Origin of the sequence: Paraburkholderia sartisoli, assembly GCF_900107685.1 — a bacterium.
Classification (GTDB): Bacteria; Pseudomonadota; Gammaproteobacteria; order Burkholderiales; family Burkholderiaceae; genus Paraburkholderia; species Paraburkholderia sartisoli.
Genome location: NZ_FNRQ01000007.1, coordinates 1 through 56,094 on the forward strand (window position 1 = coordinate 1; position 56,094 = coordinate 56,094).

57 protein-coding genes and 1 pseudogene (1 of these 58 only partly in view) are annotated in these 56,094 nt (G+C 62.5%); 28 read left to right on the plus strand and 30 right to left on the minus strand.

The genetic code is table 11. The features are described 5' to 3' along the window. Positions 1-419: 419 nt before the first annotated feature. From BLV45_RS19870 to phnS, 8 genes are all read right to left on the minus strand, one after another. Complete coding sequence (locus BLV45_RS19870; protein WP_090535700.1) at positions 420-980, minus strand: phosphonate degradation HD-domain oxygenase; 561 nt, start codon at positions 978-980, stop codon at positions 420-422. A 4-nt stretch (positions 981-984) separates the two neighbouring features. After that, entirely contained in the window at positions 985-2,439 is a 1,455-nt protein-coding gene (phnY, locus tag BLV45_RS19875) for a phosphonoacetaldehyde dehydrogenase (RefSeq protein WP_090535701.1), read from the minus strand. After that, on the minus strand, positions 2,436-3,695 hold the full coding sequence (gene phnA, locus BLV45_RS19880) for a phosphonoacetate hydrolase (RefSeq protein ID WP_090536287.1): 1,260 nt from the start codon (positions 3,693-3,695) through the stop codon (positions 2,436-2,438). The genes phnY and phnA overlap by 4 nt, the downstream gene beginning before the upstream one ends. Before the next feature lie 22 nt (positions 3,696-3,717). Further along, entirely contained in the window at positions 3,718-4,473 is a 756-nt protein-coding gene (locus tag BLV45_RS19885) for a phosphonate utilization associated transcriptional regulator (protein WP_090536289.1), read from the minus strand. A 78-nt stretch (positions 4,474-4,551) separates the two neighbouring features. Beyond that, positions 4,552-5,415 (minus strand): 2-aminoethylphosphonate ABC transport system, membrane component PhnV, encoded by an 864-nt coding sequence (gene phnV / locus BLV45_RS19890; protein ID WP_090535702.1) that lies wholly within the window; start codon positions 5,413-5,415, stop codon positions 4,552-4,554. Next, a complete protein-coding gene (locus tag BLV45_RS19895) occupies positions 5,405-6,328 on the minus strand; it encodes a 2-aminoethylphosphonate ABC transporter permease subunit (RefSeq protein ID WP_090536292.1) in 924 nt (307 codons plus the stop codon). Before BLV45_RS19895 ends, phnV begins: the two co-directional genes overlap by 11 nt. Beyond that, the gene (gene phnT / locus BLV45_RS19900; RefSeq protein WP_090536294.1) at positions 6,306-7,406 is read right to left on the minus strand and encodes a 2-aminoethylphosphonate ABC transport system ATP-binding subunit PhnT; all 1,101 of its coding nucleotides are present in this window, start codon (positions 7,404-7,406) and stop codon (positions 6,306-6,308) included. Before phnT ends, BLV45_RS19895 begins: the two co-directional genes overlap by 23 nt. A gap of 50 nt (positions 7,407-7,456) precedes the next feature. Further along, the gene (gene phnS / locus BLV45_RS19905) at positions 7,457-8,545 is read right to left on the minus strand and encodes a 2-aminoethylphosphonate ABC transporter substrate-binding protein (protein ID WP_090535703.1); all 1,089 of its coding nucleotides are present in this window, start codon (positions 8,543-8,545) and stop codon (positions 7,457-7,459) included. A 301-nt stretch (positions 8,546-8,846) separates the two neighbouring features. Between phnS and BLV45_RS19910 the strand changes: the two genes are divergently transcribed. Further along, a complete protein-coding gene (locus tag BLV45_RS19910) occupies positions 8,847-9,989 on the plus strand; it encodes a 2-aminoethylphosphonate--pyruvate transaminase (protein ID WP_407671042.1) in 1,143 nt (380 codons plus the stop codon). Positions 9,990-10,040: 51 nt separating this feature from the next. Here BLV45_RS19910 and BLV45_RS19915 read toward each other — a convergent pair whose 3' ends face one another. Further along, a complete protein-coding gene (locus tag BLV45_RS19915) occupies positions 10,041-10,796 on the minus strand; it encodes a DeoR/GlpR family DNA-binding transcription regulator (protein WP_090535705.1) in 756 nt (251 codons plus the stop codon). Between the two features lie 155 nt (positions 10,797-10,951). Between BLV45_RS19915 and BLV45_RS19920 the strand changes: the two genes are divergently transcribed. Beyond that, the gene (locus BLV45_RS19920) at positions 10,952-12,508 is read left to right on the plus strand and encodes an ABC1 kinase family protein (RefSeq protein WP_090536295.1); all 1,557 of its coding nucleotides are present in this window, start codon (positions 10,952-10,954) and stop codon (positions 12,506-12,508) included. A 122-nt stretch (positions 12,509-12,630) separates the two neighbouring features. Then, positions 12,631-13,509, plus strand: a complete 879-nt coding sequence (locus BLV45_RS19925) for a DMT family transporter (protein ID WP_090535706.1) — start codon at positions 12,631-12,633, stop codon at positions 13,507-13,509. A gap of 166 nt (positions 13,510-13,675) precedes the next feature. Here the strand turns inward: BLV45_RS19925 and BLV45_RS19930 are convergent, their stop codons facing one another. Beyond that, a complete protein-coding gene (locus BLV45_RS19930; protein ID WP_090535707.1) occupies positions 13,676-14,602 on the minus strand; it encodes a L,D-transpeptidase in 927 nt (308 codons plus the stop codon). Positions 14,603-15,071: 469 nt separating this feature from the next. On the opposite strand from BLV45_RS19930, the gene nadE reads away from it, so the two are divergent. Continuing rightward, complete coding sequence (gene nadE, locus BLV45_RS19935; RefSeq protein WP_090535708.1) at positions 15,072-15,923, plus strand: ammonia-dependent NAD(+) synthetase; 852 nt, start codon at positions 15,072-15,074, stop codon at positions 15,921-15,923. A 114-nt stretch (positions 15,924-16,037) separates the two neighbouring features. Here the strand turns inward: nadE and BLV45_RS19940 are convergent, their stop codons facing one another. The 3 genes from BLV45_RS19940 to BLV45_RS19950 all read right to left on the minus strand — a co-directional run bounded on the left by BLV45_RS19940 (position 16,038) and on the right by BLV45_RS19950 (position 20,337). Continuing rightward, positions 16,038-16,307, minus strand: coding sequence for an RNA-binding protein (locus tag BLV45_RS19940; protein ID WP_090535709.1), 270 nt, complete (start codon positions 16,305-16,307; stop codon positions 16,038-16,040). Positions 16,308-16,993: 686 nt separating this feature from the next. Continuing rightward, complete coding sequence (locus BLV45_RS19945; protein WP_090535710.1) at positions 16,994-18,649, minus strand: S10 family peptidase; 1,656 nt, start codon at positions 18,647-18,649, stop codon at positions 16,994-16,996. A gap of 128 nt (positions 18,650-18,777) precedes the next feature. After that, complete coding sequence (locus BLV45_RS19950) at positions 18,778-20,337, minus strand: S53 family peptidase (RefSeq protein WP_090535711.1); 1,560 nt, start codon at positions 20,335-20,337, stop codon at positions 18,778-18,780. Between the two features lie 292 nt (positions 20,338-20,629). Between BLV45_RS19950 and BLV45_RS19955 the strand changes: the two genes are divergently transcribed. After that, on the plus strand, positions 20,630-21,145 hold the full coding sequence (locus BLV45_RS19955; protein ID WP_090535712.1) for a DUF1993 domain-containing protein: 516 nt from the start codon (positions 20,630-20,632) through the stop codon (positions 21,143-21,145). Positions 21,146-21,313: 168 nt separating this feature from the next. Here BLV45_RS19955 and BLV45_RS19960 read toward each other — a convergent pair whose 3' ends face one another. Then, positions 21,314-21,634, minus strand: a complete 321-nt coding sequence (locus BLV45_RS19960; protein ID WP_090535713.1) for a YnfA family protein — start codon at positions 21,632-21,634, stop codon at positions 21,314-21,316. A gap of 161 nt (positions 21,635-21,795) precedes the next feature. Between BLV45_RS19960 and BLV45_RS19965 the strand changes: the two genes are divergently transcribed. Further along, positions 21,796-21,969: a DUF1289 domain-containing protein gene (locus BLV45_RS19965; RefSeq protein ID WP_090535714.1), complete on the plus strand. Its 174-nt coding sequence runs from the start codon at positions 21,796-21,798 to the stop codon at positions 21,967-21,969. Between the two features lie 52 nt (positions 21,970-22,021). Here BLV45_RS19965 and BLV45_RS19970 read toward each other — a convergent pair whose 3' ends face one another. After that, positions 22,022-22,651 (minus strand): LysE family translocator, encoded by a 630-nt coding sequence (locus BLV45_RS19970; protein ID WP_090535715.1) that lies wholly within the window; start codon positions 22,649-22,651, stop codon positions 22,022-22,024. Positions 22,652-22,786: 135 nt separating this feature from the next. On the opposite strand from BLV45_RS19970, the gene BLV45_RS19975 reads away from it, so the two are divergent. Continuing rightward, a complete protein-coding gene (locus BLV45_RS19975; RefSeq protein ID WP_090535716.1) occupies positions 22,787-23,254 on the plus strand; it encodes an Lrp/AsnC family transcriptional regulator in 468 nt (155 codons plus the stop codon). Between the two features lie 113 nt (positions 23,255-23,367). Next, entirely contained in the window at positions 23,368-23,601 is a 234-nt protein-coding gene (locus BLV45_RS19980; RefSeq protein ID WP_090535717.1) for a hypothetical protein, read from the plus strand. Between the two features lie 227 nt (positions 23,602-23,828). Here BLV45_RS19980 and vapC read toward each other — a convergent pair whose 3' ends face one another. The 3 genes from vapC to BLV45_RS19995 form a co-directional block, all read right to left on the minus strand. Then, positions 23,829-24,242: a type II toxin-antitoxin system tRNA(fMet)-specific endonuclease VapC gene (vapC, locus tag BLV45_RS19985; protein ID WP_322788617.1), complete on the minus strand. Its 414-nt coding sequence runs from the start codon at positions 24,240-24,242 to the stop codon at positions 23,829-23,831. 7 nt (positions 24,243-24,249) lie between these two features. Then, positions 24,250-24,480 carry a type II toxin-antitoxin system VapB family antitoxin gene (vapB, locus tag BLV45_RS19990; RefSeq protein ID WP_090535718.1) on the minus strand — a complete coding sequence of 77 codons (231 nt, stop codon included), beginning with the start codon at positions 24,478-24,480 and terminating at the stop codon, positions 24,250-24,252. Between the two features lie 128 nt (positions 24,481-24,608). Beyond that, positions 24,609-25,505 carry a LysR family transcriptional regulator gene (locus tag BLV45_RS19995; RefSeq protein WP_090535719.1) on the minus strand — a complete coding sequence of 299 codons (897 nt, stop codon included), beginning with the start codon at positions 25,503-25,505 and terminating at the stop codon, positions 24,609-24,611. 155 nt (positions 25,506-25,660) lie between these two features. On the opposite strand from BLV45_RS19995, the gene BLV45_RS20000 reads away from it, so the two are divergent. Beyond that, complete coding sequence (locus tag BLV45_RS20000; protein ID WP_090535720.1) at positions 25,661-25,987, plus strand: carboxymuconolactone decarboxylase family protein; 327 nt, start codon at positions 25,661-25,663, stop codon at positions 25,985-25,987. Positions 25,988-26,064: 77 nt separating this feature from the next. Next, a complete protein-coding gene (locus BLV45_RS20005) occupies positions 26,065-27,069 on the plus strand; it encodes an aldo/keto reductase (protein ID WP_090535721.1) in 1,005 nt (334 codons plus the stop codon). Positions 27,070-27,213: 144 nt separating this feature from the next. Here BLV45_RS20005 and BLV45_RS20010 read toward each other — a convergent pair whose 3' ends face one another. Then, on the minus strand, positions 27,214-28,113 hold the full coding sequence (locus BLV45_RS20010; RefSeq protein ID WP_090535722.1) for a LysR family transcriptional regulator: 900 nt from the start codon (positions 28,111-28,113) through the stop codon (positions 27,214-27,216). A gap of 153 nt (positions 28,114-28,266) precedes the next feature. On the opposite strand from BLV45_RS20010, the gene BLV45_RS20015 reads away from it, so the two are divergent. From BLV45_RS20015 to BLV45_RS20025, 3 genes are all read left to right on the plus strand, one after another. Beyond that, positions 28,267-29,250 carry an aldo/keto reductase gene (locus BLV45_RS20015; protein ID WP_090535723.1) on the plus strand — a complete coding sequence of 328 codons (984 nt, stop codon included), beginning with the start codon at positions 28,267-28,269 and terminating at the stop codon, positions 29,248-29,250. A 367-nt stretch (positions 29,251-29,617) separates the two neighbouring features. Next, entirely contained in the window at positions 29,618-29,980 is a 363-nt protein-coding gene (locus tag BLV45_RS20020) for a nucleotide pyrophosphohydrolase (RefSeq protein WP_090536297.1), read from the plus strand. 207 nt (positions 29,981-30,187) lie between these two features. After that, on the plus strand, positions 30,188-30,916 hold the full coding sequence (locus BLV45_RS20025; RefSeq protein WP_090535724.1) for a FadR/GntR family transcriptional regulator: 729 nt from the start codon (positions 30,188-30,190) through the stop codon (positions 30,914-30,916). Between the two features lie 128 nt (positions 30,917-31,044). Here the strand turns inward: BLV45_RS20025 and BLV45_RS20030 are convergent, their stop codons facing one another. From BLV45_RS20030 to BLV45_RS20040, 3 genes are all read right to left on the minus strand, one after another. Further along, positions 31,045-32,577 carry an EAL domain-containing protein gene (locus BLV45_RS20030; protein ID WP_090535725.1) on the minus strand — a complete coding sequence of 511 codons (1,533 nt, stop codon included), beginning with the start codon at positions 32,575-32,577 and terminating at the stop codon, positions 31,045-31,047. Positions 32,578-33,187: 610 nt separating this feature from the next. Beyond that, positions 33,188-33,421 (minus strand): hypothetical protein, encoded by a 234-nt coding sequence (locus tag BLV45_RS20035; RefSeq protein ID WP_090535726.1) that lies wholly within the window; start codon positions 33,419-33,421, stop codon positions 33,188-33,190. Between the two features lie 113 nt (positions 33,422-33,534). Next, positions 33,535-33,942, minus strand: a complete 408-nt coding sequence (locus BLV45_RS20040; RefSeq protein WP_245753427.1) for a hypothetical protein — start codon at positions 33,940-33,942, stop codon at positions 33,535-33,537. 396 nt (positions 33,943-34,338) lie between these two features. On the opposite strand from BLV45_RS20040, the gene BLV45_RS20045 reads away from it, so the two are divergent. The 4 genes from BLV45_RS20045 to BLV45_RS20060 are packed head-to-tail and all read left to right on the plus strand — an operon-like array spanning position 34,339 to position 36,942. Next, on the plus strand, positions 34,339-34,791 hold the full coding sequence (locus BLV45_RS20045; protein WP_090535728.1) for a MarR family winged helix-turn-helix transcriptional regulator: 453 nt from the start codon (positions 34,339-34,341) through the stop codon (positions 34,789-34,791). 29 nt (positions 34,792-34,820) lie between these two features. Next, positions 34,821-35,387, plus strand: coding sequence for an isochorismatase family protein (locus BLV45_RS20050; protein ID WP_090535729.1), 567 nt, complete (start codon positions 34,821-34,823; stop codon positions 35,385-35,387). 2 nt (positions 35,388-35,389) lie between these two features. Next, positions 35,390-35,719 (plus strand): hypothetical protein, encoded by a 330-nt coding sequence (locus BLV45_RS20055; RefSeq protein ID WP_090535730.1) that lies wholly within the window; start codon positions 35,390-35,392, stop codon positions 35,717-35,719. Then, positions 35,716-36,942 (plus strand): MFS transporter, encoded by a 1,227-nt coding sequence (locus tag BLV45_RS20060; protein ID WP_090535731.1) that lies wholly within the window; start codon positions 35,716-35,718, stop codon positions 36,940-36,942. The genes BLV45_RS20055 and BLV45_RS20060 overlap by 4 nt, the downstream gene beginning before the upstream one ends. A gap of 102 nt (positions 36,943-37,044) precedes the next feature. Here the strand turns inward: BLV45_RS20060 and BLV45_RS20065 are convergent, their stop codons facing one another. Further along, positions 37,045-38,526, minus strand: coding sequence for an HD domain-containing phosphohydrolase (locus BLV45_RS20065; RefSeq protein ID WP_090535732.1), 1,482 nt, complete (start codon positions 38,524-38,526; stop codon positions 37,045-37,047). 153 nt (positions 38,527-38,679) lie between these two features. Here BLV45_RS20065 and BLV45_RS20070 point away from each other — a divergent pair, with 153 nt between their 5' ends. Continuing rightward, a complete protein-coding gene (locus BLV45_RS20070; protein ID WP_090535733.1) occupies positions 38,680-39,264 on the plus strand; it encodes a hypothetical protein in 585 nt (194 codons plus the stop codon). A 93-nt stretch (positions 39,265-39,357) separates the two neighbouring features. Here the strand turns inward: BLV45_RS20070 and BLV45_RS20075 are convergent, their stop codons facing one another. Next, complete coding sequence (locus BLV45_RS20075) at positions 39,358-41,100, minus strand: IlvD/Edd family dehydratase (RefSeq protein ID WP_090535734.1); 1,743 nt, start codon at positions 41,098-41,100, stop codon at positions 39,358-39,360. Between the two features lie 341 nt (positions 41,101-41,441). Between BLV45_RS20075 and BLV45_RS20080 the strand changes: the two genes are divergently transcribed. The 3 genes from BLV45_RS20080 to BLV45_RS20090 are packed head-to-tail and all read left to right on the plus strand — an operon-like array spanning position 41,442 to position 44,292. After that, entirely contained in the window at positions 41,442-42,521 is a 1,080-nt protein-coding gene (locus tag BLV45_RS20080) for a sugar ABC transporter substrate-binding protein (protein ID WP_090535735.1), read from the plus strand. An 8-nt stretch (positions 42,522-42,529) separates the two neighbouring features. Next, a complete protein-coding gene (locus BLV45_RS20085; RefSeq protein WP_245753430.1) occupies positions 42,530-43,522 on the plus strand; it encodes an ABC transporter permease in 993 nt (330 codons plus the stop codon). Next, on the plus strand, positions 43,522-44,292 hold the full coding sequence (locus BLV45_RS20090; protein WP_090535737.1) for an ATP-binding cassette domain-containing protein: 771 nt from the start codon (positions 43,522-43,524) through the stop codon (positions 44,290-44,292). The genes BLV45_RS20085 and BLV45_RS20090 overlap by 1 nt, the downstream gene beginning before the upstream one ends. Before the next feature lie 131 nt (positions 44,293-44,423). Here BLV45_RS20090 and BLV45_RS20095 read toward each other — a convergent pair whose 3' ends face one another. Further along, positions 44,424-45,650, minus strand: a complete 1,227-nt coding sequence (locus BLV45_RS20095) for a type II toxin-antitoxin system HipA family toxin (protein WP_090535738.1) — start codon at positions 45,648-45,650, stop codon at positions 44,424-44,426. Continuing rightward, on the minus strand, positions 45,647-45,949 hold the full coding sequence (locus BLV45_RS20100; protein ID WP_090535739.1) for a helix-turn-helix domain-containing protein: 303 nt from the start codon (positions 45,947-45,949) through the stop codon (positions 45,647-45,649). Before BLV45_RS20100 ends, BLV45_RS20095 begins: the two co-directional genes overlap by 4 nt. A gap of 344 nt (positions 45,950-46,293) precedes the next feature. Here BLV45_RS20100 and BLV45_RS20105 point away from each other — a divergent pair, with 344 nt between their 5' ends. The 5 genes and pseudogenes from BLV45_RS20105 (at position 46,294) to BLV45_RS20125 (ending at position 49,376) form a co-directional block, all read left to right on the plus strand. Next, positions 46,294-46,617, plus strand: a complete 324-nt coding sequence (locus BLV45_RS20105; RefSeq protein ID WP_090536299.1) for an ArsR/SmtB family transcription factor — start codon at positions 46,294-46,296, stop codon at positions 46,615-46,617. Positions 46,618-46,703: 86 nt separating this feature from the next. After that, entirely contained in the window at positions 46,704-47,768 is a 1,065-nt protein-coding gene (locus BLV45_RS20110) for an alkene reductase (RefSeq protein ID WP_090535740.1), read from the plus strand. 203 nt (positions 47,769-47,971) lie between these two features. Next, positions 47,972-48,619 (plus strand): VTT domain-containing protein, encoded by a 648-nt coding sequence (locus tag BLV45_RS20115; protein ID WP_090535741.1) that lies wholly within the window; start codon positions 47,972-47,974, stop codon positions 48,617-48,619. Between the two features lie 63 nt (positions 48,620-48,682). Then, positions 48,683-48,814, plus strand: a pseudogene (locus BLV45_RS28280) (two-component sensor histidine kinase); the annotation flags it as partial. A 196-nt stretch (positions 48,815-49,010) separates the two neighbouring features. Next, a complete protein-coding gene (locus tag BLV45_RS20125; RefSeq protein WP_090535743.1) occupies positions 49,011-49,376 on the plus strand; it encodes a hypothetical protein in 366 nt (121 codons plus the stop codon). A gap of 48 nt (positions 49,377-49,424) precedes the next feature. Here the strand turns inward: BLV45_RS20125 and BLV45_RS20130 are convergent, their stop codons facing one another. The 3 genes from BLV45_RS20130 to BLV45_RS20140 form a co-directional block, all read right to left on the minus strand. After that, on the minus strand, positions 49,425-50,036 hold the full coding sequence (locus BLV45_RS20130; protein WP_090535744.1) for a hypothetical protein: 612 nt from the start codon (positions 50,034-50,036) through the stop codon (positions 49,425-49,427). Between the two features lie 275 nt (positions 50,037-50,311). Beyond that, positions 50,312-51,484: a 4-hydroxybenzoate 3-monooxygenase gene (locus BLV45_RS20135; protein WP_090535745.1), complete on the minus strand. Its 1,173-nt coding sequence runs from the start codon at positions 51,482-51,484 to the stop codon at positions 50,312-50,314. A gap of 237 nt (positions 51,485-51,721) precedes the next feature. After that, the gene (locus BLV45_RS20140; RefSeq protein WP_407671043.1) at positions 51,722-52,027 is read right to left on the minus strand and encodes a hypothetical protein; all 306 of its coding nucleotides are present in this window, start codon (positions 52,025-52,027) and stop codon (positions 51,722-51,724) included. A gap of 500 nt (positions 52,028-52,527) precedes the next feature. Here BLV45_RS20140 and BLV45_RS20145 point away from each other — a divergent pair, with 500 nt between their 5' ends. After that, on the plus strand, positions 52,528-53,643 hold the full coding sequence (locus tag BLV45_RS20145) for a diguanylate cyclase (RefSeq protein ID WP_090535746.1): 1,116 nt from the start codon (positions 52,528-52,530) through the stop codon (positions 53,641-53,643). 80 nt (positions 53,644-53,723) lie between these two features. On the opposite strand, the gene BLV45_RS20150 is transcribed toward BLV45_RS20145, so the two are convergent. Next, a complete protein-coding gene (locus BLV45_RS20150) occupies positions 53,724-54,884 on the minus strand; it encodes a GGDEF domain-containing protein (protein WP_245753432.1) in 1,161 nt (386 codons plus the stop codon). Positions 54,885-55,199: 315 nt separating this feature from the next. On the opposite strand from BLV45_RS20150, the gene BLV45_RS20155 reads away from it, so the two are divergent. Further along, positions 55,200-56,094, plus strand: partial view of a glutamate/aspartate ABC transporter substrate-binding protein gene (locus BLV45_RS20155; RefSeq protein ID WP_090535748.1) — the 5' portion only. Its footprint extends 11 nt past the window's final position; 895 of the gene's 906 nt are visible here — the first part of the coding sequence; its start codon is at positions 55,200-55,202; the stop codon falls past the right edge of the window.

The window sequence follows — 56,094 nt, forward strand, 5'->3', positions numbered from 1 at the left end:
CCCGAAGGATCCACCGCGCGTCGCGCATCAAGCGCCCACACTTATCGACTGTTAATTTTTAAAGATCAAGTCCGCGCCCACCACCCGAAACCGCGCCCACTTCCAACCACCCGGCACCGCTTCGTTGCACGTCGCTGCATCCGCAGCAGAGAAACGAGATTATGAAGAACGTTTGCTTGGTCGTCAACAGGTTTTTTTAACCACCCCACCCGCCCAGCGCCCCGCAAAGCCTTGCCCACTCTGGCTTCCCGCTTCCCCGCGCCTCCTTGCGAAAGCGCGAAAGATCGAGATTCTAGCCACCTCACTCGGCCCTGGCAAGCGTTATTTTTAAGAACGGTTTGAGAACAGAAATACCGCTCCTCAATACGGTGATTGTGGGGATCAGGGAGGTGGATTCCACTGCGCAGGAATGCCGTCGATCAGACCGTGACCTGCTTCTCCATCAGCCGTCCGACGATCCGCAGAAAGTGATCGACGGACGGTGTGTCGCGGTTCGCTTCTTTCGCGCGGTCGTCCCATCTGCGCAGGCGTAGTGCGTCTTCCGCGTAGGGTTTGGCCAGGAAGGCCTGCGCTTCTTCGCTGCTATAGATACCCCCCTGCAACTCGAGGCTTCGCACCGAGTCGGCCGACAGTTGCCTGAAGTACGTTTCGTCGATCGCGCACAGGCAGCGCTTGGCGTCCACATGCAGCCGGATCGGCTCGAGTACCGCCTCGGGCAGCACCGGTCGCAGGAACGGTAATGCGAAATATTGATGCAGGTCGTCGATGCCGCGCGCCGTCGGCGTCTCGCCCTGCTGGTTCAGCAAGTGGCCGAGATCGTGCAGGAAAGCCGCGGCGATCAGTTCGTCGCTCGCGCCCGCTTCTTCCGCGAGCGCGCCGCTCTGCAATGCGTGCTCGAGTTGCGTGACCGGCTCGCCACTATAGGCAACGTCGCCGTGCTGCTCGAACAACGTACGGATGTCGTCCAGACTCAATGCCACGCTCTTACTCCCACGGTAACGAAAACGTCTTGAGATTCGTGAAGCTTTTCATCGCTTCCTGTACGCCTTCCTTGTAGCCAAGGCCTGAATCCTTGATGCCGCCAAACGGCGTCAGCTCCGACCGGTAGCCCGGCACTTCCCATACGTTCACCGTGCCGACGCGCAGTTCGTTGACGAAACGGATGATCGCGTCCTGACGGTTCGTGCAGACGCCCGATGACAACCCGAACGCCGTGCCGTTGCTGATCCGGATCGCGTCATCAAGCGTATCGAACGTGATGACTGGTGACACCGGACCGAACGTTTCCTCGCGCACGAGCGCCATCGATGGGTCAACGTGATCGAGAACCGTCGGCGAATACAGGGCCCCGCGGCGCTGGTTGCCCACGAGCAGCCGCGCGCCCTGCGCCACCGCTTCGTTCACGCGCGATTCGAAGAACATCGCAGCGGCTTCGTCTATGACGGTACCCATCTGGTTTGCCGAGTCGAACGGATTGCCGTAGACCCACGCAAGCGTTTTCTCCACGACGAGCTCAGTGAAACGCGCCGCGACGCTCTTTTGCACGAGCATGCGTTTGACCGCCGTGCAACGCTGCCCGGAGTTCTTGTACGAGCCCTGCACCGCCAGCGTGGCCGCACGTTCGAGGTCGGCGTCTTCGAGCACGATCAGCGGATCGTTGCCGCCCAGCTCCAGCACGACGCGCCGGTAGCCCGCTCGCGCCGCGATGTGTTTGCCGATTGCCACGCCGCCGGTGAACGTCACGAGTTCCGCGCGCGGATTCGTCACGAGCTCGTCGGCGATTTCGCGCGGGTCGCCCGTCACGACCTGCAGCATCGGCGAGGGCAAACCCGCTTCGTACAGGATGTCCGCGAGATAGTACGCAGACAGCGGCACTTTCTCCGACGGCTTCAGCAGCACGCAGTTGTTGGTCGCGATCGCCGGCGCCACCTTGTGCGCGACCTGGTTCATCGGATGGTTGAATGGCGTGATCGCGACGATCACGCCCGCGAGCGGCTCGCGCTGCGTAAACACGCGACGCTTCTTGCCGTGCGGCGTGAGATCGCACGAAAAACTCTGGCCGTCGTCGCGCAATGTTTCGATCGACGAAAACTTCAGCACGTCCGCGACGCGTCCGATCTCGTAGCGCGAATCCTGCTTCGACAGGCCGGATTCGAGCGAAATCAGATCCGACGCTTCTTCAGTGCGCTCGCGCACCAGCTCAGCCGCGCGCTCAAGAATCCGCGAGCGTTCGTAGCGCGTGAGCTTCGACTGATACGCGGCTGCGTATTCGAACGCGCCGCGCACATCGTCGACGCTTGCAAGCGGCACAGCACCCACGCGCAGCCCCGTATAAGGATCGAATACATCGAGCGTGCGATCGCGCCTCGCGCGCTCGCCCTTCAGGCGCAGCGCTTCTACACGAAACGCGGGGTGATCCTTATGCATGAGCGCATTCATGACTTCACCACATGGTTGAGCGCAAGATCGAAGATGTCGAAGTTGCGCAGGCGTCGGCCTTGCGTCGCGGAACTTTCAATCCGGCGATTGAAAAGCAGCGGCACGGTCTGCTCGGACAAACCGCCGTGCGAGCGCAGCGGCACCGTCAGGCCGGACAGGTCGTGCTGCTCGCGGCGCGTGCCCAGCACGACGTTGCGCGTGCTGACCACGACGATGTCACCCACGCGGTCGTTCGGCAACTCGAAACGCTCGCACGCGGCCTTGTTGTCGAGCACCACCTCGACGCCCGGCAGACCGCCAATGCGTTCGATGACCTGCGCGGCGCTGACGTCACGCGGCAGATAAACCGTCGCGAACGAACCGAGCGCACCGTGGTGAACCACATATGGATCGGTGATCGGCAGAATCACGCGCGCGGTCCGCGCGCCGAGCCAGTCGTCCAGCACGTCCTGCAGGTAGATCACATTGGGCTCGCCCGTCTTCGGATCGTGCTTTGCGTTCATGCCGTGGTCGGCGGTCAGCGCGACCACCCAGCCAAGCGCGTCGAGCTTTGCCAGGTAGCCGTCCATCATCGCGTAGAACGCGTTTGCGCCTTCGGTGCCCGGCGCGGACTTGTGCTGCACGTAATCGGTGGTCGACAGATACATCAGGTCGAGCTTGCGGGTTTCGGCGAGCCGCACGCCCGCCGCGAACACGAATTCGGACAGCCCGGCGCTGTAGACGTCCGGCAGCGGCAGGCCGACCAGATCGAGTACGTTGTCGATGCCGTTTTCCTCGCGCGTCACGCTGTCGGCTTTTTCGGCGGAAAAGCAGATGCCTTTCATCTGCCAGCCGAGCAGACGGCGCAGCTTGTCTTTCGCCGTCACGACCGCCACTTTCGCGTCCACCTCCGACGCGGCGGCCAGCAGCGTGCCGGCACGCAGATACGCGGGATCGTTCATCATGACTTCGGCGCCCTTGCCGCCGTTCGCGTCCGGGTCCCAGAAGTAGTTGCCGCAAATGCCATGCACCGAAGGCGGCACGCCGCACACGATCGACAGGTTATTCGGGTTGGTAAACGACGGAATCACGCAGTCGCCCTTGAAGGCCGCGTCGCCCTTCAGCATCTTGCCGATGAACGGCGCGACGCCGGCCGCCACCGCGGCTTCCAGATAGTCGTATTCGCAACCATCGACGCACACGACGACAACCGGGGTGGACGGAAAGGCGTACTGGCGGCCGTTGGCTTCGAAACTGCGTTGAGTCTGGTTTGACATCGTCTTCATCCATTCGCGTCGATCACGCGCGTTCTTCATCAGTCGAGACTGGAGCGGCCGGTGCCACAGACCGCATCGACCGCGCTCCAGCCAGTTCACAAGCTTCATGCGCACGCTGCCGGCCACCGTTCACGTGCGCGCGCATCAGCGCGGCCGCATGTTCCGCGTCGCGCGCGGCAAGCGCCGCGAGGATCGCGCGGTGCTCGTCCAGCGAGCGCTCCATCGCATCGTCGTGCGCGACAAGCGCCGCACGCCGGAAAAGATTTAGTTCGCCAACCAGCCGCCGATACGTCTCATACAGCTTGCCGTTACCCGCCGCCACCACGATCGTGTCGTGAAACGCGACGTTGGCGCGCGTGTACGCGTCCTCATCCTGCGCGGCGAGCGCGACCTGCATGCTCTCCACCCAGCCACGCAGCTTCGCGAGCTGCGTTCCGTCGAGACGCGCCGCCAGCATCCGGCACGCCGCCTCTTCCAGCACCGCGCGCACGACGTAGATCTCGTCGGCTTCAGCGAGCGTCACGGTGCGCACGAACACGCCACGGTTTTTCTCGGTGCGCACGAGTCCGGCCTGCTCCAGCGCGCGGAACGCTTCCCGCACCGGCCCGCGCGACACCTGCAACCGCGCGGCCCAGTCGGCTTCGTTGAGCTTGTCGCCAGGCGCGAGGTTGCCGTCGACGATCTGGCGCTCGATCGCATCGCGCACCAGGGTTGTCAGCGAATGCCTGCGCACCACGTCAATGGCATCGACAGCAGTGGTTTGCATATTTTCGGTCATTTCGACATTTTTTGCCACATCGATATGCGTGATGTGCCGACAGAGACGCATCACGGGAAAAATCTGGACGGCGGCCGGTCAGTCCACGCGACGGCGTGGAACGCGAGCGGCAATCAGCAGCAGCGCAGCGAGCGAGACGAGCAGAAGAATCAGCGAAAGCGCGGAAGCCGGCAGGTAATAACCCCGCTCGACCTGCCCGACGACGACGATCGGCACGGTTGCAAAACCCGGCGGATAAACGGTCAGGGTCGCGCCCAGTTCACCGAGCGACAGCGCAAAACCCAGCGCGAGACTCGCGCGGATGGCCGGCACGAGTTGCGGCAGCACCACGCGGCGCAACACCATCGCAGGCGGCGCACCGAGACTGGCCGCCGCTTCACGCAGAATGGTCAGCTCGGGGCGCAACGCGGCGCTTGCGCAGCGGTAGCAGAACGGCAAGACGAGCGCGAGCTGCACGAACACGACAATCGCAGCCGAACCCGACAGATCGACGGGCGCCTTGTGATACGCGATCAGCACGGCCAGACCGAGCACGACGCTTGGCACGCCGTTGGGCATCATCGCGATCGTATCGACGAGCGCGCCAAGCCCGCGGCGGTCGCGTCCTTCGAGCGCCAGCGCGAGCCACAACCCGAGTACGGTGCCGAGCACGGCGACGCCGAAGCCGGTTTCGAGGCTCGTGGTGAGCGCATCGAAATCGCTGGAACCGAGGCGTTCGAACCAGCGCATGCTATAGCCGTCGGGCAGGATCGTGCCCGACCAGTGCGCCGCGACGCTCGAGAGCGCGACCACGCCCACCGGCAGCACGAACAGCCAGAAACACAGCAGCGCCGCGAGACCGAGCAGTACGGAGCCCGCGAAACGCACCAGTATGTTGCGCTTCACCGGCCGTGCGCGATGATGGACCGCCGGCAGCGGAACCGGATCGAGTTCAGCGTCCATTGCTCGCGCCTCCTGTCTTGCGTCGGTTGACCTGGCGATACAGCGCGTAAAGCGACAGCGACATCGCCAGCATGACGACGGCGCCCGCCGCCGCGGTCGGAAGGTCGAGGTCGACCGTGGCCGAACTGTAGATTGCGACCGGCAGCGTGATCAGATGCGCGCTGCCGAGCACGAGCAGAATGCCAAACTCGTTGATCGTCAGCAGGAAACAGAGAATCGTGCCGGCCGCGATGCCCGGCCACGCGAGCGGCAGGATCACGCGAAACGCGACCATCCAGCCGTGCGCGCCGAGACTGCGCGCCGCTTCGATCAGGCGCATGTCGAGCGTGGCGAACGAAGCGAGTGTCGGACGCACGACGAACGGCGCGTAAAACACCACTTCAGCGAGCACCACGCCGCCGATACCAAACAGAAAGTCGAGCGGCGGGTTCTCCAGATGAAAGAGCCGTTGCAGCCCGATGCTGACCGAGCCCTGCGAGCCATACAGAAAGATCAGCGTGAACGCGACGAGAAACGATGGAAACGCCACGAACAGTTCGAGGAAGCGCGTCACCATCCGCGCGCCGGGAAACGGCTTGAAGAACAGCAGCGACGCCAGCGCCACGCCAAGCAGCGAAGCGAGCCCGGCGCTTGCGAACAGGATCCACAGCGTCGTGCCGATGACGCCGCGTGTCTCGGGATTCTGGAAAAACTGCGCGTACGCGTGAACGCTGAACCCGTGCGGCCCGGTGAGGCTCAGCAACACGAGCCGCACGAGCGGATAGACCACGAGCGGTCCAAGCACGACGACAAGAAGAAACAGCAGATGCCATTGCGCCGCGCGCTCGCGACGGCGCACCGCCGCCCGGTGCGCCGCGCCGCTGGCCGCGCGATGTGCGTCGGCGAGCGCTTCAGGGCTGGATAAGAACGACATCGTCAGCCTCATAGTGCAGTGAAATGCGCGCGCCCTTCTCCGGCATCATGCCGTGGCCGCGCTGCATCTGGACGAGAACGGGATCGTTCGGCATGGCGTCGAGCGTGACCGATACCGAGAGCACCGCGCCGTACCATTCCACCGAAGCGATCGTGCCGTGCAGCTGCCCTTCGCCAAGCGGCACGATGCGCATGCTCTCCGGGCGCAGACACGCGACGCGTTCACGCTCGTTGTAGCGTGCATCGCCCATCGCGAACGCGACCTGTGGAGGCAGCAGGTTCGCCGCGCCCAGATAGCGCGCGACAAACGCGTCGTTCGGCGCGTCGTACAGCTGCTGCGGCGTGCCAAGCTGCGCAATACGGCCGTCGCGCATCAGGAGCGTCCGGTCGGACAGCACGAGCGCGTCGTCCTGGTCGTGCGTCACGCAGACGATCGTCAGGTTCGGCAAGCGCTCATGCAGCGCCTTGAGTTCAGAGCGCACCGACGCGCGCAGATTGGCGTCGAGCGCGGATAGCGGTTCGTCGAGCAGGAGCACGTCGGGTTCGATCACGAGCGCGCGCGCCAGTGCGACGCGCTGCTGCATGCCGCCTGACAGCTGCGCCGGCATCACGTGCCCGGCGTCGCCCAGCTGCACGAGCTTCAGTGCATCGGCGACGCGTCGCGCGATGTCCTTCGCGGGCGTGCGGCGTGCCTTCAGCCCGAACGCGACGTTCTCATATACAGAGAGATGCGGAAACAGCGCGTAGCTCTGGAACAGCAGGCCCAGATTGCGACGATGCGGCGAGACATGCGTCAGGTCGCGTCCCGCGACCGTCAGCGTGCCCGCCAGCCCGTCAGCTTCGATGAAACCGGCGATAAAGCGCAGCAGCGTCGTCTTGCCGCAACCGCTGCGGCCCAGCACGGTCAGCAATTCGCCGCGCCGGATCGTCAGCGACAGATCATCGAGCACCGTGCGCGAACCGAAGCGCACCGTCAGATGATCGATCTGCACGCCGCCCGGCGTGCCCGGACGCGCATCGCCGAGCGCCTCCGGTTCGGCGCCGAGGGCGCCGGGTTGAGCAAGACTGGCCGTGTTCACCGGTTTCATCCTCCAACATGGATAGTGCTAGTACAGGAAACGACCGCGCGTTACTTCGGCTTGACGACTTCGAGCTGCTTGCCCGACGAACCGATCACGTCGTTCTTCCAGCGTGCCGTCCAGTCAGCCTTCTTCGCCATCACCTGATTCCAGTCCACCGGGATCACCTTCACGCCAGCCGTCGCCTTCTTCACGATTTCGCCGTTCTTGCCGGTCAGCGCAACGTCCGTACGACCCGGGATACCGAAAATATCCGGCACCTTCGACTGCACGTCCGTCGACATCAGGTAGTCGATCAGCTTCTTGCCTTCCGCCTGGTTCGGACCGTTCTTGATCAGGCCGATCGCATACGGCAGCTGGAACGTCGTCGGCTGGCCGCCTTCGTGCGCGAGGAAAATCGGCTTGAGCGACAGGCCACCGTTGGCCGCGTCGTCGAGGTCCATCTGCAGGTCGCCGTTTGCGAACGCGATTTCGTTACGCGAGAGCAGCACGTCGAGATACCCCGTGCCCTTCGTGTGGAACTTCGCGCTCTGCTCGAGCTTCTTCAGGTAGTCGAACGCCTTGTCCTCACCCATCAGCGAGGTCGTGAGAATGATCACGGCCATGCCGTCGCCAGCCGTTGCCGGGTTCGAATACGCCACCTTGCCGCTGAAATCCGGATGCAGCAGATCGGCGAACGTCTTCGGCTGGTTTTTCGTGACTTCGGGGTTGATCGCGAACGTGAAATAGTTGTTCACGAACGTCGCCCACGCGCCATCCGACGCCTTCGCGATCGCCGGCACGTTCTTGTAGTTCACGCTTTCGTAGTTCTGCAGGAGGCCCGTCTGGGCCGCCTGCTGGATGAACGGCGGCAGCGTGACGAGCACGTCGGCCTTCGGCGCATCCTTTTCGATCGTCGCGCGGTTCACCACTTCGCCACTACCCGCGGTGACGATGTTGACCTTCACGCCTTCTTTCTTCTCAAACGCGGGCAGCACGTCCTTGTAGAGGTTCTCAAGGCCGTCGGCCGTGTACAGCACCACCGCGTCAGCCGCGTGCGCCGGCAAGGCAGCACCGCCGAATGCCGCCGCGGCCACCAGTGCCGGAAGCAGTTTGCGGACGATGCCGGCCGTCGTGTGAAGTTGATTCTTCTCTGTCATGTCGCTCTCCGAAAGGCAAAAACCAGACGGTCGGGAAAACCCCATACCTGTTGTGATTGAAACGGCGCGTACGCCGTGCCCGTTTTTTTGCATTGCTACAGCCAGATTGCAGATTGCCGACAACCTTACTGATTCATTTCCAGCGAGACGTCCGGCCGGTAATTGGCTCCGCAACCCCGTGCCTTGCCTGAATGGGCACGGCAAGAATCACAGGTTTCCATGACAGCCGCATGACTATTTTCACGAATTCCAAAAAATGACACAATTCGCCAATAATATGCATATTGCTCGTGCATGCAAGATGCACCTTTCATCTGACTACGGAGGTTGTGTGATTCTCGGAAACGATCCAATCCTGCTGACGCCGGGGCCGCTCTCGACCTCGCCCGAAACCCGCCAGGCGATGTTGCGCGACTGGGGATCGTGGGATGTCGCCTTTAACCAGATGACGCAAACCGTCTGCGCCGACCTGCTCGAAATCGTACATGGCGAAAATGACTACGTGTGCGTGCCGATGCAGGGCAGCGGCACGTTCTCCGTGGAAGCCGCGATCGGCACGCTGGTGCCACGTAACGGTTGCGTGCTCGTGCCGAACAACGGCGCGTACTGCGCGCGGATCGTCAAGATCCTGCAGCGCATGGGCATCGCGTACGTGGAGCTTGCGCTGCGCGAGGACGAGCCGGTGAGCGCCGCCGCCATCGAGGATGCGTTCAACACCGACGCGCGCATCACGCACGTCGCGCAGGTGCATCTGGAAACGAGCGCGGGCCTCCTGAATCCCCTCGATGACATCGCCGCGCTGTGTCAGCGTCATGGCAAAAGCCTGATCGTCGACGCGATGAGCTCGTTTGGCGCGCTGCCAGTCGACCTGCGCAAAGGCGGCATCGACGCATTGATATCGGCGAGCGGAAAGTGCCTCGAAGGGGTGCCGGGCATGGGCTTCGTGATCGTGAAGCGCAGCGTGCTGCTGGCAAGCGAAGACCGCTCGCCTTCGCTCGCGCTCGATCTGCACGACCAGTACGCGTATATGCAGAAGACCACACAGTGGCGCTTCACGCCGCCGACGCACGTCATCGCGGCGTTGCGCAATGCGCTCGACCGCTTTATCGCCGAAGGCGGCCAGCCGGCGCGCGGAGCGCGTTACCAGCAGAACTGCCGGACGCTGATCGACGCGATGAAAGCGCTCGGCTTCGAGCCGTTCCTCGCGGCCGACGTGCAGGCGCCGGTGATCGTCACGTTCCACGCGCCGAAAGACCCGGCGTGGCGTTTTGTGGACTTTTACGCGGCCGTGCGCGACGCCGGCTATGTGCTGTATCCGGGGAAACTTACGCAGGTGGAGACGTTCCGCGTGGGCTGCATCGGCGCCATCGATGCCAACGAACTGCACAGCGCGGTGGCTGCGATCGACCGCTCGCTCAAGAAACTGGGCGTGCGCGTACGCTGACGGCAGGTGCGGCGGCGGAATAAAGGGCAACGCCGTGGAAATACCGGCGCCTCAGGCGATCAGGATTTCCGGGCCGCGCGTCGCGATCGCTTTCGCCAGCGCGCGGTCCGGCGCCAGCTCGGTCACGAGATAGCGGGCCGACTCGAAGCCATTGATCCGCACGGGCGTGACGCGGCCGAACTTCGAGTTGTCCGCGACGACGATCACCATTCCCGCTGCCGCGATCATGCGGCTGCGTACTTCGGCGGCCATGCGCGAGTAATCGGTGAGCCACGCATCGGTCGAAATGCCGCCCGCGCCGATCAGCGCGAAATCCGCGTGGTACTGGTCCAGCTGGTGGATCGTATCGAGGCCGAACGTGGCATCTTCCAGGTCCGACAGTTCGCCGCCGAGCAGCGTCACGCGATTGTCGTTGCGTCTGCCGAGCAGCAGTGCGATGCGCCAGTCGTTGGTGTAGACGGTGAGCCGGTGCCGGTCGGTCAGCGCGCGCGCGACGGCCTGCGTCGTGCTGCCCGAGTCGATGATGACCGAGGCGCCGTCCGGGATGAACTGCGCGGCGCGTTCGCCGATCGCGCGCTTGGCGCTGGCGTTCGCTGCTTCACGCGTATCGAGATCGGGCTCGCGGCGGTCGCTCGACAGCGCGCCGCCGTGGGTTGTCACGATCAGGCCGCGACCGGCCAGCGTATTCAGATCGCGCCGGATCGTCTCGCGCGAGACGTTCAGTTCGCGAACGAGTTCAGCGACCGACAACGCGCCGTTTCTGGCGACCTGCGACAGGATATATTGGTGACGTTGTTCTGCAAGCATCTCTGGGGGTGCCGGGCTGACGGCACGCGTGAGTTCTGAAGGCCGGCGTATTGTATTACGCGATCCGTCGGAACGCTCCGCGCCGTGCGCTTCCCTGCTACCCTGAACGCTCCCGTCACGCATCGTCGATGCGCGCTCCGTCAAACGAACTGCCGATGCGCCCACTGTTTCGCCGACTCCTGCTACTGTTCCACGCCTTGCGCTACGGCGCGCGGCTCGTCTGGCTCGCGGCGCCGGAACACCACAAGCTGCGCTGGGCCGCGACACTTGCAAGCCGTCTGCATGAATCGGACAAGGCGCGCGCAAGCCTGCATGGCGTGCTGCCGCAACTCGGCCCGCTCGCCAGCGCGTTTGCCGCCGCGCTCACCGAACATCCGGAACTCGCGAGCGGCACGCTGCACGACGTGATCGACGCCGTCGACCACATGCAGGCGCCGCTACCGCCGCAAGAGGTGGAACGCGCGCTGGAGGCGGCCTTCGGACGCCCGCTCGCCACGCTGTTCGCATCGGTCGATCTCGTGCCGGCGCGCAACGGCTTTGCCGAACAGACGCATATCGCGCGTCTGGTCGCGCCCGTCGATGGTCACTGCAATGTGTCGATCAAGCTGCTGCGCGCGGCGGAAGTCGAGCAGATCGGCGACGAGGCCGCGCTCCTGCGCTGGGTCGCGCGCTGGCTCGAGAAGTTTTCCGGCACCGCGCGCCGCCTGCAACTGCGGGCGCTCGCCGGATCGTTCACGCAGGAATTGCTACGCCGCTTCGACCTGCGCGCCGAAGCGGCCAATTTCAGCCAGACCGGCCATCACTTCGAGCGCGATACGCGGATCGCCGTGCCAGCCGTGATCTGGGATCTGTGTACGCCCACCACGCTCGTCGCGCAGCGGATCGACACCTTGTCGGTCGCGAACGTCATCGGACTGCACGCGCATCACATCAAGCTCGCGACGCTCGCGGCGCATATCATCGAAGTGGTCAGCGAGCAGGCGTTCGAGCATGGCTTCTTTCACGCGGCGCTCGACGCCGAACGCGTGCGGGTGAGCATCGAGCCCGATACGTGCGGACGCCTCGTGCTGGCGGATTTCGCGATCATGTCGAGCCTCTCCTCGCAGGAGCGCCACTTCTTCGTTCATGGCGCGAGCGCGCTCTTCGAGCAGCAATACGGGCAACTCGCCGACCTGCACCGTGATGCCGGTCACGTGCCGTCCAGCACGCGCACCGAGGTGCTCGAAGCGGAACTGCGCACCCGCGCGGAAGCCCATTTCGCGGATGAACCCGAAGCGCGTTCAGCCGGCGCGCTGTTCCATCACCTCCTGCATGCGGTGCAGCCATTCGAGGGCGCCGTGTCTCCGCGCCTCGCGAATGCGCAGCGCTCGTTCGAGCAGGCCGAGACGCTGGCGCGCGCGTTACACCCCGGCGTCGATACCTGGAACATCGCGCGGCGCACGCTCGCGGGCATCGCGCGACGCGATCTCGGTCATCGCGGCTGGATCAGGCGCCTTTCGCAGGAATTGCCGCACCTCGCGCATATCGTGCCGCGCATGCCGCAACTGGCCGTGCTCTACCTCCAGCATCAGCACGACCAGACACACGCGCAGCGCGATGCCGAACTCACGCGCGAACTGCGCCGCGAAATCAGGCGCACCCGCGCGCTGCTCTGGGCGTGCGCCGTGGGCGGCGCCATGCTGGGCGCAGGCGCGATTCTGTTCGCGCAGTAACGCCGGCCGACTTCCCGCGCGCATCGCCCGGCTCACGCGACACAGTGCAGGTTCGAACAAGACGCCGCTTTCACGGTGGATCACACTGCCGTTTTCGTTCGTCGCGAGCCGTTCGCCGTTCCATGTCCGTCGCCATCAATGCTGTGCTGTTCGTCGTGCTGTGGTCGACGGGCTTCGTGGTCGCCCGCGCGATCACACCGTTTGCCGACCCGAATCTCTTTCTGCTGGCACGCTTTGGTGGAACCGCCGCGCTCTTCACGCTCGTGGCACTCGCGACGCGTGCCGCGTGGCCACGCGGCCGCGATCTGGGCAAGCATCTGCTCGCCGGTGCGTTGTTGCAGGGCGTGTATCTCGGCGCCGGCTACTGGGCCGTCGCGCAGGGGCTGAGCGCGGGCGTGATGGCGCTACTCGGCGCGCTCCAGCCATTGCTGACCGCCGCCGTCGCCGCGCCGCTCCTTGGCGAACGCCTGTCCCCGCGCGGCTGGAGCGGCATGGCGCTTGGCCTGACCGGCGTCGCGCTCGTACTGGAGCCGAAACTCGCCGTCGCCGGTGCCGGTGTGCCCGTGCCGCACGGCAGCGCGCCACCGTGGCTCGTCATCGTCATTTCGGTTCTTGCTGTCTTTTCGATCACGGCGGGCACGCTGTTTCAGAAGACGTCGCTCGCGAAGGCCGACATACGCAGCGCGAGCGCCGTGCAGAATCTGGGCGCGGCCGCCGTCGCCGCAGTGCTGGCACTGGCGCTCGGCGAGCATCGCTGGATTTCCTCGGCACCGCTGTGGGCATCGCTTGCGTGGGGCATCGTGATGCTTTCGGGCGTCAGCGTGACGCTGCTTGTCTGGATGGTCCGGCGCGGCGACGCGTCGCGCGCGACGGCGCTCCTGTTTCTCGCGCCGCCACTTGCCGCCTTCGAAGGCTATATCGGTTTCGGCGAAATGCTGCTGCCCGTGCAGATCGCTGGTTTCGTGTTTGCGCTCGCAGGCGTCTGGCTCGCACGGTCCTGACCGTGGCGCGTCGCTTCGCGTGACGTTGAGTTACGTTGCGTCGCGTTGCATCGCGTGATCGTGACGCATCAGAACGGGGCCGCGACAGCAAGCCCGGTGCGCGGCGCACGCTTGATCCGCCCTCGCGGACAACACCGACCGCTCCCAGACCAGATTGCGTGGTGCGTCAGTCCGCGTTGTCGCCGCCGGCTGGTATTTTCGCGTGGGCCTTGCTGCCAGGCGCCGGTGACCACGCGGGCCGCGTCTTGCGCTGCGAATCGACCACGACGATGTAACGTCCCGCCCACGGCGTGACCTGCCGGTCCGAGTGCAGCACCCAGAGCGACCGGCCGGACGCGACGAGCGCTTCGTATTCGGCGTCGAGAATGCCGTGATGATCGAGAAACACATTCAGCGACGCGGGAATGCGCACGCATCCCTTCGAATGGCGGATGCCAAGCAACGGTTCGAGCCGGTCGGGATCGGTTGCGTGCATCTGGAAGCGCATCTGCGACACGCCGCCCTTCCCCCAGCCGCGCTCGCCTTCGGCCCAGCCCAGATCGAAAATGCGCATGTCACGCTTGCCGTAGCCGCGAATGCCGTTCTGGTTCATCGTGCCTTCGGCGCGAAAGTCCATGTTGTCGGGCGTATGCTCGAAAACGCCGAGCGGCGTGATGAAATGATCGAATTCGCCAGGCCGGCCCGTCGCGACCGGTGACGCGCCGATCATCTGCCATTTGTCAGCCGGCGTCGCGCGGAAATAGATGAAGAGTGCCTGCACGTTGGCGCTGCGGTCCACCAGCACCACATATTCACCCGCCAGGCCGCCAAGATCTTTTGCCGCCAGCGCCGCCTGCAGGCGCGCGCCATACGCGGCCTGATCCGCCGCCGGGACCTTCAGGCGACGCGTGACTTCGCGTGCGAACGCATTGCGCATGAGCAGCGCCCGGCGCGGATCGACCACGCTGCGGGCCTCGGGTGCGGGTGCGGGTGCGGGTGCGGGTGCCGATGCGGGTGCCGATGCGGGTGCCGATGCGGGGGCCGATGCGGGTGCCGATGCGGGCACCGATACCGATGGCGATGCCGACGCGGGCCCGGATGAGCTTGCCGGCATGGCAGGTGTTGCGGGAAGCAGCGGCGGCATCGGCCGCGCCATCGACGCCGCGCCGCTGGCCGGCGTTGCCGTCACGACCGATGCGGGGCTGGCGGCAAACGCGAACGCGCACGACAATGCACACACCGAAGCCACGGCCGCGGGGCCCATCCAGCGATAACGCCGGTCGAATTGCCGAACGCCGGAAGACCTGGCGCCCACGACTGTTGTTCGATGTTTTACGTCGGCCTGATCAGGACATGTGTCGATGTTCATCTCGTCTCTTCGGGCGAGCCCGGTTTTGAATTTAACGCTATCAACCAGCACGCGAGAGGCTCCAGACATATTACCAGGATTGTTCGTCGTGACGATCAGGTATTGAACGTTGACCGGCGAACGGGACGTTAGCCACCACACGGCGACTGCCCCGAATCACACATTGCGCGATACTCACAAGACGAAATCCGTCAAATACGCCAAAGGAAAACCGATGACACCGCCAGATTCCGTCCTGCTTCAACGGCGCATTATCGAAGAACTGCATGTCGCCCAGCGATTCGACGCAGCGGATGAAATTGAAAGACGGGTCGCGTTTCTCGCGCGCTATCTGCACGACAACGGACTGAAGACCTACGTGCTCGGCATCAGCGGCGGCGTCGATTCGACGACTGCGGGACGGCTCGCGCAACTTGCCGTCGAACGTCTACGGGCGGACGGGCACGAGGCACGTTTCATTGCGATGCGCCTGCCATACGGCACGCAACACGACGAAGAGGACGCCCAGCAATCGCTCGCGTTCATCCGCGCCGACGAAAATCTGACCGTCGACATCAAAGCCGCCGCCGATGCCATGCTGGCCGCCGTTGCCGCCGGCGGCACGCCGTTCAGCGACGCCGCGCATCAGGACTTCGTCCTTGGCAACATCAAGGCGCGCCAGCGGATGATCGCGCAGTACGCGGTGGCCGGCGCGCGGGCCGGCGTCGTGATCGGCACCGATCATGCGGCTGAATCCGTGATGGGGTTCTTTACGAAATTCGGCGATGGCGGGGCCGACGTATTGCCGCTGGCGGGGCTGAACAAACGCCGGGTGCGCGAACTGGCGCATGCACTGGGCGCCACGGAAGCCATGGCGTCGAAGACACCTACGGCGGATCTGGAAACGCTGCGTCCACTACGCCCCGACGAAGATGCGTATGGCATCACCTACGAGCAAATCGACGATTTTCTGGAGGGCAAGCCAGTCAGCGACGCGGCGTACGAGACCGTTTTCCGCTTCTATCACGCAACGCGACACAAGCGGGCGCTGCCCTATACGCCATTCGACTGGCCTTTGAACGAATAGCGGAACAGCGACTGGAAAGCACAACGCGCATCGACACGGGAGCGTCGATGCGCGTTGAACAAGTGCTGAAGATGACTGGACGATCAGGCAAGCACGACGAACCGGCTCACTGTTTCACTGTTGCCGCCCGGGCGGTTCGTCACTAAATATCGAGGAGCTGGCTTCGAGTGCCGCGCCGTTCAGATGGAGCGCGTTAACCTGCCGCGCGATGACCTCACCGACGTACGGCACACTCGCGTCCAGCTCGACGACGGCATATGCAGTGGACGTACCGATCTCGTGTACCTGGATCCCGGACGCGTAGTGTCCTAACTCTTTCCTGAGAAAGTCACTCACTTCCTGCTCGGTACACGACTTCGGAATATTCCTGACGGTAAGATTCATGGCGAACCACGGTTACCGGTTACGCCGCTCACTACTGCGCACACGAACCGGCTGCAGGCGTTCACGCCTGTTTTTCGCAGCCGCATGACGGATAATCGCCGCGCCGAGCAACGCCACCGAGATATAAAGAATAATCATTTCAAATCTCCCCTATGCATTTCGTCCTGATATCAGGATAGTCAGAACCTGCTTCAAATGCGATGCGACAATTTGCCATGACATAAGGCGACCGGCAGTTTCAACGGCATCAGGGCACTCGGACCCATTCAAAAAACGCTGATGTGCCTCGCTCATGCGCCATACAAGACGTTGTTAATGAACTGTACCTGATTGAGCGACAAAAAAATCGCAAGAACCATTTTTTTCACGATCCTTTTCATGACCTGTCGCACAGGGCCGAAACGGGGGTAGCAGGCGTCGATTGCCATAAAACGGGCATTCCGGCGGGTTATCGAGGTTGTACGGGTTGTTTTACGGGGCGGCTGGCGTGCGCATCGAATGTGACACGACGGCATCGTCCGCCGCCATGCGGTGGGCGAGCACGAGGAAAAGGGCTGCACGCGGTTACGCCGTGGCGAGCCCTTACCAGACTGTCGCGTGCGTCGCGGTTTGACGCATGTGTGCAGTAACAAGTGAGGCGGCGGGCTGACTTGCGTCAGCTCGCCGTTTCTATCTGCACGCCCTCTTCAGCTCTTGCTGCGCGCCTGCAGAGACCGGATGCGCATCATCGCACCCGTATTGGCGATCGCCGATTCATACATTTTCGCGAGATCGGCCTTGAGCGCCGTACGCGATCCGGCGTCGAGGTAAATCATGTGCCCCGACGGATAAAAGCGCGCGGACAGGTTCTGGCGAATCTGATTGCTCACGAGCGGCATTTCCTGCAAATCGAGGATGGTCTGATAGAACGGTGTGACAAAGTCGTAAAAACCGTTCGCCGACAGCACTTTCAGATCGACATTGAGCGCCATCACCGCAGCCAGATCGCCTGCCGTGTACAGGATGATATTGCCTTTCGAATCGACTCCCTTCTGCGTACCGGTCGGGTCGATGTGGCCGAAGTCCCAGTTGGCGAAGGCCTGGTCGTTGAGATCGGTGAACGAGGAATTCGACGTGAACTTCAACTGTTCATTCAGATAGACATTCCACATCGCCGTGTACACGCCCGTGACGGCTGTCATCGTGGGATCGTTGCCGCCCGAATTCGGGTCGATCTTGCCGGCGATGCCCGTTTCGATTCCGGTGACGCGGCCGTCATACTCCCCAAGCGCAAGCCCCTTCGATTTCAGCAGCGTGGTCAGGAAAAGAGAATTGCCCCGACTGTCGTAACCTGCGATATCGAGACTCCATGCGAGCAGGGTGGTCTTGTCGATACCGGTGTATTCGCTCAGCTTTTCGACCGTCGCGCTGTCGGTGGTCGGGAACTTGCGCAGCGCGGCCAGGTAGTCGGTGCGCGCGAACTGGGCCACTTCTTCAGCGAACGCGCCGAGATCGGTCGGCGTTGGCGCGACGCCGAGCTTGCGGTGATACCACGCATCCGCGGCCGCGGTGGGCAGCGCACCCACCGGATTGCCCGCCTGGGTGTAATCGAGAATCGACGACTGCAGTGTGATGCCGTTCAGATCGACGCCGTCTTCGTGCAGACGGTACGCGAGGACGCAGCTGCGCGCGGTGCCATACGATTCGCCGAACAGGAACTTCGGCGAATTCCAGCGGCTGTTCTTCGTCAGAAAACGCTTGATGAACTGCTTGATCGAATCGGCGTCCTGATCCACGCCCCAGAAATCGCGGTTCTTATGCGGTGCGATGGCCGCCGAATAGCCCGTGCCGACCGGGTTGATGAAAACCAGGTCGCTCTTGTCGAGCAGGCTGTCGGGATTGTCTTCCATCGCATACGGCGCCGGCGGCGTGAAACCCGGCATCGAGGTCTTGATGCGACGTGGCGCGAACGACCCCAGCAGCACGAACACGGAAGACGACCCCGGACCGCCGTTATAGAAAAACGTGACCGGGCGCGTTTCTTCCTTCTGGTCGTCCTGCGTGAACGCCACGTAGAACATCTTCGCGCTCGGTAGCGAACTGCTCGAGTCGACCGTCACGAGGTGACCTGCTGTCGCCGTGTAGTTGATCTTGCGCCCACCTATCGTGATGGTGTGCTTCGTGATCGCCGCGTTCTCGGTGCTGTCGGTCACGGCGTCGTCCGGACCGTTGCCGTAGGCGACCGGATCGAAGAACGGCTTGTCTCCTGCCCGATGCGGCACGGCCGCCGCCATTGGCGATGGGGACGCCGCTGAATTGTGCGGCGACTGTGAACTGCCTGAAGCTGACTCGGGATTCGTCATGATCGCTCCATTGAATTCGTTAACGTCTTGTGAGGTCTTGTGAGTCCTGCAAGATGCCGTCCATCCTCGACGCCACGCGGACTACCGGCGCCACGCCTTCGTGACTGACCGGCAACCCGCTCGCCGAACTATAGTGCTGCCGCCACCTTCTTGCCATCGGGGCTGCCGAGACCCGTGCATGCGTCCCATCCCGGGCCGGCGGAAAAGCTGCCGTTGTTGCCCTGCGTGATGTCGTTGCAGACACCTTGAGCCTGATAAAGCTTTGGATTCACGAATCCGGCAGGCTGCCCTTTTGCCGAGTTGATGCGGGCGATCAGCGCAGCCCAGAGCGGCGCCACCGCACTCGTGCCGCCGACCACCGTGCGTGCGCCATCGATCAGCACGTCATAGCCCGTGGTGGGCGACGCATCCCCCGCCACGTCGGGTACGCCGCGCCCACTGAGCGCGGTCTTGCCGCCCTGCACGGCCGTGACGGATAACCCGTTCTGCCACGCGGGCACCGGGAACGCAGTGCTGACGCCGCCACCACCCGCGCCGCCGTCCGTCCCGTCGTTCCAGACGACCTCCTGCGTTATCGACGTGCCAGACGCCTGCAGGTGCGTGCCGCCACAAGCAAGCACGTACGGGCTCGACGCTGGAAAATCGACGTGTTCGCCGCCATCGCCGACGCCGTCGGACGATCCGCTGTCGCCCGATGCCGCGCAGACCGTCACGCCCATGGTCGCGGCAGCCTGCAATACGCTGTTGAATGCGTTCAGCGACTGCGCGGTCCAGATCGATTCCGGTCCGCCCCAGCTGATCGAAATGACCGAGGGTTTGTGGGTCGCATCATGCACCGCGCGGCTCACCGCATCGAGGAAGCCGGCATCGCTGTTGGCGGTGAAATAGACGGCGATCGTCGCGCCTGGCGCGATGGCCCCCGCGATCTCGATGTCTAGTGTGACTTCGCCGTCAGGCCCGTTCGGATCCCCGCTCGGCTGGTTGCCGCCCTGATCGACGCCGACGGAGACCACCTTCGGCATGGCGACCCCGAGCCCCGAAAAATAGGACTTGAGATCCGCCGCCTGATAACCCCCGCCGAGTTCGATGATGCCGATGCACTCGCCATGGCCGTCACCAGCCGGGAAGTTGTACAACTGCGCGAGTTGCAACGGCGTGAAGGCAGCCTGATGTGTTCGTGCCGCGGCGAAAGGCGGCCGGATGCGAAAGTGCGGCCGCGCCTGCGGACGGTTGTCGAGCCCCAGCACTGCCGTGACGATGCCGTGAAGATCGTCGGGCACACTGATCACGCCGGTTCGGCCGCGGTACTGGCCCATCGCGTGATGCTCGAAATGCTGAAGATGTACGTCGAACGCACCCTGAAAGTTCGCGATCGTGCCGCTCAGCACGACGGTGGCCGCAGCGGCGTCCTCGCGAACGACATTCAACCCGTGTGCCTGCGCGAATGCTCTCAGCTTCGCGACATCGCCGGGCGCGGCGGCGAACCGCTTCGCGAATTCCTCGCGCGAGACGGGCTTTGCTTTCGGGTCACCCGATTCGATCTGCTTCATCAGCGCCTGGAACTGTGGCTCGTCCTGGCGACGCAGCATGACGACAACCTCGATGGTTTCCGCCGGATTGCAGCTGCCGACCACCTTCGAACCTGCCTGCACCGCCCGATCGCTTCCAGCCAGTGGATGTTTTGCCATGGTATCGATACTCCTCCGTACACGGACCTGACGCCACGCGGCTCACATCGCGAAGTTCGCACGAACTCCGGAAAGGCGAGCCGTGTGTACCCCGAAACCCGCGCAGTGCCTGCGTTTCAACGACATCGCTGAACGGTCCGACAGATCCATTCAAACACAGTTCCTCGTGTCGTCACACCTGGCCGTCCGGCCAGTTTGCAACGCCAGCCGCCCCCGGTACGATATTCCTGACCGCGCTATGATTGCGCGGCGCTGCGAATGCAGCACGCCCAAAGAATTAAAGGAACCTCCCATGTCCATTTCAATGTATCAAGCATCCGTGCCCGTACTCGTACGCGGCCTCACCAACCTGCAGGCGGTTCTCGGCAAGGCCGAAGCGCATGCGGCGGAAAAGCAGATCGATCCGCTCGTGCTCACTGGCGCCCGCCTTTTCCCCGACATGCTGCCGTTGAAGCGTCAGGTCTATATCGCGACCGATACAGCAAAAGGCTGCGCCGCGCGTCTCGCCGGCGTCGAAGCGCCGAAATTCGAGGATTTCGAACAGACATTCGACGAACTCGACGCCCGTATCCAGAAGACGATTGATTATCTGAAGGAGTTCAAGCCGGAGCAGATCGACGGTTCGGAAGCGCGTCCGGTTACGATCAAGATGCGCACGGGGCCGGTCGAGTTCGTCGGCCTCAGCTATCTGCTGCATTTTGCGATGCCCAACTTCTTCTTTCACACGACAACCGCTTACGACATCCTGCGTCATAACGGCGTCGAACTGGGCAAGCTCGATTTTCTCGGGCGCGACGCGGCAGGTTGATGTAGCGACATCCATGCAGGAAGTGGCGACGCGTTTTTATGCGTCGCCACGCATGACGCGCGCTGCGATACGCGCACGCGGGTCATGCGCTGGCCTGAAGCAAGGCTTGGAGCAGGATTTGAAGCACGACCTGACGCGCGACTCACGGCACGCGCCGTGCGCCGCGGGTCACATCCGCGGCTGGAACGCGATGATACCCATGCCGGCGAGCGTCACCGCGACGCCGGCGATATCCCACAGCGTCGGCCGAACCTGATCGACGGCCCACAACCACAGGATCGCGACCGCGACATACACGCCGCCGTATGCGGCATACACGCGCCCCGCCGCTGTGCCGTGCAGTGTCAAAAGCCAGGCGAACAGCGCCAGACTCAGCGCGCCCGGTACGAGCAGCCATGGCGAGCCGCCCTCTTTCAGCCAGCGCCACGGCAGATAGCAGCCGGTGATCTCCGCGACGGCGGTCACGGCATAGAGCAGGAATGTTTTCATCGATGAGCGTGTGGTGATGGGTGTGATGCGTCGGCCGGCAGACGCAGCGCTGCATTGGAGCAACGCCGGCCGGCCTGTGGCCTTTATTAACACAATCACTTTGCCGGCGGCGCAATGCGCATGCGAAAGTCGCCGTACTCCGTCGACCTGCCCGATATTTCATGACCGTCCAGTCTCCCTGCATCGACATCTGCAAGTTCGACGACAAGACCGGCCTGTGCATTGGCTGCCTTCGCACGCGCGATGAATGCAAGCGCTGGAAGAAGATGAACGACAAACACCGTCGCAGGATCATCGACGACAGGCCGCGCCGTCAGTCGAAGCTGAAACGGTGAGCCGCCCCGCCTGATCGCTGGGCGGGCTCCCACGTCGCGCCGCCTCCGCCGCTCAGTCGAGCGACAGTCGCAATGCGAAGCCGACCAGCGCGGCAGAAAACGTCCAGCGCTGAACAGTCTGTGCGAGCGGATGGGTCCGCATCCAGTTCGCGATCCGCGCGGCGCCGACTGCACAGGCCACGTCAAAACATGCGCCCATGAGCAACAGCACGACACCCAGTTCCACCACCTGCGCCGCGACTGGCCCCGCCTCCGGCCGAACGAACTGCGGCAACAGCACCGAGCAGAACAGCAATGCCTTTGGATTCAACAGGTTGGTCAGCAACCCCTTGACGAACGCCGCGCGCAGCGGACGCTGTCCGGCTGCCTCGACACCTCCAGCCGGCAATGCGAAAACCGGTGACCGGAAAATCTGGATCGCGATCCACGCGAGATATACCGCGCCGCCATACCGGACGACCTCATAAAGCCACGGCGCACTGCGCAACAGCGCAGCGACGCCGCATGCGGACAGCGTGACGTGCGTCGTGCGCGCCATCGCCAGGCCGCCGGCCGCCGCGAAACCGCTGCGGGCGCCGCGCCCGATACTCGTCTGCATGACGAGCGCCATGTCCGGCCCGGGAACAGCATAGACAACAGCCAGTGCGGCAACAAAAACGACCATCAGATGCGCTGAAACCATGATGAACCTCGCGTTTTACAGGGCTCTATCTTGCTATCGTCGCGGGAGCGATTACTGGCGATTTTCGTGGCATTGGCATCTTGTAATGACGTATCACACTATAATTCAACATCTTTATAGTGCTTTCATCCATACATGAGCAACGATCTCGACAAGATCGATCGCGCCATCCTGGCCGCGCTGCAAACGGACGGACGCATGTCCAACGCGCGTCTCGCCGAAACCGTCGGGTTAAGCGAAACGCCCTGCGCGCGCCGGTTGAAGCGCCTCGAAAACGACGGCTACATCGAGCGCTATCGCGCCATGCTCTCGCGCGCGGCGCTCGGGCTCGGCGTGGTCGCGTTTGTCTACGTGCGGTTTGCCGTACACGACCGGGCAGTCGCCACGCGTTTCGAGCGCGAAATCCTTGCGATTCCCCGCATCCTGTCGTGTCATAACGTGTCGGGCAGCGCAGACTACGTGCTGCAGGTCATCGCGCGCGATCTCGATGATTACGGCACGTTCATGCGCGATCAGCTACGCAGCCTGCCGGGTGTGACGTCCGTGGAGTCGTCGCTGTCGCTGCGGGAAATCAAGGCAAACGGCGGTCTGCCGCTACCCTGAGCCCGCTGCCGCTGACGACCCCGCGGAAGACCACGGACGACCGCACCCGCCATCGACCCATGGCATAGTGCGCACCGGCCGACTATTTTTGCCAGATGATCCACGGAGTTTTCATGAACCACGAACAGGCGCGAGCCGAAGAAAGCAGCGCGATGGAGCGCGTGCTCAACGCGACAAAGAAGGTACAGACGGCGTTCGCGTCGTTGCAGTCGCAATTCCCGCCCGCGGGCGATGGCCGTCCCTCGCAGATGGCTTTGCAGACCTTCGACGCTGCGCTACAGGAACTCGAAGACGCACAGGCCGCATTCGACGAACTCCTCGGCGATCTGCTTGACGGTAACCGCTAGTGGGGTGTTTCGCTCTGCCTGGAACTTAAGCGGCTATCTGCGTAAAAGATCTTCTACGGGATGATCGGACGGCAGGACTCCGAGAGTACGTAGCCGCCATTCCCTCGCCATCATCGCCGACCCGAAACAGCCTGGCCAATTGCTACGCTATGGCCAAACGCCCCGAGACGGCGCGCTACATGAGCGAGAACACATCAACAGCGCGCTGCGTATCCGGGCTTGCGTCACTAAAGAGCAGATTGCCGGCCCGATTGCACCCAGTCTTCAACCCGTAGACCGGGTACCCGGTCGAACTCGCGAAGATTATTCGTGACCAGGATCAGGCCCTGAGACCGGGCGTGCCCGGCGATCATCTGGTCGTAGGGGCCAATCGGCTTGCCATTTTTTTCCAGTTCGGCCCTGAGCTGGCCGCTATGCACGGCCGCCTCATGGTTGTAGTCCAGGACGTCCAGGCGCGCTGCAAAACCCTCGACGACGGCCAGATTTTTCTCCGGCGATGCGGACTTCTCTGCACCATAAATCAACTCCATCAACGTCACTGTGCTGATGCAGAGTTGGCCGTGGTAGTGGTTGAACGCTTCGCGAACCGCATGGGGCTTGTTCTTGATGGTGAAGATGCAGATGTCGTATCGAGCATGCACTTGAGCATCAAAGCCCCTCACGCTCCCGATTGGCAGGCTGGTTGCGCGTGGACATGAAGTCCGGACTGACCCCTTCACCATCAAACCAGCTATCCCATGATTCTCCGGCCGGGGTGAGTATGCGGATGCGACCGATGGCCACCACGTCGACCCGTTTTACATCGTCAGGAAGCGCCACGGCTTTTGGCAGGCGTACCGCCTGACTGCGATTGCTTTTGAAAATGGCACCTTGTTCCATGACGGATTCCTTGGGGTACTGTCGAATGTATATCCAGTTACAGGGGCATGACGGATATGTCAATGCAATATACCGGCCGAAGGTCCAGCTCGGAGACGCCCGCAAGACTTGACCGTTAGTTGCGTTAATCACCCAGAAACATGTCGCAGCGCGTCGACGAGCACGCCCAGCGCGCGTGAAGACTGGCGGCGGCTCGGATAGTACAGGTGATAGCCTGGAAAGACCGGACACCAGTCCTTGAGCACCGGCTTGAGCCGCCCTTCGGCGATATACGGCTGCGCCAGATCGGCCGGAATGTAGGCAAGCCCGCAGCCGGACAGCGCGGCCTGCAGCATCGGGTTCGTTCCGTTGAATACCAGTTGACCCTCGACGCGCACCCTCACCTCATGCCCCGCCTTGATGAATTCCCACGCGAAGAGGCCGCCATGCGTCGGCAGCCGCAGATTGATGCAGTTGTGGCCGGTCAGATCCTGAGGCGTTTTCGGCCGCGTCCGGCTCGCGAAGTACGACGGCGCCCCAACCACCGCCATGCGCATATCCGGCGCGATGCGCACGGCGATCATGTCTTTCGCGACCTGATCGCCGAGCCGCACGCCGACGTCGTAGCGCTGCGCCACGATATCGGTCAGGCCGAAGTCGATGACGATTTCGACCTTGATGTCCGGATAGTCCGGCAACAGTTGCGCCAGCTTCGGCTGAAGGATGGTGGACGCGGCGTGCTCGTCGGTGGTGATGCGGATCGTGCCAGCGGGTTTGTCGCGAAGCTCGGTCAACGCCGCGAGTTCCTCGTCGATTTCATCGAAGCGTGGCCCGACGGTCGCCAGCAACCGCTCGCCCGCCGGCGTCGGCGAGACGCTGCGTGTCGTGCGCGTCAGAAGACGCAGCCCGAGCCGCGATTCAAGCGCACGGATCGTATGGCTCAGCGCCGACTGCGACACGCCCAGCTTCGCGGCCGCCCGCGTAAAGCTCTGCTCGCGCGCCACGGCAACGAACGCCAGCAGGTCGTTAAGGTTTTCGCGTGCCATTCATGAACCTCACTCATAAGCGTTTGCCGATTCTACTGTCTAGTCACATGCTCCGGCCGTCGTTAAATTACGTGCTGTAGACGATCGAACTGACCCGCGCGCAACGCTTTCGCGCGACGGACCACAACCCCGACCTGCGTTGGAGATGACCTGACATGACCCGGCAATCCACTGTCGCGCGCGATGCGTTCGGCGATCTCGCGCCCGCGCTCGCGGATTACACCGACCAGGTGCTGTTCGACGACGTCTGGCAGCGCCCCGGCCTTTCGCCGCGCGAGCGCAGCCTCGTCACCGTCGCAAGCCTCGTCGCGCTCTATCGCGCCAACGAACTGCCGTATCACCTCGGCAAGGCGCTCGACAACGGCATCACCCGCGACGAACTGGTCGAGACGATCACGCACCTCGCGTTCTATTCGGGCTGGCCCACCGCCAGTACGGCGCTCGGCATCGCGAGACGCGTGTTCGAGGAACGCAAGGTCTGACACGTCGGCCCCCGCCCTTTTCGTGGCATTTTCGTGGCATTTTCTGACGCAGGCTCGCCCTGCATGGAGCATCAAGAATGGATTACCGGTATCTCGGGAAGAGCGCCCTCAAGGTTTCGCCGCTGTGTCTCGGCGCGATGATGTTCGGCGGCGAGACCGACGAGGCGACGTCGAAGCGCATCATCGACAAGGCCCGCGATCAGGGCGTCAATTTCATCGATACGGCCGACGTCTATCACGCTGGCCGCTCCGAGCAGATCGTCGGACGCGCGATCGCCGGGCAGCGCGACAACTGGGTGGTCGCCACGAAATTCGGCTACCCAACGTCGCAGGGTCCGAATGAACAGGGGCAATCGCGCAAGTGGATCATCCAGTCCGTCGAGGCGAGCCTGAAGCGTCTGGGCACGGACTACATCGACATCCTGTATTTTCACCGCGCGCTCACCGACGCGCCGCTCGAAGAAGGCGTGCGCGCCGTCGGCGATCTGATCCGTCAGGGCAAGATCCGCTATTTCGGCGTGTCCAACTTCAAGGGCTGGCGTATCGCCGAGATCGCGCGTCTCGCCGATCAGTTCGGCATCGACCGGCCCGTCGCGAGCGAGCCGCTCTACAACATCGTCGACCGCACGGCGGAAGTCGAGCAACTGCCGGCGGCCTCGCACTACGGCCTCGGTGTCGTGTCGTACAGCCCGCTCGCGCGCGGCGTGCTGAGCGGCAAATATGCGGCCGACGCGCCGCCGCCCGCCGATTCGCGCGCGGGCCGCGGCGACCGGCGCATCCAGCAGACCGAGTGGCGGCCGGAATCGCTCGCGATCGCGCAAACCATCGCCGCTCACGCGGCGAAGCGCGGCACGACTTCGATTGCGTTCGCGCTTGCGTGGGTGCTCAAGAACCGGCTCATCAGTTCGACGATCGCGGGACCGCGCACCGAAGCGCAGTGGGACAGCTACGTCGAGGCGCTGAAGCTGCAACTCGGCCCCGACGACGAAAAACTCGTCGACAGCCTCGTCGCGCCGGGGCACGTGTCGACACCGGGTTACACCGATCCGGGTTATCCGGTCGAAGGACGACGCGTCGTTTAAAGCGCCCCCTGGGCGTTCACGCGCGATACGGCGTGCCGGGTAAACGGTTGCTGTCGACCAGCGTTCGCGTGTCGGCTGGAGTTGGCACTTTGGCGCTTGCTCCAGCCCCATGACGCGCTACCCGGGTCCCATGCAAGACGCTTGCTACCGGGTGCCTGCCCAGTCGCGCACGGCCTGCGCGAACAGTCTCAACGCCGTGGGCGGGTGCCGGTTTGCCGGGTAATACAGGCACAGGCCGGGAAAGGAAGGACTCCACTCGGGCAGCAGATGAACAAGTTCGCCCGAAGCCAGATGCGCCGCGACGAGATGTTCGGTCACCCACGCAATGCCGATGCCGGCGAGCGCCGCCTCGACCATCAGATTGAGGTTGCCGAGCGTCATCGGTCCGTCGACGTCGATGCTGGCGGTTTTGCCGCGATGTTCGAGATCCCAGCGATACAGCGCGCCGCTTTCGAAACGGAACCGGATGCAGCGATGCTGCGCGAGGTCATGCGGTGCTTCTGGCGCGGGGTGGCGCGACAGGTAGCCTGGCGACGCCACGGCGGCAAAGCGCATGTCGGGGCCGAAGCGCACGGCGATCATGTCGCGCGGCACGTCCTGGAGAACGCGTATGCCGGCGTCGAAACCATCGGCGACGATATCCACGAGCCGTGTGTCGACGACGAACTCGACGTGGATGTCGGGATAAGCCGCCAGAAAATCCGGGAGAACCTCACGAATGATCGGTCGCGCCGCGGATTCCGACGCGCTGATGCGAATCGAGCCCGAAGGCCGGTTGCGCGCCGAGGCGACTTCGTTCACTGCATCCTCGAGGTCGGCAATCGCGGGCCCCGCGCGCCGCAGCAACTGCTCGCCCGCCTCGGTCAGCGCGACGGAGCGCGTCGTGCGGTTGAAGAGCCGCACGCCGAGGCGCGCCTCCAGCCCGCGCATCGAATGGCTGAGCGCCGAAGGCGAAACCCCGAGCACGCGCGCGGCCGCGCGAAAGCTCCGCTGCTCGGCGATGGCAACGAAAGCCGTGAGTTCGGACAGGCCGGCACGCGACATAGATGAATTTTCCTCAATACCCCGTGCAAGTCTAGCCAGATTGTTGAGAGAAACACAACGGCCTAAGCTTGACTCCTGCTACCCAACCGCCTGACAGGCACCTCGCCGGCACCACCAACCGCTGGTTCGCGGCGATACGAAAGGAGAAACATCATGCAAATGCGCAAACCAGGAAACAGCGGCCTTGAAGTGTCGGCGATCGGCCTTGGCTGCATGGGTTTGAGCTTCGGCTACGGCCCGGCCACTGAAAAATCCGAAGGCATCAAACTGATTCGCTCGGCGTTCGACCAGGGCGTCACGTTTTTCGACACCGCCGAATGCTACGGCCCGTTCGTCAACGAGGAACTCGTCGGCGAAGCGCTCGTGCCGTTTCGGGATCAGGTGGTCATCGCGACGAAGTTCGGCTTCCAGGACGGCGACTCGACCAAGCCGCTCGACTGCCGCCCCGAACGTATCCGTGCGGTTGCCGAGGCTTCGCTGAAGCGTCTGAAAACCGATCGCATCGACCTGTTCTACCAGCACCGCGTCGATCCGGGCGTACCGGTCGAGGACGTCGCCGGCACGGTCAGGGATCTGATCCAGGAAGGCAAGGTCAAGCACTTCGGCATGTCCGAGGCCAGCGCGCAGTCGATCCGCCGGGCCCACGCCGTGCAGCCGGTAGCGGTGCTGCAGAGCGAGTATTCGCTGTGGTGGCGCGAGCCGGAGCAGAAGGTGCTGCCGACGCTCGAGGAACTGGGCATCGGTTTCGTGCCGTTCAGCCCGCTGGGCAAGGGTTTTCTGACGGGCGCGATCGATGCCACGACGGCGTTCGACAAGACCGACTTTCGCAACGTCGTGCCGCGCTTCTCCGAGGAAAACCGCAAGGCGAACGCGGGCCTCGTCGACGTGCTCGGAAAGATCGCCACCGACCGCGACGCGACGCGCGCGCAGATCGCGCTTGCGTGGCTGCTGGCGCAAAAGCCGTGGATCGTGCCGATTCCGGGCACGACGAAGTTGCATCGCCTGAACGAGAACGTCGGTGCCGCCGCAATCGATCTGTCGGCCGACGACCTCGCCGCCATCGAAGTCGCGCTGCATCAGATCACCGTGGTGGGCGAGCGTTACCCGGCCCACATGCAGCAGCGCATCGACCGCTGATTTATCGGGGGATTTATCGGCCGGGGCGAAGCGCTTCGCCCCGGCCGTTTCCGTTTACCGCACACCCGCCGCAGGATATTTTTCAGCATGCAAATGATCGATCGACGATTCGCTAACCCTGGCTCCTAAGCTGACGATGAGCACAGTCTGCGGATACTCGTGATCCTGAGCGTAGTCGCTCGTGCTGCCGCCCGTGCATTCGTACGAAGCACGCCACGCAAAACAGTCATCGCTCGCACTGCGCTGTAACATCGGAGGACATGTCGCCACGCCACGCGCGGGACGACTGCCGGCATCTCCATGCGCGAAATGCGCACCGAACGATCATTCCAGACATGCAACAGGAAGCAGTGTGAAAAACGCCGAAATGCAGAATGACCTGATGGAATTGCGCGAACTCGTTCGTGAGTTCGTCAACGAGCGCGACTGGGACAAATTCCACACGCCAAAGAATCTCGCGACAGCGCTTAGCGTCGAGGCAAGCGAGTTGCTGGAGCCTTTTCAGTGGCTTGTATCCGGCGACAGGAGTGAGCTGAGCGATGCGAAGCTCACCGCCATCCGTCACGAAATGGCTGACGTGCTCGTGTATCTCGTGCGTCTCGCAGACAAGCTGGATGTCGATCTCTTCGCCGCCGTGCTCGACAAGATGGCGATCAATCGCACGAAATATCCCGCCGGCAAGGTGCGTGGCGACGCACGAAAATACTCCGAGTACGACGACAACGAATAAAGCCCGCGCGAAACCCGTGGCCGTTGCCGAACACGAACGTCCCATTGCCGGCAGGCTCAGCCCCGAAGATCGCGTGCTATGCTTGATCACGCAACGAAGTTCCGCGAAACAGGCCCCGAACCGCGTCGGCAGTGAACCGGACGTGACCTCGCACGATGTGCGGGTCGTCGCGGGAAAAGGCCAGGCAAAAAAGCGCAATCGCCAACCATGGACTATCGTCATCTGCAGGAACGCAAGAGTCTGCATGGCCGCATCGTGCAGGACCTCGGCATGGACATCGTGGGCGGCAAGGTGCAGCCGGGCCAGCGCCTGCCCGCTGAAGCGATGCTGTGCGAACGCTATGGCGTGAGCCGCCCCGTGTTGCGCGAAGCGACACGCGTGCTCGTCGCCAAAGGGCTGGTTGTCTCGAAGCCGCGTGTCGGCAGTGTCGTGAAGCCGCGCGCGGAATGGCACATGCTCGATCCCGACGTGCTGTACTGGACGATCAAAAGCGTGCCGGAAGGCGAATTCTTCAGCTCACTGCTGACGGTGCGCCGCATTATCGAACCCGCTGCTGCCGCGCTCGCCGCAGCCTCGGCGACGAGCGAAGACCTCGCGCGCATCGCGTCGGCCTATGAGCAGATGGAAAATGCGGAAACCGCGAGCGCGCTGCTGGACCCCGACCTCAAGTTTCATCGCGCCATCATGGCCGCCACGCACAACGATCTGCTGGGCTATATCGGCAACATGCTTTCGCTTGCGCTATCGGAATCGATCAAGCTGACGAGCCGGCACCCCGACACGCATGCGTTGTCACTGCCACGCCACAAGGCGATCCTCACCGCGATCCAGAGTCGTGACGCGCTCGGCGCACGCCATGCGAGCCTCGTCCAGCTCGACAACGCGCGCGCCGACGCCGAGAGCATTCTGGAAATCGCCAGCCGCGACACCGTGTGAATAGTTGATTTCAGCGGTTGATGTTCGCAATGCATGCTGCGTTGCGAGAAGCGGGCATCCTGGGCGTCCACGGGACATCAGGCGCATGTCACCCGCCACGTGCTGAATTGACTGGGCCAGCCGGGAAATTATTGCCAGGGGCGCACTCTTTTCCCACGTAAGGAGTTTCCGCCAGCGTTGAGGAACGTCACGAGAAGGCTTAGAACCATCGTCCGTCCGTAGAAAAACCCTTGCCCATAATCGGCTCCCGACCGGCTGACGACCTCATGATGGCTTGCGCTCTCGACTCCCTCGGCAACGACAATCGAACCCAGTTCCCGGGCTCCATCAACTAAAGCTGCCAGCCGTTGTCGTCGCTCGACGTCATCGAGCGCCATTACCCGCCTGTCAATCTTTAACAGATCGAAATTAAACGCCTTGTGAACGCCCCAGTACGACTCGACAGCGGTTACACCCGACATCGCCAGCCTCACCCCTTTGGCTCTTAACACAGTGACTGCATCGAGGACGTTTTTTGTCGGCCTGGCGCAGTGTTCTTCAGGCATGTGCAGCACCAGACGGGGAAGAATCGATTCAGCCGACCCGATCACATCCGATACAAAGGTTGGACTCTCGACATGCCTGGCGGCAACCTTGATTCCAATGTCCAGCGATCTGGAAGCCACCAGCGGTCCAAGTTCGCGAACCGCAGTCGACAGAATGAAGCGCGTGACGGGGCCGATAAACGACTCCCGCTCAATAAGACCCATGTAATGATATGGACCTAACCGCCCGTATTCCACATTGTCCCATCGGATCAATGCATCGACCCCCACGCACCTCCCCTCGCGCAGGCTGACCAATGGCTGGTATTCCACACGGAACTCGCCCCTCTTTAGCCCCGCCCTGGCGGCACGAATAAGCCTGGCCTCAGGTGTCAGGTGTCGCTTGTAGAACATCCATAAACCCTGGATAAGAGCAAGCCATAAAACCAGCCAAACCGCCACCCCCACCAATACGCGCTTGCTCACGTGTACGCCGACACCTGCAAACGGCCGGACATCAGGCTTGATCTTCGGCTGCATGGATTCGCTCGCCGGGCCAGGCCCGGCAGCATCGTCGCAAGCGTGATCGCGTCCGCATTTGCCTGGTTCAGCCACGTCGTGGTCGCTTTCAGGCAGCGAAGGATTGGAAAATTCTGGCGCAAGATCCGTGAACGGACGACCAGAGACCACTGGCGGCAAGTCACTCGTACTGGTCGACTCAGTGTCGGTGAAACCCGCCCCTGAATCCGTGAGCGGCCGCGGAACATCGGTCGACGCGCGACTTGACGACGAACGTTGAACTCCGGCTTCCGGCTTTGGCATGCTGGCGAAAGAGCCGCATGTCGGCCGCGCGACATCAACAAGCTTCATTGGAGGTGTAGTTGCCCCTCCGAGCGTCGCCGGGATGAGTAGCACCGGCGGACTCATGCAACCGGTGTCTGATTGCCACGGTTCCGCGGCCTGCGATGAAGCGATGGTGTCGGATACAAGCGCCGGACGTTCCCGCGCATGAGCGCCTGACATAATCAGGACTGCGGTCAAAAAGATGGCTGCCAGCCACTGTTTTCTCCCCTGCTGAAGCTCGGAGACAGACGCCTCGCCAAACCTCGCCGATGATGATTCCGATTCTCCTTTCATGGTGCAACTTGAACCTTTTTTTATTGGTTGTGGTGTATTGCGCCCCTACGGGCCCGCGTTTCCGGGCGAAGGATTTTTGCGATTCCGCGCAATCGTTTGCCTGCCAGCGTCAAGAACGTGGCGGTCGATAAACGGGCACAACGTTCTATGCCCCTGCGACTCGAACGTCCCTGGGAGCGATGCGATATTCGCGACTCGCGGAGCACGGTGCGTGAACGACCAGCCATGCCATGGATCATGGGTCGCGAGCGCGATCAACCCTTACAGTCTTTGAGCCCGGCGCTTCGGCTGCCCGCGGATAGCGCGGCCGGGCGGCTGGAGAAGCCACGCCGTGCCGGTTCCTGTCCGGCTGACAGCCGCTTTTCCTGGCATGCACAACTTACGCCCTGCCCGTCCTCATTTCTGGAATTCCCGGTAGCGAGGCGGAAATCGGTGAGCAACCCGAAACAGCCGGGCCGCGGACTGGTCCCGACCTGTCCAATGAGGAACGAGCTTTCCCCGACGCCGGGACGGCGCCGAGGACGAACGCGTCACTACATTCAACTCCCAGCTCCGGACTGATGGGTGAAAAATTGCCGGAACATTTCATCGGACGGCCACGCGCATTCGCCTACTCCTGCCGTGCAATACGCGAGATCAGGTCATGTTCGGCGACCATGTTCGTGGCATTTCCAGCAAGTGCCGTCATGACGTCGTGGCCAAATGCCTCCATCGCAGCTTGCCAATCCGGAGTGCCAACCAGGAATTCGCGAGCATCATTCTTCTTCTGTGCTTTGCGTATCGTCGTCACGGATAGAGCAAGGGCGCGAGCCGTCATGTGAAGAGACTTGTCGTAGATAAACATCAAGAGCTGTCCATAATCAGGTAATGCTTTTTCGGCGCCCGTTCCGAAGACATGGAGAAGTGAATCGTCCCCGTAACCCGATCAATCGGGACGTGTCTCCGAGGTCGATTTCCCTACGTTTTTTCATGACGACCACAACGGTTGTTTGTGTCACACAACGGTATGTCGCTGCCGCGACGCTTATGAACCGGGGCTTCACTGTAAAAGTCCTCCTGCTCGACTTCGCTCAGGGAATTCAGCAGGCTCACCGTTCGCTCGTGAATCAACATCCCGATCATCCCGGCTAACGTACAGCTGTAATGGCTTGCCAGCCGTTCCAGCTTGCGCTTTGTCGCTATCGGTATGACTGCGGTTAACCGTTCATAGCGGCCACCAGACCCGAGATTGCGCGCCCTGAATCGGCGCTGTTTTTCAGCGTTCGATATTCCCATACGAGGCGTCCCCGGCAATGGATCCTGTTCCTTCGAACCTATGACGGCGCTCAGGTGTGTTCCTTTGATACGGCTATCGGCAGCAGGCAAGGTTCTCTGAAGATTAACGGGCCGGTTACGCCGTAACCATCTGCACTCCACGCTATTAAATCCCGTCGACTGACAGGTCATGGATGGGCACCGGCTTAAACGCGGTATATGAAAAATAGCGGCCCAGGCAGGCGTGGTGCATTTCGATGCAAGTGATGTGCAACGAAGGAACAGAGGAAGCCTTGTGTCATATAACCGTCGCGGAAATGTGGCTCCGACGACTAACGCCTGCTCAGACGTCTTGCGAGTTTACCCTTAGCACAAGCGTTCTTTAGTAAATGAAATGGACTACGAATAATCAGGAAGTCATGTCGGACGGTCGCTCATGGTCGACGCGCTCAAATTAACTTACAGTTAAACTGTACATATTGACTGTATTCATGTTATCGTCAGGTCATGATCAAACAATCCAGCACATCCGAAACTCCTCAGCTGGCCGCCCTGGCGGGTGAGCTGCGCATTTCCGTGGGCAAACTGATTCGACGGCTGCGGGAGCAGGCGCATCCGGGCGACTTCACCTCCGCCCAGAAATCGGTTCTCCTCCGCCTGGATCGCGACGGGCCCGCAACCGTCTCCGCGCTCGCCCGGGCGGAGAGCGTGCGTCCGCAGTCCATGCGCATCACGGTGGCCGGTCTGGAAGCTATTGGGGCCATCCGTGGCGAACCCGACCCGACCGATGGCCGGCAAACCCTGATCGCGATGACCCCCGCTTTCCGGAAAACACTCAAAGCCACCCGGGCCGCCAAGGACGACTGGTTGTTCCGTGCCCTGCAAGCACAACTGTCTCCCCAGGAGCAGGACGAACTCGCGGCCGCGGTGAAGCTGCTGCAGCGCCTCGCCGACTTCTGAGCCAATCCCGGACCCTTTCAGGAAAACACATGGCCCTCACCACGATCGATCCGAACACCGCCCTCATCATCGTTGACCTGCAAAAAGGCATCGTCGACGCCTATACCTTCATCCATCCCATTGACGGGGTCGTGAATCGTTCGCGCGCGCTGGCCGACGCATTCCGTCAACACGGCCTGCCAGTCGTCCTCGTCAACGTCGCCGGCACAGCACCTGGCCGCACGGAGCGGCCTCGTCTCAGCGAACCCCTGCCGGCCGGGTGGACCGATCTCATCCCCGAACTCGATCAGCAGCCCGGCGACATCGTCGTGACGAAGCGGACCTGGGGCGCGTTCGCCAGCACCGACCTCGAAGACCGGCTGAAGGCGCTGGGCGTAACCCAGGTCGTTGTCACCGGTGTCGCCACCGGGACCGGCGTCGAAGCGACCGCCCGTCAGGCATATGAGCAGGGATTCAACGTCACCCTGGCCCGCGACGCCATGACGGACCGGAGCCCCGAGGCGCACGACTACAGCGTCAATAACGTCTTTCCGAAGCTGGGCGAAACGGGCACGGCTCAAGACATCATCGATCTGCTCGGAACGAGGGGTGCCTGAAAATGGAATGGCTGCATCTCGTGTCCTACTTCTTCGGCGGTGCCTTTCTCGCGAACGCCGTGCCACATTTTGTCAGCGGCGTGAGGGGCGAGCCGTTCCAGAGCCCGTTCGCAAGACCACCAGGGCAAGGGCTTTCCTCATCGACCGTGAACGTGCTGTGGGGATTGCTCAATCTGGTCGTCGGCTATGTGCTCATCTACCGCGTCGGTGATTTCGACCTGAAGAGCACGAAGGATGCCGTCGCGCTCGGACTCGGCATCCTGGTCCTGAGCGTGTTCGCGGCCCGACAGTTTGGCCGCTTCCATGGCGGCAATACATCGGGACATTCGTGAGCGCTCAGGCAACGGGCGTCTTCCGTTCGCTGAGGAACGTCAACTACCGCATCTGGGCTGCCGGCGCGCTGGTCTCAAATGTGGGGACATGGATGCAGCGCACCGCTCAGGACTGGCTGGTGCTGACCCAACTCACGCATTACAACGCCTCGGCCGTGGGCACGGTCATGGCGCTCCAGTTCGGGCCGCAGCTTCTGCTGCTGCCCTGGACCGGCTTCGCGGCCGATCACTACAACCAGCGCAGGCTCCTGATGGCAACCCAGGCAACAATGGGCGTTCTTGCGCTGGCGCTGGGGCTTTTCACCATCACAGGCATCGTCCAGCTCTGGCACGTCTATGTGTTCGCCTTTCTGTCCGGCTGCGCAGCGGCATTCGATGCCCCCGTGCGCCAGACGTTCGTGGGAGAACTGGTCGGCGATGCCGACCTGCCGAACGCCGTCGCGCTCAACTCGACCTCGTTCAACGCGGCGCGAATGATCGGGCCGGCGGTGGCCGGTTTGATCATCGCTTCGGTGGGTACCGGCTGGGCGTTCCTGATCAACGGCGCCAGTTTTGTCGCGGTGCTGGCCTCGCTGTTTCTGCTGCGCGTCTCCGGCCTGCGTCCGAATGCGCGTGCACACCGGAACAAGGGAAGTCTCACGGAGGGATTGCGCTATGTCTGGTCCCGACCGGACCTCAAGGCGATCCTGGTCATGCTGTTCCTGATCGGCACATTCGGACTGAATTTCCCGATCTTCATCGCGACCATGGCCGCCAGTGTCTTCCACACCGATGCACGTGGCTACGGCCTCCTGTCGTCGATCATGGCGATCGGCACCATCTCGGGGGCACTGCTGGCCGCCGGTCGCGACCGGCCGCGCTTCAGGTCCCTGCTGACCGGCGCCGCGATTTTCGGACTCGGCTGCACGCTGGCCGCCATCGCCCCGAACTATTGGCTGTTCGCGTGCGCGCTGGTCGTCATTGGCGTGGCCACCCTGACCTTCACCAATGCGACCAACAGCCTGATGCAGCTCACGACCGCGCCCGCCATGCGGGGACGGGTAATGGCCCTGCGCGTGGGCATCGCGCTCGGGTGTACGCCGATCGGTGCGCCGATCGTGGGTTGGGTGGCCGACCATCTGGGCCCACGCTGGGCACTCGGCGTCGGCGCGGCATCGGGCTTTGCCGCGGCCATCGTTGCCATCTACGCCATGAGGCAGCAGATGCATCGCTGCGACCCGTAGCAACCGGTCAGCGCATCGGCGTCGCATCCTTGTCGTCGAGCACGCCTTCCTGCATCGCTGGGTGCCGCTCAGGGCTCAGGCGCAGCAGCACAAGCGAGGTCGTTAAAGCAGGCCCATCGCCGATGCCTTGAGCGTCGCCGCCGCGCGTGTCGAGCATTCGAGCTTGCGAAACACGCTTTCGACATGGGTGCGCACCGTGCTCGGACTGAGCGCCAGCTCTCGCGCGGCTTCCTTGTTGCTCGCCCCTCGCGAAATCGCGCGCAGCACATCGATCTCGCGCGCCGATAGACGCGCGCCCTGCGGCGCGCTGCTCGCTGGCCGTCTGGCGACGGGCGCGCCGCCGGCCAGCAGCGCATCGACCGCTTCGCCGTCCAGCCGGCCGCTTGCGACCTCGTCGCGCAACTGGCGCGCGGCTGCGTCGGCGGATAGCGCGGCACGCCACGGACGCGCCGCGCGCAACGCGACCCATGCCACCGACGCCGCGAGCACGCGCGCCTCCAGCGTCAACGCCTGATCGCGCGCGCCACGAAAGTAGCCCGAACCGTCCAGCCGTTCGTACGCATACGACGCGAGCTCGGCCGCTTCGCCGAGTGAGCCCGCCTGCTTGCCGGCGCGCGACGTCCAGTACGGTACCAGCCGCACCTTCTCCCAGGCGCTTTCGGGCAAACGCGCGCTCAGGTTCCAGACACCGTTGGGCACCGCCGCCCGGCCAATGCCATGAATCAATCCCGCGCGATAGACGCGCGCGTGCGCCGCCTTGTCCGGCGTGAGCCGGGCGCAACACGTGGCTGCGGTCGCCGCGACCTCGCGCGAGAAGCCCGTCATCCACGGCAGCTTGAGATCGATGACGTCGGCGATCAATTCCGCCGAGGTCGTCTGCTGCATGTGCGACGTCGTCAGCTCGGCATCGAGATCGGCGGGCAATGCACGTTCCAGTTCTGGCAGCCAGTGAACCGCATGGCGCGCCGCGACCTCGACGAGCCACACGGGATAACGCGCGTCGGCGCGTTGCGCAATCAGGTCAAGCGCCCGCTCGATGCCATACATGCGGCTGAAAATCTCCAGATCCCCAGCGAGCGCGACGACGAACACCGGCACGGGCACCGCCTCGCGTGCGAGACGCGCGGGCAGACCGCTGCCGTCCCACGTTTCGAAGATGTGGCGCAACGCCGCTTCGGTCGCGCGTGAGAGGCCCAGCATGCGCGCCACTTCGCCCGACACTTCGCAGTGGATCCGCGCGAGCGGCGTGAGCACCGCGCCGGCACCGCCCAGCGCTTCGAGCGGCCTCGCCCAGTCCAGGCGGTCTTCGAGCATCGCGAGGCGGCTCCCGATGTCGTCGCCGAAAACGTCGGCGAAACCGGCCGCGTTCGCCGTGCAGCCAGACCAGCGCAGCAGCGACGTCTCGCGGACCGTGTCGCTCGCGGACGCGTCGAGTCGAGCGGCTTGCGCGAGGCGCGCCGCGAGCCATCCGGTGCGCAGCGAATGGTCGGTTGGCTGTCCCATGCTCAGATCGCCGATGAAGGCGAGCGCTTTCACGGAATCGAACACGCGCAGCGAGGAAAGGCCGGCTTCGTCGTCGGTCATCGGATTGGACGAAAAAACGCACGTGGAAAAGATGGACCACTATACGCGACAACGTCTTCCGGACAGGGTCGGTCATTCGACCGATACCGCCGGGGCAAGCCGGATGCGATCCTTTCTATCAACACGTTCGTTAAAGACAGTTAAGGAGTTGCCATGGTTGATCGCCACGAAGACATCGCCCGGGCTCAGGAAGAACGGTGGCTCAAGCACTATTACTTTGTCCGGACTGCGTTCTCCGCTGTCTGGGTCGCACTTGCTTTCTCCGTCGGGCAGCATTCCCCGGCCAGCATGGCGGCATTGCTTATCGTCTATCCCGCATGGGATGCGCTGGCCAATTACATCGACATGTCGCGTAGCGGCGGGATGGCTGAAAATCGTACACAGGCCATCAACGTCCTCATCAGTATCATCACAACGGTTGCGGTGATCGTGACATTGAGAGTGAACATGAACTGGGTGCTTGGGGTGTTCGGCGTTTGGGCCATACTTTCCGGCTTGCTCCAGCTCGGCACCGCCGTGCGCCGCTGGAAGCGCTTCGGTGCGCAATGGGCAATGATCCCGAGCGGCGGACAATCGGCATTGGCGGGTGCATTTTTCATCGTGCAAGCCGGCGCGTCCATGTCTCCCGCCATTGACAAAGTGGCCGGCTACGCAGCGGTGGGCGCCGTCTATTTTCTCGTTTCTGCGTTGTGGTTATCCGCCGGCCAGTTGCGACGCAAGGTTGTCCGGGCGTCTTGAAAGCCCGGGGTTGTCAGCGCGGCTAACGTTTCTTCCCTGGTGCTGCCATTGGCGCCGCGTTTTGCCCGTTCGAGACTGCGCGAGTAACGCACGTCAATGCGAATGTCGCGGCACGTCAGCGCCGCGGCAACCCACCAGAAAATCGAAATCGCACCCCTGGTCTGCCTGCAGAACGTGCTGGACAAACAGATGTCGATAGCCGCTTGCGTCTGCGGGATCATCCGTTCGCGCCGCGCGCCACGCCGCAAGCCGCGCAGCCAGTTCCTCGTCGCTTATGTCGAGGTGCAACTGCCCCGCGTCGCAATCCAGTTCGATCCAGTCGCCTTCCCGAACCACCGCGAGCGGGCCACCCGCGCGCGCCTCGGGCGCCACGTGCAGCACCACCGTGCCGTACGCGGTGCCGCTCATGCGGGCATCGGAAATGCGCACCATGTCGGTCACGCCCTGCGCCAGCAATTTCGGCGGCAGTCCCATGTTGCCCACTTCGGCCATGCCGGGATATCCCTGCGGACCGCAGTTCTTCAACACCAGCACGGAATCAGCGGTGACGTCGAGATCGACCGCGCCGATGCGCGCCTTGTAGTCCTCCAGGTTCTCGAACACGACAGCGCGTCCACGATGCCTGAGCAACGCGGGTGTCGACGCGGAAGGCTTGAGCACCGCCCCGTTCGGCGCGAGATTGCCGCGCAGCACGTACAGCCCGCCATCAGGGAACACGGGGTTGTCGAGCGGACGGATCACCGCGTCGTTGTAAAGGGGCGCGTCCTTGCAGTTGTCCCACAGCGAGTGACCGTTCGCTGTCAGCGCATCCGGATGCGGCAATAACCCGGCTTCGCCCAGGCGACGCACCACCGCCGGCAGGCCGCCCGCGTAATAGAACTCCTCCATCAGATAGCGCCCCGACGGTTGCAGATCGACGAGCGTCGGCGTGCCGCGACCGATGCGCGTCCAGTCGTCGAGTTCAAGGCTCACGCCGATGCGCCCCGCGATCGCCTTCAGATGGATCGCCGCGTTCGTCGAACCGCCAATCGCGGCATTCACACGGATCGCATTTTCGAACGCTGCGCGCGTGAGCAGTTGCGACAGGCGCAGATCATCGAGCGCCATCTCGACGATGCGCATGCCCGACATGTGCGCAAGAACATAACGGCGTGCATCCACGGCGGGAATCGCGGCGTTGTGCGGAAGCGTGACGCCCAGCGCTTCGACCATGCATGCCATTGTCGAAGCTGTGCCCATCGTATTGCAGGTGCCCGCTGAGCGCGACATCCCCGCTTCGGCCGACATGAAATCGTGCAGCGAGATCTTGCCCGCCTTCACCTGCTCGCTCAATTGCCACACGATCGTGCCCGAACCGATGTCGCGGCCCTCATGCTTGCCGTTGAGCATCGGGCCGCCGCTTACCGCAATCGCCGGCACGTCGCAGCTTGCCGCGCCCATCAAAAGCGCCGGCGTGGTCTTGTCGCAACCGACGAGCAGCACGACCGCGTCAACCGGATTGCCGCGTATCGATTCCTCGACATCCATGCTCGCAAGATTGCGCGTGAACATGGCCGTGGGACGCAGGTTCGATTCGCCGTTGGAAAACACGGGGAATTCAACCGGAAAACCGCCCGCTTCCAGCACGCCGCGCTTCACGTGTTCGGCAAGCTTTCGAAAATGCGCATTACAGGGCGTCAGCTCGGACCACGTATTGCAGATCCCAATAATTGGCTTTCCGCCAAACTCGTGATCGGGAATGCCCTGGTTTTTCATCCAGCTCCGGTACATGAAGCCGTTCTTGTCGGCCGAACCGAACCATTGTGCAGAGCGTAGTGGGCGTTTACCGTTGCTCATGTCCCCTCTCCTCCTTGAAACACCTCGATAGTAATACTATTCAAGTAGCGCTTCGTGAAGATCATGTTGGCGAGACGCTCCTTCACAAACGTGTCGTGCTGCACGGTCGTCCGTGCTTCCGGGACCTCCGGCGCGGCGCGAGGGCTAATTAGTCCGACTAGTTAAGGGTATACATCGATTAATAGGTAAAAGGGCGTGATATAGGATTTTTGGCAATGTCGTCATGCGCACGCGCATGCACGCGGGGTACATTCAGGACGTGATGCCCGGCTATGGTGCTTTTCCGGCCTGCGCCGTCATGCACAGTGAAGTGTCTGATAACTGAAAGACAGGAGACTGAGATGGCGCAAGACAAAGAAGACAAGGATGAAGTCCAGGGCATGCGTCGCGGGCTGTTGCAAGGTGCGGGGCTGTCCGCCGCACTTGCACTGCTAGGTGGCGCGATCACGCCGGCGCAGGCGGCCGAAGGCGGATCCTTTCCCGCACACAAACGCTGGAAGATCGTTTTCGTCAACCACGTCACGACGAATCCGTTTTTCGTTCCGACGCAATATGGCATTCAGGACGCGACTGCCATGTTCGGCATGGATTATCAGTGGACCGGTTCGGCCAACGCCGACATCGCCGAAATGGTGAACGCGGTCAACGCCGCAGTTGCCGCGAAGGCCGACGCGATCGCGGTGCCGATCGTCGATCCGAGAGCGTTCGACAAGCCGATCCAGGCCGCGCTCGACGCCGGCATTCCTGTCTTCGCCTATAACGCGGATGCGCCTTCGGGTTCGACGAATGCGCGTCTTGCGTATATCGGACAGGACCTGTACCTGTCGGGTTACCAGATGGGCGAGCGCATCGTGAGCCTGATCGACAGCGGCCTTGTCGCGCTCTTCATTGCGACGCCTGGCCAGCTCAACATCCAGCCGCGGCTTGACGGCGCGGTCGCCGCAATCAAGAAGTCGGGCAAGAAAATCGACGTGCAGACCATCGCAACCGGCGCGACCGTCAACGAAGAACTCTCGAAGATCAAGTCGTTCTATCTGGGCCACCAGGACCTCAAGGGCATGTTCGCCGTCGATGCGGGCAGCACGCAGGGCGTTGCGGAGGTCATGAAGGAATCCGGTCTGCCGTCGAAGGGTGTCCATGGCGGCGGCTTCGATCTGCTGCCGCGCACGGTCGACCTGATCCATGACGGCTTCCTCGATTTCACGATCGACCAGCAGCCTTACGTTCAGGGTTTCTATACCGTGCTCGAGGCGTTCACCTTCCTTGCCTCCGGTGGCCTTGTGGGACCCGCGAACATCAACACGGGCCTGAAGTTCGTCACGAAGGGCACGGTCGATCCTTACCTGACCACCTCGACACGTTATGAGGGCAAGAGCACCAAAGCCCAGATCGTGCCACGCACGGGTGCGATCAAAGGGTGACGTCTTCCGTGACGGATACCACTCAATCCGCCAAACGCCCGAGGCGCTGGTCTGGCACGCTCGGGCGTTCCAGCGAGATTCGCATCTTTGCGGTCGCGCTCATCCTTAGCATTTACTTTGAAACGGTCAATCATGATTTCCTGCTGACGAGCGCAAGCCTTCAGAATCTTTCGCAGTTCATCGCGCCGGTGGCGATCATTGCGTTTGGCGAAATCATGCTGATGATCGGTGGCGAGATCGATCTTTCGGCCGGGATGGTATTTGCATTTGCGCCGTTCATCATGCACTTCACGCACGAAGCAGGCGCGCCCGCATGGCTCGCGTTGCTGACCGGCGTTCTCGCCGCGGGTGTGGTCGGCCTGATCAACGGCGCGGTAACGGTGTATCTTCGCATCCCCTCTTTCGTCACGACGCTGGGCACGCTGTTCTTCGTCAACGGTCTCACGCTGACGATTTCACGCGGCACGCCCGTTGCGCCGCCGGAAGATTCCACCTTTTTTGCGGCGTTCATGGGCGGCTGGGGCTACAGCGAGATCATCTGGACGATCGCAATCGCCGCAGTGATGCACGTGCTGCTTCGCCATACGCGCTGGGGACTGCATACGATCGCTTCGGGCGCGAATCCGCTAGGCGCGAGTGAAGCCGGCATCCACGTCAGACGCCTCAAGCTCGGCAACTTCATCCTTGCCGCGTTGCTTGCGGGCTTTACCGGCATCCTTGAAGGCTTTCGCATCACATCGATCGATCCGCAGGCGGGCGGCAACCAGATCATGTTTCTCGCGATTGCCGCCGCCGTGATTGGCGGCACGCCGCTAGCCGGCGGCTCGGGGACGATCATCGGCGGCCTGATTGGCGCCGCGGTGCTTGGCATCCTGAACGACGGCTTCACGCTCATCGGGATCAACGCCTTCACGTTCAACATGATTCTTGGTGCGGCGATCCTCGGCGCGATGATCTTCAACATTCACGTCGTTCGTCTCGCGCGCAAGGGAGAGTTGTGATGGCCGAAGTGATCGAGGCGCTGCGCGGCGAAGACATCGTCAAGCGTTTCGGCGCGGTCACCGCGCTCGACGGCGTTTCGCTCACGCTAAGACAGGGCGAGATTCTCGGCGTTCTGGGCGACAACGGCGCAGGCAAGTCGACGCTGATCAAGATCCTGACGGGGTTTCATCAGCAGACCACCGGCAGGCTTTTCGTGGGCGGCGAGGAAACGTTGCTGCGCTCCGTCGATCATGCCCGCTCACTGGGCATCGAGTGCGTGTACCAGGATCTCGCGCTCGCCAATTCGCTCAGCATCTATCACAACATGTTCCTGAACCGCGAGATCATCCGTCGCGGACCGATAAGGCTGTTGAACAACCGCGCGATGCGCACCCGCGCCGCGGAATGCCTCGAGGAAATCGGCGTCAACGTTCCTTCGGTGGATCTGCCGGTCGAGCAGCTTTCCGGTGGACAGCGACAGGCCATCGCCGTTGCGCGCGCGGTCAATTCGAACGCGAAAATACTCCTGCTCGACGAACCGCTCGCCGCAATGGGCGCGCGCGAGGCAGGACTCATCATCGACCTGATCCTTCGGCTCAAGGAAAAAGGCGGCCTGTCCATCATCATGATCATGCACAACTACGCACAGACGCTCGATATCGCCGATCGTGTGATGTTGATGCAGCGAGGCCGCGTGACCTATCAGCGGGAAGCCGCAAGCACGTCTGTCGCGGAACTGATGGACATCGTGCGCCGCGAGTATCGGGCGATGCGCGCCACGACGAACTGACACGTGCCTTTACGCTTTCGGCGTGGGTCCCGCTGTCAGCAAGCAAACACGTTCTATGCCTCCCCTCTCGCGTGTCAGCGTTCAACCTGTTTGCCTGGAGATGTGACAGATCGTCGGCCATCGTCTGAATGTCAGGCCATGCGGCTTCGATTAGCGTTGATCTTTTTTGCGATCTGTTCAATCGTTGCCTTGCGGATTGGGAAGCGCTTTGCAGTTTTTATGAAATCTCCGGCGACGGCGCTGATGCGCTCGATCGCGGTGATGGCGTCCACCTTTTTTATATTCGTCTGGCTTGCCAGTTCAAGCAGATCCGCTTTGGCCGGCGCGCGGCCTTCGCCGCAAATATCCATTTGATGTTCGCCACCCGGACCTTCGCTAAAGGTCAGGTCATAGGCCGGAGAGAACCGCCACTGTCCGCGCTCGTTCATGCGGAAGGAAAAATTCTTCGCGTGGTCATCGCGATTGTGAAAGATCACATTGAACACGCAGCGTTCGTAAGCCTTAAGGGTTTCGCGGACGTCGCGCGTCATGAAACCGGTGAGGCGCAGCATGGACGTGTAATCCACGGACGACGGAATGCGAAAGTTGGCGTTTAGCGCGCCGGCAACTGTATGCACCGGCACACGCAGACCTCCTTCGCGATCAAAACGGGCGATACCGAAAGCTGCCAGCTTTGTATCCAGATCAAACCAGGCCGTTTCTGGCATATCCAGACCACAGTCTCGCGCCAGTACGGCATAGGTCGCCTCAATGGCGCACACCTCCTTGTGTTCGGACCCGCCCTGGAATTTCACGAGCCACGGCAATCCGGGACCGTCCTCCGAACTGGTCATCCGGCCGGACGCGGTGTCGTAGTTCACCAGCACCTTTGGACGCGCGCCTTGCGGAGAACCACCCATTACGGCCAGACGCCGCAGGACTTCGGCCCCGTCATCCGAGAGAACGTCCTGAACTTCGCGCGCAAGCGTCAGCAGTTCCACATCGGCTTTTTCAATTTCCTCCGCGTTCGACGGCTCGAACATCAACGCGCCCATTGCCCGGCCACCGACGAATGCGAGCCGGTCCAGCGGGGACAGGCGTGCCGGATCCCAGCCCCTCTTTCGAAACAGCTTGTCCTGAAGCACCAGACCCCAACCGTCCGGCAGTGCGTCCGCAATCAGACCCGGCAAGCGGTATTGATGCTGCGGAAACCCGTCGTACGCGTAGGGGCTCAACTTCAGGTTAAGCGAGGACAGTTCGAGGCCTCGATCGATGGCTTCGGGGGTGTACTCAAACAGAAGCTGTGAACCGTTATCGCCGAGATGAGCGAGAACGAAACGCTCGCCCCAGCCGGCATAGACGACGGCGAGCTTTTTCATCGCGCCCCCCCTGCACGCTGGCGACGCACGCTGGCTTTTTCCATGTCCCTGATCGTCGTCGCACGAAGCACGAAGAGATCCGACAGGCTTCCGGCCAGACCCAGCGCCATGACGATCTTGATCAGAGACTCCAGCGTCGCCTGACCCTTGCTCTCGAAATTGCGCACTGTGCCCATCGAGATTCCCGCGCGGCCGGCCAGCTCGGCCTGAGTGATGTTTTGCGCAAGACGATGCGCCCGCAGACGGCTTGCGAGTTCAGTGCAGATTTCTTCGACAGCAGCCAGTTCAAAGTTCAACATTTTGACTTTTAAGTCGAAAATTGATTATTAATCATCAAAAATATAGCATTTAACAGGTGATCGGTCAATGCACGATTTCGTTAAATCGCTAATATTTTGTTCTTTATTTAGATTTAAAGTCTTTTATGTACAATATATTGTCGCTTATTCTTGAAAATCGAAGAAGGTAGTGCGATCGATGTCAGCGCATCTGTGGGCAAAAGTACGGGCTTTTTTGCGCGCCACACACTATCACCCCCATTGGCAGCAAGGATTTTTTGAATATCGTAAAATTACGATATATGATTCGTCCCGAAGCGATGCAATTGCCGGCATGTCCGCATGCCACCTCGGAACAAACGTTGATGAAAGCCCGCACCACTCCACAAGCTATCGATGTCGATGCAATTCACAAGGCGCTCGCCAATCCCGTGCGCCGCGAGATTCTCGGCTGGCTGAAGAACCCGTCCGAGCATTTTTCGGATCAGGAGATTCCGCTTGATTACGGCGTCTGCGCCGGCAAGTTCGAAGGCCGCTGCGGCCTGTCGCAGTCGACTGTGTCCGCACACCTCGCCGCCTTGCAGCGCGCGGGGCTCGTCACGGTGAAGCGCGTGGGTCAATGGGTGTTCTTCAAGCGCAATGAAGCGGTCATTCAGGCGTTTATCGAACACATGAACGCAGACCTCTGACGTGGCGCATTCGCATCGCCGCATTTCTTTTTTTTCACACTGTTTCATAGCGACGGGCACTTGCCCGCCAGGAGAGGTGAACACTTATGCCGACTCTTTTCGATCCGGTCCAGATTGGCGATCTCACGTTGCGCAATCGTATTTTCATGGCGCCGCTGACGCGTGCCCGCGCAGGCGACATCCGCGTGCCTAACGCGCTGATGGCAAGGTACTACGCCGAACGCGCGTCGGCCGGCCTGATCCTGAGCGAAGCGACGTCCGTCACGCCGCAAGGTCTTGGTTACGCCGCGACGCCGGGCATCTGGTCGCACGAGCAGGTCGAGGGCTGGAAGCTCGTCACCGAAGCCGTCCATCAGGCTGGCGGCAAGATATTCCTGCAACTGTGGCACGTTGGGCGCGTATCCGACCCGGTGTTCCTGAACGGCGACCTGCCCGTTGCGCCGAGCGCGATCGCGGCGAAGGGCCACGTGAGCCTCGTGCGTCCGAAGCGCGAATACGTGACGCCGCGCGCGCTCGATCTCGCGGAAATCCCGGGCATCGTCGAGGCGTACCGCAAGGGTGCGGAGAACGCGAAAGCCGCTGGTTTTGACGGCGTCGAAGTACACGGCGCGAACGGCTATCTGCTCGACCAGTTCCTGCAGGACAGCACGAACCATCGCACGGATGCCTACGGTGGCTCGATCGAAAACCGCGCACGCCTGCTGCTCGAAGTGACGGACGCCTGTATCGCCGTGTGGGGCGCGAACCGCGTCGGCGTTCATCTGGCACCGCGTCGCGATTCGCACTCGATGGGCGACTCAGACCCTGCAGGCACGTTCGGCTACGTGGCGCGCGAACTCGGCAAGCGCAAGATCGCGTTTATCGCCGCACGCGAAGCGCTGGGCGACGACCGTCTCGGACCGCAACTGAAGCAGGCATTCGGCGGCCCGTACATCGTGAACGAACGGTTCACGAAGGAAAGCGCGCAGCAGGTAATCGACGCAGGCGAAGCCGATGCCGTGGCATGGGGCCAGCTCTTCATCGCAAATCCGGATCTGCCGCGCCGTTTTGCGCTCGACGCACCGCTGAACGCACCGGTTCCGGAAACTTTCTACGCTGAAGGCGAAAGCGGCTATACCGACTATCCGGCACTCGAAGCCGTGAACGGATAACCGGCAAGCTTCAACGCAGGTTTGCAGCAACAGGCGCGGGGTGCGCGGCCAGTGTGACACTGGTCGCGCACCCCGCGCTTTTTGTCGTCTCTTGTATCGTCGTTTGTGTCGCCGGCCCCTGCCCATCGCGACGCTTCCGAAAAACCGCATGCGCCCCGCACGCAGGGCTACACTGCTGAAACCTGAATTCCGCCCGACCCGATATGGATCTGATGCACCTGTTACAGCTCGCGTTGCACTTCGACCAGCACCTGGGCAGTTTGATCGAGCAGTACGGCACCGCTGTGTACGCCATGCTGTTTGCGATTGTCTTCGTCGAGATCGGGTTTTTGCCGCTCTTCTTTCTGCCTGGCGATCCCTTGATCTTTATCTGTGGCGCGTTCGCGGCGACGCACGCCCTGAATGTATGGATCGTGACGCCGGTGCTGTTTGCAGCGACGGTCGCCGGCAGCATCGTCAACTACGCAACGGGCCGTGCAATCGGCGAGAAGGTCTATACCGCGAACATACGCTGGATCGACAGGAACGCACTGCGCAAGGCGCACGCGTTCTATGAAGCGCGCGGCGGGATCACGTTTCTACTGTCGCCGTATATCGCAGTGGTGCGCACGTTCGCGCCGTTCGTCGGTGGCGTCGCGCGCATGACGTTCGCGCGGTTCGTCGCGTTCGTCGTGCCAGGCGCGGCGATCTGGATCATCTCGCTCGTCGCGGCGGGTTATGTGTTCGGTAATGTGCCGCTCGTGCGCGATCATATGAGTTCGATTGTCCTGCTTGGCGTTGGTCTTGGCACAGGATCGCTGGTACTGGGTGCGCTTTGGCGGTTTGTGAACCGCAAGCGACAACGCGTGTAAGCGGTTCAACGTCCTCTCTCATCCGGGTCTGGCGCCGCAGGCCAAACGTGCCGGTTCGCAATGCGCGCCGAGGCTTCGCGCAACCGCGATTCTGGCGGAACCGGTCTGGAGCTTGCCATCATCCGTCAGCTGGCGCTCGCCATGAACGCGAGCCTGTCGCTTCAAAACCGCACAGGCGCCCGTTTTACCCTGCGGCGCCAATATCGCAAAGAACGCCCTCAGAGGCCGAGGCGCAATCGCGCGCGAAAACGTCGGCAACCACACATTCAGCAGACGCATTTCAGCCGACGATATGGAATAAGCGTATCCATAACCCGGTTCCGCCGTATTATTGTTTTATAGGGGTTCGCGCACCCGCGAACCCCATTCATCCAGATTCGCGAGCGTCGCCATGAGTGATGTACGTCACCAGTTAAGCCCACGCGACCGCGTCGAGTTGCTCTGCTGGCTCACCTGCGGAAATCTCGGCGCGTGGTATCTCAACGAGGCGTGGCCCGAACCGTCGTTCCAGGTCCAGGCGGCGCACAAGTGGCTCGACCGGCACATGCGCACCGCCGACTGGCTTGGCATTGCCAGATTGTCGGCGCTGGCGGTCGATATCGCCCGCCAGCACGCATCCTTTGTCGACGCCGAATGGGCACGCGACGCCGTCGAGGAAATCCTCAATACCGATGACCTCGATTTCCAGTCCCGACTGGTGCGCAACGTGCTTGCCGACTGCCAGCGCGCCCTCGCGGACAAACGGATCGCCGACTAATCCGTATTAGCCGAAATCGACGTGCGACCGCGCGAGCGCATGGCGCGGTCACATCGGCGGCGCGACGCCGTTCTTTTCGACCACCACACGTTGAGCCACAAACGTGCCCTGCGTAGCAGGCGTCGCCACGACGAAGACTTTCTTGCCCGGCACCAGATCGACGCGCGCCGCCGACGTGAGCGTCACGACGGGTACGTTGGGCGGCACGGTCACGACATTCGTGCCGCCTTTGTACGACAGCTTCAGATCGCGGCCACTGGTGCCTTCGACCACCGTATCGACGTTTGCATTCGTCATCGAGCTGTTCGGGCTCAGATCCCACGCGTAGTGCCCTTCACCGGTGCCGCGCGCCGATTCGGGAAACACGAGCACCTCGGTGGCGGTCAGCTTTCCATCCGTTCCGGTCGTGGCGGCGGTGCCCACGAACGCGCCTGGTTTGATGTCGGAAAGCTGCATCGCTTTCACGGCGGATACGCCTGTGTCGGGTTTGACTTCAATCGAAACCATATCGCCGCTGCGACGATGCACCTTCATCACGTCGCCATTGAGCGAGACGATCTCACCGCGAATCCGTGAGGGTTTAGCCGGTGCCTGTGCAAATGCAGCACCGGCAAAAGATAGCGTCACAAGCGTGACGCCGAGTTTCATGCGAATAGACATGGATTCTCCGAAAACACGAGGCACGCGCCCGCCGGACTGTATGTTGCCTGCCTGCATCGGACATCACGGCCGGCAGTTTCCATACATCCCGGCGTGTTTGCGCGCGGGAACGGTACCGGGAGGATTCAACCCGATACATCTGTCTGGCAAACGTCGTGACGTCGCGAATTATTCCGTCGCCTTAAAAATAACGTTGCGCTTACAGAAATCTGACTCGCGCCGCTCATGCGTCCGGTTTCGAAAGGCGTCGATCCGCGTTGCGGGTGCCGCCGCGCTTACACCGGCGCGACGCCCACATAGTTCTCCGCCATCGCGGTCGCCGCGACGCGCGACGTGGTGACGTATTCGAGTTCCGCCACCTGCAGGCGCTGCTCGAACGGCGAAGCATCGTCGAGACGATGCATCATGCGCGTCATCCAGTAGGAGAAATGTTCCGCGCGCCAGATACGTTTCAGCGCAGTCTCGCTGTAGCTCGCGAGCAGGTCGCTGCGATCCTCCTGGTAGTACGCACGCAACGCGTTCGTCAGCACCCGCACGTCGGCGACGGCGAGGTTCATGCCCTTCGCGCCCGTCGGCGGCACGATGTGCGCGGCGTCGCCCGCGAGAAAGAGGCGACCGTGCTGCATCGTTGTCGACACGAAGCTGCGCATGCCCACGATGTTCTTCTGGAAGATCCTGCCGTCCACCACCTTTCTGCCGTCTTCCGAATCGACCCGCGCGTGCAGTTCGGCCCAGATGCGGTCATCCGACCAGTTGTCGACCGAGTCCTTCGGATCGCACTGAAAGTACATCCGCTGCACGTTGGCCGAGCGCGTGCTCACGAGCGCGAAGCCGCGATCGTGGCGCGCATAGATCAACTCATCCGAAGAAGGCTTGCCTTCGCACAGAATGCCGAACCAGCCGAACGGATACACGCGTTCGTAGTCCTTGCGCGAGGCCTGCGGAATCGCCGCGCGCGATACGCCCTGCGAACCGTCGCAACCCATCACGAAATCGCAGTGCAGCTCGCATGCTTCGCCTTCGTGGCGATAGCGGATCGACGGCGTCGCGGTGTCGAGGTCATGCAGCGACGTATCGGACACGTTGAAGCGCAGCTCACCACCCGCCGCCACGCGCGCCGCGACGAGATCCTTGATGACTTCGTGCTGCGCATAGACCGTGATCGAATGCCCGGTCAGTCCGGTGAGATCGATGCGGCGCCGTTTGCCTTCGAACGCGAGTTCGAAGCCATGATGCAGCGCGCCTTCAGCCTGCATGCGCGCACCCACGCCCGATTCGATGAGCAGGTCCATGGTGCCCTGTTCGAGCACGCCCGCGCGGATCGTCGATTCGATCTGCTCACGGCTGCGTGTTTCGAGCACAACCGACTCGATGCCGCGAAGATGAAGAAGATGGGAAAGAAGAAGGCCTGCCGGCCCGGCACCGATGATGCCAACCTGAGTGCGCATGTGTGTCTCCTGAATGCGGCATTGATTTGCAATCAGTGTGACGAACACGGCTCATATCGCGCAACGCGATATCAGGGATAAGTACTATCCAATATTGAGATAAACGTCGAGGGGTACAGGCACACGTTTAGCATCATGTACGCGCGCAGCTTCGTGCTTCGCGTGGTCGAAGCGACGCGCCGCCGTCGATGCGTTTGCGCCGCGAGCGTCGCGAGGGCGCCCGCGGCGTCATTCTGCTTACTGGCTTGCGCCCTGTGCGGCACCCACTTTCTTCTGCGCCTTCTGCAGTGAGTCCGGATAGTTCGGATCGTTCTGCGACGGGTTGTAGCCCGCATCTTCCAGCTTCTTCAGCTCGGCGTTTTTCTTCGCACGTGCCTGTTTTCTCGCCGCCTTCTTTTGTGCCTTCTTTTCAGCCTTGGTCGGCGCCGCCGTGGTCGCGGCAGCATCGCTCGCGTCCTGGGCCATCGTCGATGTGGCGAATCCCAAACTCAGTGCTGCCGAGACAAGCAGGAGCGTTACGTTTTTCGTGCAAGACATCGTCATGTTGGCCTCCGCGCCAGGAACGACCGTTAGATAAAAACGAAGCCGGAATCGCTGCCGCGCAAGCATTCCGGTTCGCGCCTTCCCGTTATCCTTCAGGAAGGTAACTGCAATGTACACGTTAGCCCGCAAATGCGCGCTCAGGCTGCAACAACGCGTAGGGGCATTTCCGCCACTACCGCCTCGCCGTCACCAAGCGATATCCACCACGATCCTGCCGCGTGCCGTGCCGCTCATGATGGCTTAGTACGCGCGTTCTGCCGGAGCGAGGTCGAAGCGTCGCGGATCGAGGCGCGGCGTGGTCCGGCGTGGCGACATGCCACGCGCCTGCCCGCCGGATACGGGCGTTTCGGCACTCCGATGCCCGACAGGGGCGCAAAACAAAACAGTTTCGGACACAACAACATCGTCGCCCGGCAAAACTTGCATCAGATACAATCATTGGAGTTCACTATAGCGACATTCAGGCGGCATCCAGCCAACCGCCGACATCGGGGACAGCGTTGAGCACGAATCGATATGCAGGCAAAGGAAAGCGTTTCGCCGGGCGCGTCTATCGCCTGCGCGTGATCGGCCTTGGCTTCGGTTTTTTCTGCGTCGCGTCGGTGTTCTATCAGTTGCATGCGAGCCCCTGGCTGTGGGCGCTGCTCGTCTTTCATGGGTTTTTCTGGCCACATCTCGCGTATCGCACGGCACTCGCCTGGCCGGTCCCCTATCGCGGCGAACGCTTTAACCTGATGGTCGATTCGGTGTTCGGCGGCCTGTGGGTCGTCGCGATGCGCTTCAACCTGTTGCCCTGCGTGCTGATTCTCACGATGCTTAGCATGGACAACATCGCAGCCGGCGGCATGCGGCTCTTTCTGCGCGGGCTCGTCGCGCATCTGTTCGGTTTCGCTATCGGCGCGATGACGTTCGGCCTCACGTTCGAGCCGCAATCGCAGATGCCGACGCTCATCGCATGCATGCCGTTTCTCGTGCTGTATCCGCTTGCGCTTGGCTGGGCGACCTACCGCATGTCGCAGAAACTCGCCATGCACGCGCGCGAACTGGAGCGCCTGAGCCGCACCGACGGGCTCACGGGTCTATGGAATCGCCGCCACTGGGAAGACCTGCTCGCCGTCGAGTTCGAACGCTGTCGCGCGGAAGGTACGCCGTGCTGCCTGCTGCTGCTCGATCTCGATCACTTCAAGCGCGTCAACGACACCGAGGGTCACGCCGCAGGCGATGCCGCGCTACGCAGCTTCGCGCACTTCCTGCAGATGACGTTGCGGCCCGGCGACATCGTCGGACGCTATGGCGGCGAGGAATTCGCGGTGATCCTGCCCGGACTGAAGCTGATCGACGCACAACCGATGGTCGATCTGCTGCTGCTCGACCTGCGCCTGCGCACCGGCAACCCCGATCGCGCGCTGCGCTGCACGGCAAGCGCGGGCCTCACGTGCTACCGGCCCGACATGGCGGACTTCACGGCATGGATGATGGAGACCGACCACTGCCTTTACGCTGCCAAGGCAAAGGGCCGCGACTGCGTGGTCATCGCGGACGAACAGGGTGTGTTCGCGTCGAAATCCGGCGCACACGCATCCATGGCGAGCGCCGACAGTCATCTGTCGTTGTAGGCGCAACTGTCGCGGTCTACGGATCGACACATGTTGCGAGACTTCGCGATGCGCACCGCCCCGTCGCACTCAACGCGCACTCACCCGCCCTCCGCCTGAACCGCCTCGACGACGCGGTTGCGTCCCGACGCCTTCGCGCGATACAGCGCGGCATCCGCGCGCGCCATCAATGCGGATAGCGGCTCGTCCGCGCGAAACTGGTCGACGCCCACGCTGAACGTATAGTGCAGCACCCCGCCCGGACTCGAGCCCAACCGGTATCCCGACGCGGCGAGCCGGTCGCGCAACCGGTTCAGCAGGACCACCGCTTCTCCGGCACGCGTCGCCGGACACATCACGCCGAATTCCTCGCCGCCGAGCCGGCCGAACACATCGCCGGTTCGAACGTCCTCCATCACCATGGACGCGAAGTGCATCAGCACCTTGTCGCCTGCCGCGTGGCCGTGCTGGTCGTTGATCGACTTGAAATGATCGATGTCGATGGCCGCGAGCGTCACGGGCGTGCCGGTGCGCGCCGCGCTCCTGAGCAAAGCGTCCGCTCTCGCGAGAAATTCGCGGCGCGTGAAGGCACCCGTGAGATCGTCGATGCTGGCCAGCTTTCGCAGACGCTCCGCCATGCGATCGTGAGCCAGCATCACCATGCCGATCGACAACGTCGGCAGCGCAAGAATGCCGAGCGCGAGAAAAGCAATATTGACCGCCGACGACTCCAGCAGCCTCGCCTGCGACAACAGCCCCAGCCCATAGGTCATGCCGCGCACCGCGTGCCCGACGGCGACCAGCGAAGCCGTCACCGCGACGAAGTAATAGCTGTATTTCGCGCGATCGGGCGGCCGCTCGCGCAGCACGATGACGGCGAGCGTCGCGTTGATCGCGGCATGAAACGCCGACACGAGCGCCACGCGCGCGTTGAAGTCGGGCATCACCCACTGCCAGTACGCAATGCCCGCGCCCACCGCCGCAAGACCCACGAGACCCGTCACCGGCAGCCCGCTACGGCCAAAGAACCGCCGGAACCCTTCGAGGCCGGTCAACGCGGTTGCCGCCAGCAGCACGTTCGCCACGAGGACAGACAGCAGCGCGGATACATGACCCTGCGACGCGAAACAGATCAGCGCCACGATGGAAAGCGCGTTCGCGACCACCCAGCATCCGACACCGGGTATCTCGGCGCGCAGCAGCGAGCCGAGCACGGCCATCGACATGACGCCTGACAGCACCGTCACGCCAAGAATATTCACCGGATTCAACATCGCCTCGATCTGAACGTCAGTCTGAACCTGAATACGGGTCTGGATTTGCCGGGCATCCTGCTTGATGCAACGGCGTGTCTCCCCGCGCCGCCGCCTCGTCCACCCGATCGAGCGACAGTTTACGTCACGGCCGCGGTTTCCCCCATGAATCAACTTCCTCTCGCCCCAGACCCGATCGACGCAACCTGGTGTTTAACATATGTTGCATTTTATTTTTTCATGGCAACATATGTAGACACGCACGGCACCTGGCCCTCAACCTCGTGTACATCCCGTTCAATCCAGAATAGACCGTCAATTGCCATGAAAACTTCGATACTGCCCGCTCTCACCGTCTGTTTCGTTGCTGGTCTCGCCGCTGCGCCGGGCGCTTTCGCCCAGGACCCGGCCTCCACGCTCGCGAAAATCCAGAGCAGCGGCCTGATCGTGATCGGGCACCGCGAAACCTCGGTGCCGTTTTCGTATGTCGACACGAACAATCAGGTGGTCGGTTTTTCGCAGGATCTGTGCGACCGCGTGATTTCGGCCGTGAAGGCGAAGACAAAGCGCGCGGACCTGAAGGTGCGCTTCGTGCCGGTGACGTCGCAGAACCGCATTCCGCTCGTGCAGAACGGCACCGTCGATCTGGAGTGCGGCGTGACCACGAACCTGACGTCACGCCAGAATCAGGTCGCGTTCTCCGACACGTTCTTCGTGGCCACCACGCGTCTTTTGACGCGCAAGGACAGTGGCATCAAGGACTTCCCCGATCTCGCCGGCAAGACCGTCGTGACGAATCAGGGCACGACGTCGGAGCGCATCCTGCGCAAGATGAATGAAGACAGGAAGATGAACATGCAGATCATCAGCGCCAAGGACTATGGCGAGGGTCGGCTCACACTCGAGACCGGTCGCGCGGTGGCCTACATGATGGATGACGTGCTGCTCGCGGGCACGCGCGCGCTGACCGCGAAGCCCGCCGACTGGGTGCTCACCGGCACGCCGCAGTCGTCGGAAGCGTATGGATTCATGATGCGCAAGGACGATCCCGAGTTCAAGAAACTGGTGGACGACGCGCTTGTCGACACCATGAAAGCACCGGATTTCAGGACGATGTACGACAAATGGTTCATGAAACCCGTGCCGCCGAAAAACATCAGCTTCGATTTCCCGATGAGCGATTCGCTCCAGAAACTCTACGCGAGTCCGAACGACAAGG

Coding starts and splice junctions, on each gene's coding strand:
- BLV45_RS20130 (WP_090535744.1), bottom strand. CDS start 50,036: ATGTCTATTCGCATGAAACTCGGCGTCACGCTTGTGACGCTATCTTTT.
- BLV45_RS20065 (WP_090535732.1), bottom strand. CDS start 38,526: ATGACCGACGACGAAGCCGGCCTTTCCTCGCTGCGCGTGTTCGATTCC.
- BLV45_RS19930 (WP_090535707.1), bottom strand. CDS start 14,602: ATGCCGGCAAGCTCATCCGGGCCCGCGTCGGCATCGCCATCGGTATCG.
- BLV45_RS20075 (WP_090535734.1), bottom strand. CDS start 41,100: ATGAGCAACGGTAAACGCCCACTACGCTCTGCACAATGGTTCGGTTCG.
- BLV45_RS19910 (WP_407671042.1), top strand. CDS start 8,847: ATGCACCTTTCATCTGACTACGGAGGTTGTGTGATTCTCGGAAACGAT.
- BLV45_RS20005 (WP_090535721.1), top strand. CDS start 26,065: ATGGATTACCGGTATCTCGGGAAGAGCGCCCTCAAGGTTTCGCCGCTG.
- BLV45_RS20090 (WP_090535737.1), top strand. CDS start 43,522: ATGGCCGAAGTGATCGAGGCGCTGCGCGGCGAAGACATCGTCAAGCGT.
- BLV45_RS20010 (WP_090535722.1), bottom strand. CDS start 28,113: ATGTCGCGTGCCGGCCTGTCCGAACTCACGGCTTTCGTTGCCATCGCC.
- BLV45_RS20095 (WP_090535738.1), bottom strand. CDS start 45,650: ATGAAAAAGCTCGCCGTCGTCTATGCCGGCTGGGGCGAGCGTTTCGTT.
- BLV45_RS20080 (WP_090535735.1), top strand. CDS start 41,442: ATGGCGCAAGACAAAGAAGACAAGGATGAAGTCCAGGGCATGCGTCGC.
- BLV45_RS20055 (WP_090535730.1), top strand. CDS start 35,390: ATGGAATGGCTGCATCTCGTGTCCTACTTCTTCGGCGGTGCCTTTCTC.
- BLV45_RS20115 (WP_090535741.1), top strand. CDS start 47,972: ATGGATCTGATGCACCTGTTACAGCTCGCGTTGCACTTCGACCAGCAC.
- BLV45_RS20105 (WP_090536299.1), top strand. CDS start 46,294: ATGAAAGCCCGCACCACTCCACAAGCTATCGATGTCGATGCAATTCAC.
- phnV (WP_090535702.1), bottom strand. CDS start 5,415: ATGGACGCTGAACTCGATCCGGTTCCGCTGCCGGCGGTCCATCATCGC.
- BLV45_RS20100 (WP_090535739.1), bottom strand. CDS start 45,949: ATGTTGAACTTTGAACTGGCTGCTGTCGAAGAAATCTGCACTGAACTC.
- BLV45_RS19970 (WP_090535715.1), bottom strand. CDS start 22,651: ATGGTTTCAGCGCATCTGATGGTCGTTTTTGTTGCCGCACTGGCTGTT.
- phnS (WP_090535703.1), bottom strand. CDS start 8,545: ATGACAGAGAAGAATCAACTTCACACGACGGCCGGCATCGTCCGCAAA.
- vapB (WP_090535718.1), bottom strand. CDS start 24,480: ATGGAACAAGGTGCCATTTTCAAAAGCAATCGCAGTCAGGCGGTACGC.
- BLV45_RS20015 (WP_090535723.1), top strand. CDS start 28,267: ATGCAAATGCGCAAACCAGGAAACAGCGGCCTTGAAGTGTCGGCGATC.
- BLV45_RS20000 (WP_090535720.1), top strand. CDS start 25,661: ATGACCCGGCAATCCACTGTCGCGCGCGATGCGTTCGGCGATCTCGCG.
- nadE (WP_090535708.1), top strand. CDS start 15,072: ATGACACCGCCAGATTCCGTCCTGCTTCAACGGCGCATTATCGAAGAA.
- BLV45_RS19925 (WP_090535706.1), top strand. CDS start 12,631: ATGTCCGTCGCCATCAATGCTGTGCTGTTCGTCGTGCTGTGGTCGACG.
- BLV45_RS20070 (WP_090535733.1), top strand. CDS start 38,680: ATGGTTGATCGCCACGAAGACATCGCCCGGGCTCAGGAAGAACGGTGG.
- BLV45_RS19950 (WP_090535711.1), bottom strand. CDS start 20,337: ATGGCAAAACATCCACTGGCTGGAAGCGATCGGGCGGTGCAGGCAGGT.
- BLV45_RS20030 (WP_090535725.1), bottom strand. CDS start 32,577: ATGAAAGGAGAATCGGAATCATCATCGGCGAGGTTTGGCGAGGCGTCT.
- BLV45_RS20135 (WP_090535745.1), bottom strand. CDS start 51,484: ATGCGCACTCAGGTTGGCATCATCGGTGCCGGGCCGGCAGGCCTTCTT.
- BLV45_RS20035 (WP_090535726.1), bottom strand. CDS start 33,421: ATGTTTATCTACGACAAGTCTCTTCACATGACGGCTCGCGCCCTTGCT.
- BLV45_RS19945 (WP_090535710.1), bottom strand. CDS start 18,649: ATGACGAATCCCGAGTCAGCTTCAGGCAGTTCACAGTCGCCGCACAAT.
- phnA (WP_090536287.1), bottom strand. CDS start 3,695: ATGTCAAACCAGACTCAACGCAGTTTCGAAGCCAACGGCCGCCAGTAC.
- BLV45_RS20140 (WP_407671043.1), bottom strand. CDS start 52,027: ATGACGATGTCTTGCACGAAAAACGTAACGCTCCTGCTTGTCTCGGCA.
- BLV45_RS20050 (WP_090535729.1), top strand. CDS start 34,821: ATGGCCCTCACCACGATCGATCCGAACACCGCCCTCATCATCGTTGAC.
- BLV45_RS19920 (WP_090536295.1), top strand. CDS start 10,952: ATGCGCCCACTGTTTCGCCGACTCCTGCTACTGTTCCACGCCTTGCGC.
- BLV45_RS19965 (WP_090535714.1), top strand. CDS start 21,796: ATGACCGTCCAGTCTCCCTGCATCGACATCTGCAAGTTCGACGACAAG.
- BLV45_RS19995 (WP_090535719.1), bottom strand. CDS start 25,505: ATGGCACGCGAAAACCTTAACGACCTGCTGGCGTTCGTTGCCGTGGCG.
- BLV45_RS20025 (WP_090535724.1), top strand. CDS start 30,188: ATGGACTATCGTCATCTGCAGGAACGCAAGAGTCTGCATGGCCGCATC.
- BLV45_RS19940 (WP_090535709.1), bottom strand. CDS start 16,307: ATGAATCTTACCGTCAGGAATATTCCGAAGTCGTGTACCGAGCAGGAA.
- BLV45_RS19915 (WP_090535705.1), bottom strand. CDS start 10,796: ATGCTTGCAGAACAACGTCACCAATATATCCTGTCGCAGGTCGCCAGA.
- BLV45_RS20020 (WP_090536297.1), top strand. CDS start 29,618: ATGCAGAATGACCTGATGGAATTGCGCGAACTCGTTCGTGAGTTCGTC.
- BLV45_RS19885 (WP_090536289.1), bottom strand. CDS start 4,473: ATGACCGAAAATATGCAAACCACTGCTGTCGATGCCATTGACGTGGTG.
- BLV45_RS20125 (WP_090535743.1), top strand. CDS start 49,011: ATGAGTGATGTACGTCACCAGTTAAGCCCACGCGACCGCGTCGAGTTG.
- phnY (WP_090535701.1), bottom strand. CDS start 2,439: ATGAATGCGCTCATGCATAAGGATCACCCCGCGTTTCGTGTAGAAGCG.
- BLV45_RS19955 (WP_090535712.1), top strand. CDS start 20,630: ATGTCCATTTCAATGTATCAAGCATCCGTGCCCGTACTCGTACGCGGC.
- BLV45_RS20045 (WP_090535728.1), top strand. CDS start 34,339: ATGATCAAACAATCCAGCACATCCGAAACTCCTCAGCTGGCCGCCCTG.
- BLV45_RS20110 (WP_090535740.1), top strand. CDS start 46,704: ATGCCGACTCTTTTCGATCCGGTCCAGATTGGCGATCTCACGTTGCGC.
- BLV45_RS19960 (WP_090535713.1), bottom strand. CDS start 21,634: ATGAAAACATTCCTGCTCTATGCCGTGACCGCCGTCGCGGAGATCACC.
- BLV45_RS19975 (WP_090535716.1), top strand. CDS start 22,787: ATGAGCAACGATCTCGACAAGATCGATCGCGCCATCCTGGCCGCGCTG.
- BLV45_RS19980 (WP_090535717.1), top strand. CDS start 23,368: ATGAACCACGAACAGGCGCGAGCCGAAGAAAGCAGCGCGATGGAGCGC.
- BLV45_RS19895 (WP_090536292.1), bottom strand. CDS start 6,328: ATGTCGTTCTTATCCAGCCCTGAAGCGCTCGCCGACGCACATCGCGCG.